Origin of the sequence: Blastococcus aurantiacus, from assembly GCF_900102425.1 — a bacterium.
GTDB classification, from domain to species: domain Bacteria; phylum Actinomycetota; class Actinomycetes; order Mycobacteriales; family Geodermatophilaceae; genus Blastococcus; species Blastococcus aurantiacus.
Map to the genome: position 1 here is coordinate 337,204 of NZ_FNBT01000003.1, position 57,671 is coordinate 394,874.

Consider the following 57,671-nt stretch of genomic DNA (forward strand, 5'->3'; position numbering starts at 1 on the left):
GTGCACCCTGGTCGGGCCGCCGGCCGAGCCGGTGGCGGGTGACGACGCCGCCGACGCGCTCTTCGCCGACGCCGTCACGCGGGCGGGGCTGGCCTGCACGCCGCGCCTGCTGGAGACGCTGCGGCAGTGGGGCGCGCTGCCGGCCTGAGGTCCTCCCCCGGCCGGCAGCGCCCTCGCCGGGCTCAGCCGCGGGGCTTGGGCTCCGGGCGGCCGGGCTGCTCGCCGCCACGGGCCTCGCCGTAGGAGCGCTTGGGCACCATGACCTTGCGGCGGAAGATGCAGACGATCGTGCCGTCCTGCTTGTAGCCGATGGTCTCGACGTAGACGACGCCACGGTCGTCCTTGGACTTCGACTCGGTCTTGTCGAGGACCGTGGTCTCGCCGTAGATGGTGTCGCCGTGGAACGTCGGCGCGACGTGGCGCAGCGACTCGACCTCGAGGTTGGCGATGGCCTTGCCGGAGACGTCGGCGACGCTCATGCCCAGCAGCAGCGAGTAGATGTAGTTGCCGACGACGACGTTCTTGCCGAAGTCGGTGGTGTTCTCCGCGTAGTTCACGTCCATGTGCAGCGGGTGGTGGTTCATCGTGATCAGGCAGAAGAGGTGGTCGTCGTACTCGGTGACGGTCTTCCCGGGCCAGTGCTTGTAGACCGCGCCGACCTCGAACTCTTCGTAGTACCGACCGAACTGCATCTGCTGGCTCCCGACGTCGACTCGCGTGCGGGCGCAGCGGATCGTGGCGGCGCAGGCCGACCGGGCACCCGGCCATCGGCTGCCCACCACGACCCGGTGGCCCGTCTGACGGGTCGTGATCCTACGGACGGCCCCTCGGCGCGCACGCCGAGTGCCCCGGACGGGCGACCGCGGTGGCCGGGGCCGACGTCGGCACCCCGGCCGCCGCAGCCGGGCCCTCAGAGCAGCGCGCCGATGCGTGCAGCCATGTCGGCCTCGTGCTGCTGGTAGGAGCCGGCGACGCCGGTGAGCAGGCCACCCATGCCGTTGAGGGCGTCGCTCACCCCCTGCGCGGAGCGACGCCACTGCTCGTACAGCTCGGTGAACTGCAGCGCGGCCTGGCTGTCCGTCCAGCCGTCGAGCACCGACGTGTTGATGTTGCCCGACAGGGTGGCGTGGCGCGCCGTGCTCTCCGCGGCCTCGGCGCGGCACTGCCCCGCCATGGACTGGAGCGTGGCGATGTCGACCTTCACGGGACCTCCTCCTCGACCCGGGACCGTCCCGGTGGGGGCGAACGGTAGGTCGGCGGGCACGGGGCGAGCGCCCGCTCGTCCACAGGGCGCACCGTCGTCCACAGGCGCGGCCGGAGGGGCGCCCCGGCCGTCCCCGGCCGGGGACGATGCGCCGGTGACTCCACCTCCGGCACCCGACGACCGGCCTGCACGCTCGTCCCGGGTCTGGACGCTCCGCGGTGACGAGGGCGTCGTCGACGTCGAGGTCACCGCGGGCGACGACCACCGTGTGGCCGACGTCCTGCCCCTCCTGCGCAGGACCCTCGGCGTGCCGGTCCCCGGGCTCTGGTCGGGGCCCGCGCGCCTGGCTGCCGACGCGCCGCTCAGCTCCGCCCCGCTGCGTCACGGCGCGCTCCTGGGCCTGGGGCCGCCGAAGGGGCCCTCGGCGACCGCCCGCGGGCCGCTCGAGCTGCAGGTGACGGGCGGGCCGGACGCGGGTCGCGCCCTCGCCCTGGACCGGGGGCCGCACGTCGTGGGGCGCGGGGACGGGTGCAGCGTGCAGATCCCGGACCCGGACATCTCCCGGAGACACCTCGAGATCCGTGTCGGCGAGGGGGCCGTGGAGGTCCGCGACCTCGGGTCGACCAACGGCAGCCTCCTCGACGACGCTCCGCTCGACGGCGTCTTCCGGCCGTGGCCGCCGGGGAGCCGGCTCCGGCTCGGCGCCACCTCCCTCGCGGTGAGCGGCACCGCGGACCCGCCGGCGGTGCTGGAGGCACAGGTCGGTGGGCGCACGGTGATCCGTCCCCTGCACCGGCTCAGGGTTCTCCACGAGGAGCGCGAGGTGTCCCTCCCCCGTCCCCCCGCGGAGGTCCCGCGGCGCCGCCTGGCCTGGGTCGCAGTGCTGCTGCCCGCGGTCGGGGGCGTCCTGCTGGCGTGGCTGCTGCGCACGCCGACGTTCCTGTTCTTCGCCCTCCTGAGCCCGCTGGTGGCGCTGGGCACGTGGGCATCCGACCGCTGGTCGGGGCGACGAAGCACCCGTCGGGAGCGGGCGGCCTACCGCGAGGACCTGGCCGCTGCCCGGGGACGCCTCGACGACGCCGTCCGCGAGGACGTCCTGGTGGCCGAGGGCGAGCACCCCGATCCGGCGACGGTCGCCGCAGCGGTACGCCGCCGCTCCGCCCAGGTGTGGAGCCGCGGGTCCACCGGCACGGACCCGCTCGTGATCCGCCTCGGCACCGGCCCGGGGGCGGTACGGGTCACCCGCCGCGAGGAGGGCGGCCGGCCGGAGCGGGAAGTGGCCGAACACGTGCCCGTGTGCGTCGACCTGACCGCCGCCGGAGGTCTGGCCATGGTCGGGCCGCGCGCCCAGGCGCTCGGAGCGATGCGCGCCGTCCTCGCCCAGCTCACCGCACTGCATCCCCCGGACGCCCTGGGACTGGTCCTGCTCACCAGCCGCGACCGTGTCGCCGACTGGACGTGGGCCCGGTGGCTCCCCCATCTGCCCGCCGGTGCCGCGCACGCGGAGGCCGAGCCGTCCACGTCGTCCCCCGGGGCGGAGAGGTCCCTGCGGACGATCCTCGCCGGGGTGGACCCCGACCGGACCGCATCCGCGCCCCGGGCGGTGGTCGTGGTGGACCGGCAGGTCGACGGGCGGACGGCCGCCCTGCTCCGCGTCGCCCGCGATGTGGGTGTCCTGGTGCTCACGACCGCGGAGCGGCCAGGCGAGCTACCGGTCGCCGTCGACGCCTCGCTCACCCTCGCCGGGGAGACTGCGAGCACCGGACTCCTCGCCCAGGACCGCGCCCCCGACCGGACCGCCGTGCTCGTCGACCGCATCTCCGCCGAGGTGGCGAGCGAACTGGCGCGCGACCTGGCGGACCTCGTACCGGCGAGCTCGGGTGCCGCGCTGCCGAGGGAGGTCCGCCTGCTGGAGCTGCCGGACTGTGCGATCCCGGACCCCGCGGACGCCGCGGCCGGCCGCTGGTCCGACGCCCGGAACGCGCTGCGCACGACCCTGGGCCGCTCGGCGGACGGACCGGTGGTCGTCGACCTGTGCCGGGACGGTCCGCACGCCCTGGTCGCCGGCACGACCGGATCGGGCAAGTCCGAGCTGCTGCAGTCGCTGATCGCCGGCCTGGCGCTGAACCACCCGCCGGACCGCTGCTCGTTCCTGCTCGTCGACTACAAGGGCGGCGCCGCTTTCGCCGACGCGGCCGGCCTGCCGCACACGGTCGGGATGCTCACCGATCTGGACGGCTCGACCACCGCACGGGCGCTGCGGTCGCTGTCCGCGGAGCTGTCCAGTCGCGAGGCGCTCCTCGCCGCGCACGGCGTCTCCGATCTCGCGGCGCTGCCCGCGACGGTCGCGCTGGCCCGGCTGGTCATCGTCGTCGACGAGTTCGCCACGCTGGCCGAGGAGCTCCCGGGCTTCGTGCCCGGGCTGGTCGGGATCGCCCAGCGCGGTCGCTCACTGGGCATCCACCTCGTCCTCGCCACGCAGCGTCCCGGTGGTGTGGTCTCCCCCGAGATCCGTGCCAACTGCACCCTGCGCATCTGCCTCCGCACGACCGACGAGGCCGACTCCCGCGATGTCGTGGGGACACCTGCCGCGGCACACCTGCCCGTGCACGCCCCCGGGCGCGCGCTCCTGCGCCGCGGCAGCGGGGAGCCGCGCACCTTCCAGGCGGCCCGCGTCGCGGTCCCCGTCCCCAGCGCCCCGGAAGGGCCCGAGGTCCGACTCTGGGTGTGGCCGGGCGGCAACCGACCCGGACGGCGGGCCGCCACGGGAGCCACCGACCTCTCCCGGCTGGTCGACGCCCTGTCCCGCTCGGCGGAGGCACGCGGTACCGCCGCGCCCCACCGCCCCTGGCAGCCGCCTCTGCCCGACATCGTCCGGCAGGCCGACCTCGACGCCACCGCGCCCGGACCGGCAGCGGAGCAGGCAGGTGCCCGCCTCCGGATCGGCCTCGTGGACCGGCCCGACCGGCAGGCCCAGGAACCGCTGGAGCTGGATCTCACCGCCGGTGGGGGCGTCCTGGCCGTGGGCGGTCCACGGAGCGGGCGCACGACGCTGCTGCGCTCGGTGCTGCGCTCGGCGACCGCCCGGCTCGGGCCCGGGGAGCTGCACGTCCACGTGCTCGAGACCGCGGGCGGTGCGCTCTGCGCCGAGGCCGCGGCGCTGCCGCACGCGGGCACCACGATCAGCGGCGCCGACGCGTTCCGCACCGTGCGCCTGCTCGACCGCCTGAACCGGGAGGTGGACGCCCGCCGCACCGCACCGCCGGGGAGCTCGGCACCCCTCGTACTGGTGCTGGTCGACGGCGTCGAGGCCGCCGGCGCACTGCTCGACGAGGCCGAGCCGGGGCGGGGGTCGGACGGGCTGCTGCGGCTGGTCCGCGACGGCGCAGCCGTTGGGGTCACGTGCGTGCTGACCGCCGATCGGGCGCTGCCGGGCGGACGCCTGGCGGCCGCGGCGCGGATGCGCCTGCTGCTGCCGCTCCCCGACCGGGCCGACTACGCCGTCGCGGGCGTGACTGCCCGAGCCGTTCCCACCCACCGACCGCCCGGCCGCGCCCTGCTCGGCGAGGACGCGCTCGAGTGCCAGCTGGCACTGCCCCCGTCGACTGCACCACGGACCGTCGACCGGCCCGGCACGGCAGCGTCGGCGGCGCCCCTGTGCATCGCCGACCTCCCGGCCGATCCGGTCCTGCCGCCGGACGTCTCCGTGCCGGACGAGCCCTCCGGCAGGGGATGCTGGTTGGCGGTCGGACCGGGCGGCGACGACGGTGCCCTGCTGGGCGTCGACCTCCACCGCACCGGTGGCCTCCTGGTCATCGGCCCGCCGCGCAGCGGGCGGACGACGGCGCTGGAGTCGTTCGCCCGCCGCCTGGCCGCCTCGGGCGGCGAAGTCGCCCGGTTGTCACCACCGCACGCCGCACCGGAGGGCGACGCGTCGCAGCGGTGGCTGGACGCGACCGATCCGGAAGCGGTGCTCGCCTGGGCGGAAGGTCTGCGGGGCCGGCGCGGCATCCTGCTGGCCGACGACCTGGGGCCCTCCGCGGAGTACTCCGGCATCGCCGCCCTGCCGCGGACCGGGATAGTGCTGCTGGCGGCCGGGAGCTCCGGGCAGCTGACCGGCCATTACCAGGGACCGGTGGCGGCCCTCCGCCGAGCGCGGACCGGCCTGCTGCTCCGCCCCGGGCCCGCCGATGCCGAGACCGTCGGGATCCGGCTGCCCCGGCTGCCCGTGGCCGCGCGGCCAGGCAGCGGCTGGCTGGTCACCGACGGCGCCGCCCAGCGTGTGCAGGTCGCGCGGACGCCGCCCGATCCCGCGCCGGGGCGGTGACAGGCCTCAGAGCAGCTCGAGCGCGGGGCCCAGTTCCTGCGTCGCGTACCAGGCGAGCTCGTGACCCTCGGCCTGGTCGACGACGAACTGGGCGTCCTCGCTGCCGAGGTCGGCCTCCAGGACCACGTTGACCGCGGCCCGCACGTCCTCCTCCGCCTCGCTGCCGTCGATGTGGGCGCTGGCGACGTCCCGCATCCGGACGTCGGCGCGGACGCGCACCGCGCCTCGCTCCACGTGCGGGTCGTCCATCACGTCGACCTGGTCGTCCGGCACGTCGGCCGCCAGGACGACCCGCCGTCGGACGGCCATGGGATCCACGTCGAGCAACCGGAGGCTGGCGCGCGCCGCCGTCAGCAGCGCGGCGTACTCCAGCTCCTCGAGGTCGGCCGAGGGATCGCTGCGTCCGTAGAACTCGCGCAGCTGCGGAGTGACGGCGAACGCCGTGTGCGGCCCGGTCAGCAGGCCCTCGTCCAGCAGCGTCCGCAGCACGGACGTGGTGGCCGGCAGGTACACGCGCACGCCGGTTGCCTCCTGTCGTAGATGGAACGACGACGGTATCCCGCACGGCGCCGTCGCCCCTCACGGACCGGTCAGCCCGCCGCCTCCAGCAGCTCGGCCACCTGCTGGTCGACCATGTCGGCGAGCACGTCGACGTCTCCCACGCTGTCCCGGTCGGCGTTGAAGCCGAAGAACACCGTGCCGTTGTAGCTGGTCATGCCGATGGACAATCCCTGCCCCTGCGCCAGCGGCACGACGGGGAACACCTCCTGCATCCGCCCGCCCGCCGCGTACAGCGGCACCTGCGGCCCCGGCACGTTGGTGATCACCAGGTTGAACATCCGCCGCGACAGCCCCCGCGCCGCCCGCGCTCCCAGCGCGTGCAGGGTGGACGGCGCGAACCCGGTCAGGGCGATGAGGCTGTCCGCGGTCACGGAGCGGCCGGGACCGCCGATGCCCCGCATCGCGTAGCCGAGCCGTGCCAGCCGGACCCGGGGGTTGGGCTCCCCCACCGGCAGGTCGACGAGGTGCGAGGTGACGCGACTGCCCGACCCCGCCTCGTCGTCCTGCAGCGAGACCGGCACGAGCGCGCGCACCGTCGTCCCGGCCACCACCGGCTCACCCCGGGACAGCAGCCACTCCCGCAACGCCCCGGTCAGCACCGCGAGCAGGACGTCGTTGACGGTGCCGCCGTGCACCGACCGGATCCGCTTGAGGTCGTCGAGCTGCGCCCGTGCCACAGCCACCCGCCGCTGCCGGCCGACCGGTCCGTTGAGAGGGGTGCGCGGGGCCGGGAGGACCGTCGACCGCACCGCGCGGAGCAGCCCACCCGCGACGCCCCCGATGCGCACCGCGGCCGAGCGGAGGTCGGTCGCGGCGGCGTGCCGCACGGCCACGAGCGAGGAGGGCCGCCGGAGGTACTCGTCCAGCGCCTGCAGGACCAGCTCCGCGCCACTCGGCGTCCGGGCGGGCTGCCACTCCACGCGCTCGGGTGGCGCCGCCTCCGGGTCGAGGTCGAGGAGCACCTGCCCGATGTCGATCGCGCTGAGCCCGTCGACCAGTGCCGGGTGCGTCTTGGTCATGACCGCCACCCGCCCACCGCTCAGGCCCTCGATGAGGTAGGCCTCCCACAGCGGCCGGTTGCGGTCCAGCGGCCGGGACGCGAGCCGCGACACCAGGTCGAGCAGCTGCGCCTCGGTGCCCGGCCGCGGCAGCCGGGAACGCCGCAGGTGCAGGGCGAGGTCGAAGTCACGGTCGTCGACCCACACCGGATCGGCGAGGTGGCCGGGGACCTCGGCGACCCGCTGCCGGTAGCGGGGCACCAGCGCGAGCCGGGCCTCCACCAGGGCCGCCAGCGCGTCCAGGCCGCCGGGCGGTGCGTCCAGGATCAGCAGCCCGCCCACGTGCATGGGCGTCGCCGGCTCCTCCAGGTACAGGAACGAGGCGTCCAACGGGCTCAGCCGCTCGACCATCGGGCTCCTCACGGGTCGGGGGCGGGAGCTCACGCTACGTCGGACCACCTGGTCACCGACACCGCACCGGTCAGCCGGCCCGGCGGATCCTCCGCAGGCCGCGCCGCTGCGGCGCCGGCTCCGGAACCTGCGAGAGGACGGAGGCCATGCTCCGCAGCCCGGCACGCAGTGCTGATCCCGGGGCCACCTCGGCCAGCGTGCGCCCGGCAGCCAGGGCCGCGTCGGTCGCCCGGCGGTCGGCAGGGAGGAAGAAGGCGATGTCCCGGCCGGAGAACCGCTCCATCGCCGCGGCGATCTCCCGCCTCGGGTCGCCGGCGACCGGACCCCGGCGGACCTGGTTGACCACCAGCACCGGCGACACGTCGGGCAGCACCTCCCGCAGGTCGTCGAGCGCCCGCACGCTGCGCTGCAGCGCCACGGGATCCGCACCGCTGACGCACACCACGGTGTCGGCCGCCTCCAGCACGGCCAGCGTCGCCCCGTTGCGGCGAGGTGCCGCCGTGTCGAAGGAGAGCTCCTCGTCGTCCTCGAGGTTGAAGGCGCAGTCCACGACCGTCAGCTCCGCCAGCCGTCGGGCCTCCTCGAGCACCGTGGTCACGGCCCCGGGGCGCAGCTCGGGCCACCGGTCCGCCCGCGCCAGTCCGGTGAGCACGCGCAGCTGTGGACGCACCGCCCAGGCCAGCCGGACCAGGGACGCCGCGTCCAGGGTGCCTGTTCCGGCCTGCCGGGCCGCCCCGGCCAAGCCCGGGGAGTCGTCGAGCAACCCCAGCACCTGGGCGATGACGCCGCCGTAGACGTCGGCGTCGACCAGCAGAGTGGAGACGCCCAGTCGGGCGGCCTCGTCGGCGACACCCACCGCCACCGTGGTCCGCCCGGGGGCACCCGTCGGCCCCCAGACGGCGACGAGCCGGCCACGGCCGACGGGACGTTCCGCCTCGGGCGCCGGAAGACCGAGGGCCGGCAGCGCGGCCTGCGTGTCGGCGATGTCCCGGGGCGCTGCGGGCGCACCGGCCACCGCCTCCCGGAGTGCCTGGGCGATGACCTCCGCGTCGGAGTCGGCGGGGAGCACGTGGAGCACGCCCAGCTGGCGGAGCCGTTCCGCGGCCCGCTCGTCACCCGGCTCCACCAGCCCGACGACCGCGACGCCGGCCGCGGTCAGCCGGGCCACCGCGTCGCCGTCCAGCCGACGCAGCTCTGCCGAGAGCAGCGCGGCCTGGCCCGTCCCCGTCGCGGCGGCGGCCAGCAGGTCCGAGACGTCCACGCACCGCCGCACCACGGTGACGCCGTGGTCGGACCGGTCGAGCGCCCCGACCAGCGCGGACTCCCACGCGGCGCCGGTGACCGCCGTGAAGACCTGGACCGCCATCAGTCGGTCGGCCCCGCCGACGGAGCCGTGCGGGACGAGCCGGTCGACGCGCGCCCCGACGATCCTGCGGCCGGCGCGCTCCCGGCCTCCTCGGAGCCGGACTCCACCGAGTCGTGCACCACGACGACCAGCGGACGGCCACCGATGGCGGCGAGCACCGCAGCCGCCTCGTCCCTCGGCACCGACACGACGACCTGGACGGTCGTCGTCGGCGTCGAGAGGACGCCGTCGGTCCGGCCGGAGAGCGCCTGCACCGGGGCTCGTTCGACCACCGCGGTGACGGTGCCCCCGGTCGTCCTCGTGGCGCCCACGGCCGGATCGGCCACCGCGTAGACGTCGACCAGACCGCCACGTCGGAGCCCCGGCGGCACGAACCCCGCCTGGACCGGCAGGGCCACCTGGACCAGGTCCGCCGGTTCATCCAGCGCGGATCCCGGGATGAGCTCGCCGGTTCGGACGGCGCGCGCGAGCGTGCGGCCCTCGGGTCGCGTCGCGGTGGACAGGTAGGCCTCCGCCGTGTCGTCCAGGCGCACGTCGACGGCGACGAGGTCGTCCGCGTCGAGCTCCGTGCCGGCGGCCAGGTCTCCCGAGGCGGCCCAGACCGGCACCGTGGCATCCGCCGCACCGACCACCCGCGCGCCGAGCAGGACCGAACCGAGGACGAGCAGGACGCCGAGCAGGAGCCGGAGGTCCAGCCACCGCGGAGGACGGACCCGGCGCGGCGCCGGGCCCGGCGGGAGCGCGGCCGCGGGCGGCGGAGCAGGACGGACGGCGGTCACAGCGTGCTCACCTCTTCTGCGCGTCGATCCTCGCGACGCGGCGCGTCGCCCGTTGTCGACGCGTCATGACGGCATTCGGGTGCAGATGATGCGTCATGGATGCATTGGCCCGCTCGCGCCATCCACACGTTCGGGTGTGGACAGCCCCTCGGGGTCACCGGTGCGACTGACAGACTGGCGGCACCGGATGGAGAGGAACCCATGCCCACGCCCCGCTTCCTGACGCTGGACGACGTCGCCGAGATCCTCAACGTCTCGTGGTCGCAGGCCTACGCGCTGGTTCGCCGCAAGGAGCTCATCGCGATCCAGATCGGTGGCCGCGGTCAGTGGCGGGTCGAGGTCGACGAGCTCGAGCGCTTCATCCAGCAGAAGTACGCCGAGGCCCGCGGCACCACGGTCCCGGCCGAGAGCGCGGACGCGGACTAGCCGCTCCCCACTCCGCCGCGCGCCGGACGACGCTCAGCCGAGTCCCGGCTGGGCCGTCCGGACCACCGCCACGGCGTCGACGAGCACCGTCCGGACGCCCTGGACCGCGCCCGCACGGCGGTGCAGGTCGGCCGGGTGCTCCGCCAGTTCGAGGTAGTCCGCCCCCACCCGGTCGATCGTCCCGTGCAGGGCGGTGCCTTCGTCGAGGACGACCTGGACGGTCGCCCGGTCACGGGCGAGGCCGCGCAGGGCGCGGCGCAGGTCAAGCCGGCCCGCCACCGTTCCCGTGTCCTCCACCACGGCGGTGCGCCGCCCCAGCCCTGTGACCGCCCGGACCGCCGCCGTCGCGACGAGGAGCTCCCGCCCGGCGTCGTCGAGGAGCAGCCAGTCGCTGCCCACCTCGCTCAGCGACCCTGACACCTGACCGGCGCCCCTGCAGAGCAGGACGACCGGCGAGCCCACCGCCCCGCCGAGCCGGTCGACGAAGCGCAGGCTCCCGAGTTCGTGCCTCGCCCGGGACGACGTCTCCGCCCGCTCGGCCGCCTCCTGCTCGGCGTCGAACCGGGCCTCCAGGTCGGCGAACAGCTGCTGCCAGCGCACCTCTACCACCTCCATCGTCAGCGTAGATGCATGCTTTGACTTGCGTTTGCGTGCATTTGATTGCTTCCATGTTCACTGACCAAGCGAAGGGAGTGGCCACATGTCCGTGCGCCGACTGCTGAGCACGACCGCGGCCATGGGCGCGACGGCGTGGGCGCTGGCGCTGCTGACGCCGTCGATCGCCGACATGACGGGTGCCCTGATGAGCGCTCAGCGCACGGCGGACTCCGCCGGGGCCGAGGCGCTGGTGCTCGCCGGTGCCGGCCTCCTCGCCTGGGGCGTCTGGGCCTGGGGGGCGCTCGGCCTCCTGCTCACCGCCGCGTCCGCCCTCCCCGGAGTACTCGGGCACGCCGCGGACGCGCTCACCGGGGTGGTCCTCCCCTACGGGGCCCGACGCGGCGCCGCCCTGGCGCTCGGCATCGGACTGGGCGTCGCCGGCCCGCTCGCGGGCACCGCCCTCGTTGTCGTCTCCGCACCCCCCGCCGCGGCCGGCGCGACGACGGCGCCGGTTCCGGACTGGCCCGGGGCCGTGGCGCTGCCCGACTGGCCGTCGGACACCGCCCCCGCGCCCGCAACGATGCAGCCTCCGGGCCCCGCGCCGTCGGACGTCCCCGCGCTACCCGACTGGCCGGCCCCGCCGGCGGTGGGCGAGCACGTCGTCGTGCGTGGCGACTGCCTCTGGGACATCGCCGCCGCACGCCTGTCCCGCCAGCTCGGCCGGACCGCCTCGACGCCCGAGGTCGCCCGGGCCACCTCCGCCTGGTGGGCCGCCAACGCCGCGGTCATCGGGCCCGACCCCGACGTCCTCCTCCCCGGCCAGGTGCTCCGACCACCGCCCGCGTGACTCCCACCGCCCTCCCCGACCGACGTCGACCCACGGAGATCCCATGACCGCGCCCGTCCACCCGACCGCCACCCCCGCGGCGCCCCCCGCCGCCACCTCCGAGCCCGCAGCCACCCGGCCCCGCACGGGCGCGCCCGCCCTCCGACTGGTCCGCGTCGCCACGCCGCAGCCCCCGCTGCAGGACGAGCGGCCCCCGTTGCGGCTGGTGCTCCCCGGCGTCGCCGTACCGAGGCCGCCGCACCGGCCAGGCCCCCGCCCCCGCCTCGTCGGCCCCGCGCGCCGGGAGGAGGAGTTCGGTCCTGCGTGGACGACGCGGGCCGACCTCCCCGACGCCGGGGTCGCCGGCCGGCGTGTGGTCACGCTGGCGCTCGAGGTCCTCGCCGGACGACGTCCGGTCGGCCAGCTGCAGGCCCTCACGTCACCGGGGGTCTTCGCCGCCGTGGCGGGCGGGCGCCGGCCCCGGTGGTGCGCGGAGGGGACCGCGCCGCTGCTCGTGGGCCCTCTGCACGTGTGCGAGCCCGTGGACGGCGTGGCCGAGGTCAGCGCTGTCGCTCGCCGCGGCGGGCGGGCGCACGCGGTGGCCGCCCGCCTCGAGGGCATCGACGGCCGGTGGCGCTGCACTGCCCTGCAGATCGGCTGAGGTCGGCCCGGAACGACGAACGCCCCGCCGACCGGGTGGTCGGCGGGGCGTCGTCGCTCAGCTGATCAGCTGCCGGCAGCGCCGTGGCACTGCTTGTACTTCTTGCCCGAGCCGCAGGGGCAGGGCGCGTTGCGCGGGGTCTCCTTGGTGCCGCTCACCGTCGCCGTCTTGGCGGCCTTGGCCCGGCCGGCGTCCTTCGGTGAGGCGTCGAGGCTCGGAGCGGAGTAGGTCAGGTTCTCCGGCGGGCGCACCTCGTCCAGCCCCTTGACCGACAGCTCCGGCCCGGTGCCGGACGGGGACGGCATCTGCACGGCGGGAGCCGCCGTCGCGACGGCCGGCTGCGCCTTGCGTGCCGTGCCCGACCGCCGGGCCGTCGGCGCGGCGGCAGGAGCAGTGCCGGCGTGCGTGTGCCCGGCGTGGGCGGCCTCCGCAGCGGCGGCCTTGGCCTTGGCCTCCGCGGCCTGGCGGGCCAGCACCCGCGCCGTCCCTTCCTGCGCGGCGGCGAGGGCCTTGGCCTCGGCCTCGTCCTGCTTGGCCTTGGCCTCGGCGTCCTGCTCGGCCTTGGTCTTGACCTCGAGGTTGAACAGGAAGCCGACCGACTCCTCCTTGATGCCGTCGAGCATCGCGGTGAACATGTCGTAGCCCTCGCGCTGGTACTCCACGACCGGGTCGCGGTTGGCCATCGCGCGCAGGTGGATGCCGGCCCGCAGATAGTCCATCTCGTAGAGGTGCTCGCGCCACTTGCGGTCCATGACCGAGAGCAGCACGCGCCGCTCCAGCTCGCGCATGACCTCGGCGCCCAGGCCGGCCTCGCGCGCCTCGTAGGCGCGGTGCACGTCCTCGAGCAGCTCGGTCTTGAGCGCCTCCGCCGAGATCTCGGCCTGCTCGCCACCGCCCAGCCGCTCGACGACGTCCTCGATCGTGACGCCCACCGGGTACAGCGCCTTGAGGCCGGTCCACAGCTGCTCGAGGTCCCAGTCCTCGGCGTAACCGGTCTCGGTCGCGCCGTCGACGTAGGCGGCGACGACGTCGTCCACCATCGCCCGCAGCTGCTCGTGCAGGTCGGCGCCCTCGAGCACCTTGCGCCGCTCCTCGTAGATGACGGTGCGCTGCCGGTTGAGCACCTCGTCGTACTTGAGGACGTCCTTGCGGACCTCGAAGTTCTGCTGCTCGACCTGGGTCTGCGCGGACTTGATCGCCCGGCTGACCATCTTCGACTCGATCGGCTGGTCGTCGGGCACCCGGAGGGTGTTCATCATCGACTCGAGCATCGGGCCGTTGAAGCGGCGCATCAGGTCGTCGCCCAGGGAGAGGTAGAACCGCGACTCCCCCGGGTCGCCCTGACGGCCGGAGCGGCCGCGGAGCTGGTTGTCGATGCGACGGCTCTCGTGCCGCTCGGTGCCCAGCACGTAGAGACCGCCGGCCTCCACGACCTGCTCGTGCTCGGCCTTCACCTGCGCCTGGGCGGACTCGAGCGCGGCGTCCCAGGCCGCCTCGTACTCCTCCGGCGTCTCGGCCGGGGACAGCCCGCGGGCGCGCAGCGCCTCGTCGGCGATGAACTCGGCGTTTCCACCGAGCTGGATGTCGGTGCCTCGGCCGGCCATGTTGGTGGCGACGGTGACCGCACCCGGACGCCCGGCCATCGCGATGATGGCGGCCTCACGGGCGTGGTTCTTCGCGTTCAGGACCTCGTGCGGGATGCCCCGCTTGAGCAGGAACTTCGCCAGCACCTCGGACTTCTCGACGCTCGCGGTGCCGACGAGGACGGGCTGGCCGTTCTCGTGCCGGTCGGCGATGTCGTCGACGACGGCGTCGAACTTCGCCGTCTCGGTCTTGTAGATGACGTCGGCGCGGTCCTCGCGGACCATCGGCCGGTTCGTCGGGATCGGGACGACGCCCAGCTTGTAGGTCTGGTTCAGCTCGGCGGCCTCGGTCTGGGCCGTACCGGTCATCCCGGAGAGCTTCTCGTAGAGCCGGAAGTAGTTCTGGAGGGTGATCGTGGCGAGCGTCTGGTTCTCGTCCTTGATCTTCACCTTCTCCTTGGCCTCGATGGCCTGGTGCATGCCCTCGTTGTAGCGGCGCCCGGAGAGCACGCGACCGGTGAACTCGTCGACGATGAGGACCTCGCCGTTGGTGACGATGTACTGCTGGTCCTTCTTGAACAGCTCCTTGGCCTTGAGCGCGTTGTTCAGGTAGCCGATCAGCGGGGTGTTGACCGCCTCGTAGAGGTTGTCGATGCCGAGCTGGTCCTCGACGAACTCCACGCCCTCCTCGGTGACGGCGACCGTGCGCTTGGCCTCCTCCACCTCGTAGTGGACGTCGCGCTTCATCATCGGCACGATGCGGGCGAACTCCCCGTACCACTTGGCGCTGGTCTCGGCCGGGCCGCTGATGATCAGCGGGGTGCGGGCCTCGTCGATGAGGATCGAGTCGACCTCGTCGACGATGGCGAAGTGGTGGCCGCGCTGAACCAGGTCGGCCTTGCTCCACGCCATGTTGTCGCGCAGGTAGTCGAAGCCGAACTCGTTGTTCGTGCCGTAGGTGATGTCGTGCGCGTACTTCTCGCGGCGGGTCGCCGGCGCCTGGCCCGACACGATCGTGCCGACCGTCAGGCCCAGGAACCGGTGCACCCGGCCCATCCAGTCGGCGTCGCGGGAGGCGAGGTAGTCGTTGGTGGTGACCACGTGCACGCCCTTGCCGGTCAGGGCGTTGAGGTAGGCCGGCAGCACGCCGGTGAGGGTCTTCCCCTCACCGGTCTTCATCTCGGCGATGTTGCCGAGGTGCAGCGCCGCACCGCCCATGAGCTGCACGCGGAAGTGCCGCTGGCCCAGCGTGCGGGTGGCCGCCTCGCGGACCACGGCGAACGCCTCGGGCAGCAGCGCGTCGAGAGACTCTCCGTCGGCGTGCCGCTCCTTGAACTCATCGGTCTTCGCGCGCAGCTCGGCGTCGCTCAGGTCGACGTAGTCGTCGGCCAGGTACTCGACCGCGTCCGCGATCTTGGAGAGTCGTCGGACCTGCTTGCCCTCGCCGGCGCGGAGGATCTTCTGGAACACCACGACCCCAGCGTAGGCGGCCCACCTGGGAACGCGGCCCGTCCGCGGTCCGAACCGCCCGCTCCATGTGGACGGCGGAGCCTCTAGCCTCCCGCGGGTGTCCAGGAATCCCGCAGACCTCGCCCCTGCCACGCTCGAGTTCCTCACCGAACGGCACCTGGCGACGCTGACCACGCTGCGCGCCGACGGCAGCCCGCACGTCGTCCCGGTCGGGGTCACCTTCGACGCCGCCACCTCCACCGCGCGGGTCATCACCTCGGGCACCTCGGCGAAGGCGCGGCACGTCCGCGACGGACGGGCCCGGGTCGCCGTCTGCCAGGTCGACGGCGCCCGCTGGCTGACCCTGGAGGGCACGGCGGTCGTGAAGGACGACGCGGCGTCGGTGGCCGACGCCGTCGAGCGCTACGCGCAGCGGTACCGCCAGCCGCGCGTGAACCCGGCCCGCGTGGTCATCGAGATATCGGTCGACCGGGTACTGGGCAACGCCTGACACTGCCCCGGTGGACCTCTCCCTCGTCGACCTGCCCACCGAGGTCGTGCGCACCGAACGGCTCGTGCTGCGCCCCTACCGGCCCGACGACGTCGACGCCGTGCACCGCGCCTGCCAGGACCCAGATATCCAGCGCTGGCTGCGGGTGCCCTCGCCCTACACGGAGGCCGACGCCGCCCAGTTCGTCACGGAGACCACCGTGCAGGCGCGCGCCGGGGGCCAGGGGCTGCTCACCGCGGTGGAGGCCGACGGGGAGTTCGTCGGGTCCGCAGGCCTGCACTTCACGCCCGGCGCTCTCGGGCCCGGCGTCGGCTACTGGATCGCCCCCTGGGGGCGGGGCCGCGGCTACGCGGCCGAGGCGGCGCACGCGCTGGCCGAGTGGGGTCTGGGGCTGGGCGCTCCCCGGGTGCACCTGCTGGCCGACGTCGGCAACGCCGCCTCGCAGGCCGCCGCGGTCCGGGCCGGGTTCGTGCGCGAGGGCGTCCTGCGCTCCGCCCTGGACTACCGGGACGGCAGCCGCGGGGACGCCGTGGTCTTCTCGCGGCTTCCGGAGGACTGACCCGGTGGACCTCTCGCTGGTCGACCTCCCCAGCGTGGTCGTGCGCACCGACCGGCTCGTGCTGCGCCCGTACCGCCCCGAGGACGTCGACCCGGTGCACCGCGCCTGCCAGGACCCCGACATCCAGCGGTGGCGGCGATCGATGCCGTCGCCCTACACCGAGGCCGACGCGATCCGGTTCGTCACCGGGACCACCGTGCAGGCACGCGCCGAGGGCGAGGGGCTGCTCGCCGCGATGGAGGCCGACGGTGAGTTCGTGGGGCGGCCGGCCTGCACGTCACGCCCGGCGTCCTCGGTCCGGGCGTCGGCTACTGGACGGCGCCCTGGGCGCGCGGGCGGGGCTACGCCGCCGAGGCGGCACGCGCCCTCGCCGAGTGGGGTCTGGCGCTGGGGGCTCCCCGCGTGAACCTGATGACCGACGTCGGCAACACCGCCTCGCAGGCGGTGGCGGTGCGGGCGGGGTTCGTCCGCGAGGCCGTGGTGCGCTCGTGCCTGGAGTACCGGGACGGCAGCCGCGGGGATGCGGTGCTGTTCTCGCGGCTGCCGGAGGACTGACCATCGAGACGATCATCGTCCGCGTGCACGGTGCTGCGGCAGGTCGTGCCGCGTCCCACGCACGCGGACGATGATCAACTGCCCGGGTGGGCGTCAGACGGTGGCGGCGGCCTGGGGTTCGGCCATGTGCGCGGGCGCGGCGCCGTCCTGGGACACCGGCGCCAGCCGGATGAGCCCGTAGTCGTAGGCGTGCCGGCGGTAGACGACCGTGGGCTGGCCGGTGTCGGCGCACTGGAACAGGTAGAAGTCGTGGCCGACCAGCTCCATCTCGTGGAGGGCCTGGTCGACGTGCATCGGCGTGGCCGGGTGGTGCTTCTCGCGGACGATCTGGCCGGGCAGGTGCTCGTCCAGATCGGTCACCAGCGGCCCCTCGGCCCCGTCCGGTTGCGGCGCCGGTGCGGCGGCGACGTCGTCGGTGCCGAGGACGACGTTGTCGGCCATCCGCACGCTCGCCGGCGTGCGGCGACCGTGGTGGACGCGACGGCGGTCGGCGGCGCGGCGCAGGTTGTTCTCCAGCTTGGCCGTGGCGAGGTCGAGCGCGGCGTAGAAGTCCGGGCCGGACGCCTCGGCGCGTACCACCGGTCCCTTGCCGCGGAGCGTGATCTCCACGCGCTGGCAGTGGGCGGACTGGCGTGGGTTCTTCTCGTGCTGGAGCTCCACGTCGATCCGGAGGATCTTCAGCTTCCCGTCGAACCGATCGGTGGACCCGACCTTGTCCTCGACGTGCTGTCGGTAGTGCTCGGGAACTTCGACATTGCGACCACGTACGACGATCTCCATGAGACCTCCCGGTGAACTTCCGGCGTTGGGTCACTTCGACGCTAGTCCCTCCGCCACCGTCCCGACAGTCGATCAGCGCCGTCGCCGGGGGGGCCGCCCGACGGGTGCGGAGAGCCTGCGGACCGCCCCCGCGAGGGCGTCCGGGGAGTGGCCGCGACGACGGCGCCGAGCACCGGCGGACCGCCCGGGTGCGCCAGTGCGGCCAGCACCGACGCCGCCTCCGTCAGCGTCGCGCCGCTGGTCACGACGTCGTCGACGAGGACCAGCAGCGCCTCGCCGGCGTCGGCGCCCGCGGCCGGCGCGAACGTGCCGGCGAGGTTCGCCCGCCGCTGCCCCGCGGACAGCTCGGCGGAGTCGCGCACCCGGCCGTGCCGGCGCAGGAGCCGGCGCTGCGACGCGGGAAGCCCCGCCGCGCGCAGCTCGCCCACCGCGTGCGCAGCCAGCTCCCGCACGTGGTCCCGTCCCCGGGTCCGGAGCGCGGCCGCCGAGCTGGGCACCGGGACCAGCAGCACCTCCGCCGGCGGCCCGGGGACGGCGGAGACGACGGCGGCCACGGCCAGGGCAAGCGCCGTCCCCAGGGGACGGGCGAGCTCCGCGCGGCCGCGCTCCTTGAACGCGAGCACGGCAGGCCGCACCGGCCCGTCGTAGGTGCCGGCGGCCACCGTGGGTGGGAAGCCCTCCGGGAAGCGGCGCGGGGTGGCCAGGTGCGGGCGGGCGAGCAGCGCGGCGCAGCGGCGGCAGAGCAGGTGCCCGGGCAGCCCGCAGCCGGCGCAGGTGCGCGGCAGCACCAGGTCGGCCAGCGCGGACCACGCGGAACCGCCCACCCCCACAGCCTGGCCCAGCGGGCCGTGTGTCAGGAGACCGAGCCGCCCCGCTGTGGACGGCGGATCACAGCGGGTAGAACGGCGCGGATCCGGCCAGCGGCTCCCTGCCCGGGACGAGGGTCACCCACGTCCCGCGGGCCCACCGCCAGAGCCGGCCGCCGGCGACGACCAACGGCTCCCGCCCCGGGGCGGCTCCCAGCGACGTGGGCTGGTCCGGCAGGCCCGAGGTGACCTGCTGGGAGAGCCCCCAGCCGTCGACACCGAGCGAGTACGGCGCCTCCTCCCCCGGATCGCCGGCCAGCACCCACAGCTCGCCGTTGGACCGCCAGGCGACGTCGACGACCGGCGAGAGGGTGGGTGCGACCTGCGGGAGGTCGCGGACGGCCACCCCGCCGCCCTCCTCGTTGCGCACCACGGTGCCCACGTGCAGGCGCGGGACGCCCTGCACGTCGGTGACCACGACGGCGACGCGCACGCCGTCCGGCGACAGCTCGATCACCTGCGCCCGCCCCAGCCCCGCCAGCGTGGGGGCGCTGACCGCCTGCGGCCGGCTGCCCGCGGGCACGCGGACGATCTCCGTGTCGTCGCGCACCACCCAGACCTCCGGACGGGTGGCCGCCACCGTGGGAGCGCTCAGCGTCCGTCCGGTCAGCACTGGGGCCAGCTCGCCGCCGTAGGGCCCGGCCAGCAGCGTCGACTGCCCGGCCTCGGGACGCACGCCGGCGAGGAAGGTCAGCTCGCCGGTGCGGGCGTCGGCCGACACCGCGGCCGACGAGAGGCCGTAGCCGCCGTTCCCGGCCGGTCCCGGGACCGGCGCCCCGTCCTCGACGGTGCGGAGCGACCCCGCGTCCAGGTAGTGCCCCACGGTCTCCAGCGGCGTCGCGTCAGGATCGAAGGCGGGCCAGTCGTCGGTGGTCTGCTCCTCGGGCACGCCCTCCAGCGGCAGGGGCTCGCCGTCGAGGGTGACCACCACGGAGCGGATGGTGAGGTCGTCGAGCCGCGTCAGGCTCCACACCAACTGCGCGCTGAGCTCGCGCAACGGAGTGGTGGCGTCGACGTCCAAGCCGGTGAGGTCCACCGTCGCGACCTGGTCGTCCACGGTGACCGTGCGCGCCAGTCCTGCGCCGGCCAGCGGGTTCTCCACGCCGGCGGCGAGCGCCGCGGACGGTCCCTGGACCAGGCGCTCCACGAGGGCGGTGGGCTGCGCCTCCCCGCCGATGAGGTAGCGCGGATCGGGGACGAGCTGCCGGAGCGTGGGGTCGAGGAAGTAGCCGTCGACGGGGTCGTAGAGCCGCTCGAAGTCGGTCTCGAGGATGACCAGGCCGTCCGGGGGGTCGCTGATCCGCCACTCGCCGTCGACCTCGGCCAGCGGGAACTCGTAGCTGAACGGCTCGGTGCCGGCCACGGTGAAGATGCCGCGCTGGTCGACCGTGCCGACCAGGTCGGCGGTGACGACGACCGAGCCGGCCTCGCTGGCCGCCGTCGCGAAGCCGGGGCTGATGATCGTGATGCCGCCGGCGTCGGACCACGTGCTCGCCGCCTCGGGGGTCAGGTAGTCCTTGGCCACGGGGCGCTCGGGCACGCTGCTGGCCGCCGCGTCGATGAACCCCCGGACGACGTCCTCGGGCGTCGCTCCCCGGGCGGGCGGCAACGGCTCGCTGATGAACTCGGGCGCCGGGCGCTCGGGCGCCTGGGTGATCTGCACCGTCGGGGAGCTGGTGGGCACGATCGAGCAGGCGGTCGCGCCCAGCAGCAGCGCGGCGGCCAGCGCCGGAGCGCCGCTCCGGCGGCTCACGCCGGGCCTCCCGGACGACGGACGACGGCCGGCCGCAGCGGCAGTGGGGAGCCGGTGAGCTCCCCGCCCGCGGCGAGGGGCACGGTCAACCGGAACTGGGCGCCGGATCCAGGCTGCCCCCAGACCTGCAGCCACCCCCCGTGCAGCCGTGCGTCCTCGAGGCTGATCGACAGGCCGAGCCCGCTGCCACCGACGCTGCGGACCCGCGAGGGGTCGGCGCGCCAGAAGCGGTCGAAGACGTGCTGCGCGTCGGCGGAGGTGAGCCCGACCCCGTGGTCGCGCACCGTGAGGGCCGCGGCCGTGCGGTTCGCGGCGAGGGTGATCTCCACCGGCCGCCCGGCGCCGTGCTCGATGGCGTTGCCGACGAGGTTGCGCAGGATGCGCTCCACCCGGCGCGCGTCGACCTCGGCGATGACGTCCTCGTCGGGCCGGTCCACGGTGAGCTCGCACCCGTGCCGCTCGGCGAGGGACCACATCCCGGCCGCCACCCTCGCCGCCAGCGCCCCGAGGTCCGTCGGTTCCGCGTCCAGCACCGCGACCCCGGCGTCGTAGCGGCTGATCTCCAGCAGATCGGTGAGCAGGCTCTCGAACCGGTCGAGCTCGGCCCGCAGCAGCTCGGCCGAGCGCGCGACGTGCGGCGGGAAGTCGCCCCGCGCCTCGTGCAGCACCTCGGCGGCCATCTGGACGGTGGTCAACGGCGTGCGCAGCTCGTGCGAGACGTCGGAGGTGAAGCGCTGTTGCAGCTGGGAGAGCCCCTCCAGCTGGGTGATCTGCCGCTGGAGGCTGTCGGCCATGGCGTTGAAGCTGGTGGCCAGCCGGGCGAGGTCGTCCTCGCCGCGCACCACCATGCGCTCCTCGAGCTGCCCCTCGGCCAGCCGCTGGGCGGTGCCGGCGGCCCGGCGGACGGGGTCGACCACCAGGCGGGTCACCAGAACGGCGATGCCGACGACGAACATCGTCAGCGCGAACCCGCTGATCACCACCGTGCTGCGGATCAGCGAGAGGCTCTCGGCCTCCTGGCTCAGCGGGAAGACGTAGTAGAGCTCGATCTGCGCGCTGCCCGCGGTGCCGCCCTGCACCGGGGCGCCGACGACCAGGGAGGCCCGGGGCTCGCCCGCGGCGTCGGGGATCTCGGCATAGCGGTAGGACTGGTTGCCGGCGTCGACGTCGGCCCGCAGGTCCTCGGGCAGCGCGGGGTAGATGGACGCCCGGCTGGCGCCGGGGACCTCCCGGTCCCCCGTCCGGTAGGTCATGACGACGTCGAAGTCACCGGCCGCGCCGCCGCGCTGCTGGAGGGCGCTGACCGTCCGGTCCAGCGTGGCCCGCACGCTCGCCGCGTCCCCCGTCGCGATCCCGCCGGTGATCTCTTCCTGCGCGTAGAGCACGCCGGCCTGGGCCTGGTCGACCGCCGCCTGCCGCTTGACCGACAGCAGCTGGTCGCGGATCTGGCTGAACAGCACCAGGCTCACGATGATCACGACGATGCCGGCAACGACCATCGTGATGGCGCCGATGCGCACCTGCAGAGACGACCGCCAGGCGTGCACCGCGCGGCTGGCGGTGCGGCGGGAGACTCTCCGGACGCGGCGCCGGGCGGCGCCGGCCCGCCGGCCCAGCCCCCGGCGGATCCGCTCCAGCTCCGCCGCGCCGGGACGCCCGGGCCCGGGCGCACCGGGCATGCCGGTGTCCACCGGGGGCGTTCGGGTGGCGGTCACGCAGCCATTGTCGGCGACCCGGCGCCCTACGCGGGGATGCCGGTCCCCGGACCGGTCAGGGCGGGCCGGCCTTGTAGCCGACGCCGCGGACGGTGAGGACGACCTCGGGCTTCTCCGGGTCCTTCTCGATCTTGGCGCGGAGACGCTGCACGTGGACGTTGACCAGCCGGGTATCGGCGGCGTGACGGTAGCCCCACACCTGCTCGAGCAGCAGCTCGCGGGTGAAGACCTGCCGCGGCTTGCGGGCCAGCGCCACGAGCAGGTCGAACTCCAGCGGCGTCAGCGCGACGGGCACGCCGTCCCGGGTGACCTGGTGGGCGGGCACGTCGATCTGCACGTCCCCGATGGCGAGGCTCTCGGCCTGCCCGGTCTCGCCGCGGCGCAGCTGGGCGCGCACGCGGGCGACCAGCTCGACGGGCTTGAACGGCTTGGTGACGTAGTCGTCGGCGCCGGCCTCCAGCCCCTGGACGACGTCGATGGTGTCGCCCTTGGCGGTGAGCATCACGATCGGCACGGTCGACTGCGTCCGGATGTCCTGGCAGATCTGCAGGCCGTTGCGGCCCGGCAGCATCAGGTCCAGGAGGACGAGGTCCGGCCGGGTCTGCTGGAAGACGCCGAGGGCGCGGTTGCCGTCGGAGACGAACGCCGGTTCGTACCCCTCCCGGCGCAGCACGATCCCGAGCATCTCGGCGAGGGCGGCGTCGTCGTCGACGACGAGGACACGGCCGCGGCTGGGCCCGTTCTGCGGAGCGGTGGGTGGCACGGCGACCATTCTGCGCTGTGAGGCAAGGGAAGCGGCCCACCCATCAGGGTGAGCCGCCTCCCAGGCGTGACATGGCCCCGTGCAGGGGCTTTGCGTCAGTAGCGGTAGTGGTCGCTCTTGTAGGGACCCTCGACCGGCACGCCGATGTAGTCGGCCTGCACCTTGGACAGCTCGGTGAGCTTCACGCCGAGGGCGTCCAGGTGGAGCCGGGCCACGTGCTCGTCGAGCTTCTTCGGGAGCACGGTGACGCCGGGGGTCTTGCCCTCGTAGGCGGCCCGGTTGTTCCACAGCTCGATCTGGGCCAGCGTCTGGTTGGAGAACGAGGCGCTCATGACGAAGCTCGGGTGCCCGGTGGCGTTGCCCAGGTTCAGCAGCCGGCCCTCGGAGAGCACGATGATCGTGTGGCCGTCCTCGAACCGCCACTCGTCGACCTGCGGCTTGATCGTCGTCCGGACGACGCCCGGGGTCTTCGCCAGGCCGGCCATGTCGATCTCGTTGTCGAAGTGACCGATGTTGCCGATGATCGCCTGGTGCTTGGTCGAGGCCAGCTGCTCGGCCGAGATGATGTCCTTGTTGCCGGTCGTGGTGATGATGATGTCGGCCTTGCCGATCACCTCGTCCAGCGTCGTGACCTCGTAGCCGTGCATGGCGGCCTGGAGGGCGCAGATCGGGTCGATCTCGGTGATGATCACGCGCGCGCCCTGGCCGCGGAGGGACTCCGCGCAGCCCTTGCCCACGTCGCCGTAGCCGCAGACGACGGCAACCTTGCCGCCGATCATGACGTCGGTGGCGCGGTTGAGGCCGTCGATGAGCGAGTGGCGGCAGCCGTAGAGGTTGTCGAACTTGCTCTTGGTGACCGAGTCGTTGACGTTGATCGCCGGGAAGAGCAGGCGGCCGTCGCGCGCGAGCTCGTAGAGCCGCATGACGCCGGTGGTGGTCTCCTCGGTGACGCCCTTGATGCCTTGGCCGATGCGGGTCCAGTACTGACCGTCCTCGGCCAGCGTGCCGCGGAGGGTCTCGAGGATGACCGCGTACTCCTCGGAGTCGGCGTCGGTCGTGTCGGGGACGACGCCGTCGGCCTCGAAGCGAGTGCCCAGGTGGACCAGCAGGGTGGCGTCGCCGCCGTCGTCGAGCAGCATGTTCGGGCCGACGACGGTGCCGCTCTCGTCGCGGAACTCGAAGAGGCGCTGGGTGCACCACCAGTACTCGGGGAGGCTCTCGCCCTTCCAGGCGAAGACCGGGACGCCGGTGGGCTCCTCGGGGGTGCCCTCGCCGACGACGATGGCCGCGGCGGCGTGGTCCTGCGTGGAGAAGATGTTGCAGCTGACCCAGCGGACGTCGGCGCCCAGGGCGGTCAGCGTCTCGATGAGGACGGCGGTCTGCACGGTCATGTGCAGCGAGCCGGCGATGCGCGCGCCGGCCAGCGGCTGGGCGTCGCCGTACTCGGCGCGCAGCGCCACCAGGCCGGGCATCTCGTGCTCGGCGAGCTGGATCTCCTTGCGGCCGAAGCCGGCGAGGGAGAGGTCGGCGACCTTGAAGTCGGCCTCGCCGGTGGGGGTGGACAGCGTGCGGGTGCCAGTGCTGGCGGTCATGTGAGCTCCAGATGTGCCCGGCGCGGCGGCCGGGCGGTGCAGTCGGATGCAGGGTCGCTTCGATCCCCGTGACCGGGGAGAGCGAGCATGCCGAGGCTTCGGCGGGGCTCGTGCCGGGACCCAGGGTACCGGCTGCACGCAACCGGGTTCCGCGCCGACGCGGTCGGGAGCCTGTTCCTCGCCCGGATTCAGGAGTCGCAGCCGACGCCGTCCCCGTCGCCGTCGAACTTCTGGTCCCAGCCGGGATCGCCGGGGCGGATCGGTGCGGCGCCCGCAGCGCGCACCGCGGCGCAGTTCTGGAACGACACGGGCACTGACGGGGCCGGAGCCGGTGACGGAGCCGGTGCCGGAGCGGGCGCAGGCGCCGGGGCGGCCTGGGGCCGGGTGGCCACCACTCCCCCGGGCAAGGGCTCGGCCGGGCAGACGCTCAGCACCGTGGCCATCGTGTTCTTCTCGGCCGGGGTCACCCACGCGCCGTAGCGGATCTTCACCGCAACCTGGCGGGCGACGTAGGCGCACCGGAACGAGGTCGTGGGCGGCAGCCAGGTGGCGGCGTCCCCGTCGCCCTTCTGCATGTTGAGCGGGCCGTCGACGGCCAGCAGGTTCAGCGGGTCGTTGGCGAAGGCCGCGCGCCGGTCGGCGTCCCACTGCTGGGCGCCCTTCTGCCAGGCGTCCGACAGCGCGACCACGTGGTCGATCTGGACGTCGTCGCTGGTGTCCTGACCGCGCCGGAACTCGATGGTGCGGCCCGAGTACGGATCGGCCAGGGTGCCGGTGAGGACGACGCAGTCGCGGGTGCCCGGCTTGAACGTCTCGCCGGTGAGGTCGCGGGCGAGCACGTCGTTGCGGGTGTCGCAGCCGTTGCGGTCGGTGTCCACCCAGCCCGACCCGAAGAGGTCGCGGTCGTACCCGGTGCGCGGCGCCCGCCCCTTGACCTCCAGCGCGGCCAGGGCGGCCAGCGCCGACGTGGGCGCGGCACCACCGATCACGGCCTCGGCCGACCCGTCGTTCAGCGCGGTGCCGGCGAGGCCGTCCGGCGGGACGGTCGCCTCGGAGGTCTCCTGCTCCGCGACGGCGGAGTCGGCGGCCGTCTCCGTCTCCGGCGGGACGGCGACCCCGTCGGCCTGCGTCGTCGCGGCGCAGCCGCTCAGGAGGAGGGTGGCCAGCAGCGGGGCGAGCGCCACGCGGGCGGCGCGCCCGGTGCGGCCCGGCGGACGAGCGGACACGACATTCCCCCAGGCGCAGACGACAGCGCCCGGACCGTAGGCAGGTCCCCCGCTCCCCCGGTGCTGCGACACGCGCCCCGGCGGTCCGGGAGCGATCCCCTCAGGAGAGGTTCGTGGTCACCCGGTAGAGGACGGCGGGACCGCGGGCGCTGACGGGGGTGCCCGCGGGCAGGAAGGCCGAGGCACCCTGGGGCAGGGTCAGCTCGTCGTCGGCCGTGGAGAGCACGGCAGTGCCCTCCGTGCACAGCACCAGCTGGGGCCCGCGGGTGGTCAGCGTGCCGACCTGGTCGCCGAGCTGGCAGAGGGTGAGGTCGAACTCCTCGACCGGCACCGGGTAGCGCAGCCCTCCGGGGCCGAGGACCGGGCGGAGCACGGGCACGCGCCCGTCGGTGAAGTCGAGCACCTCGATGAGGGCCGCGAGGTCCACGTGCTTGCCGGTCAGCCCGCCCCGGAGCACGTTGTCGGAGCTGGCCATGACCTCGACGCCGGCACCGCACAGGTAGGCGTGCAGGTTCCCCGCCGGCAGGAACACGGCCTCCCCGGGCGCCAGCCGCAGGTGGTTGCACATCAGCGAGATGACGACGCCCGGGTCACCGGGGTAGGTCTCGGCCAGCGCGGCCGCCCAGCGGTAGGTGTTGATGAACTCCGGGTCGTGCGCCGAGACGAACCCGGCCGCTGCCCGGGCCACCTCGGAGACCAGCACGTCGCGCTGGTCCGGCGGCAGCGCCAGCAGCTGCGGGATGACCGAGCGCAGCCCGCCGCGGGCGAGCGCGGCGATCGTGGGCTTGAGCTCGGGCACCTGGAGCTTGGCCAGGCAGTGCAGCGACTCCTCGACCGGGCGGAAGCCGCAGAGCGCCTCGACCGTGGTCAGCGCCACGAGCATCTCGGGCTTGTGGAAGGGGTCGCGGAAGGTGCGCGTCGGGTCGTCGCGCGGCACCCCGGCCGCCTCCTCGGCGGCGAAGCCGACCTCGGCCTGCTCGGTGGTGGGGTGCGCCTGCAGCGACACCGGCTTCTCCGCGGCGAGCACCTTCATGAGGAAGGGCAACCGGACGCCGAACCGCTCGAGGACCTCGGGGCCGAGCAGGAGCTCGGGCTCGGTGACGATCGCCTTGTCCAGCGGCATCCCGTCGGAGCGCACGCTCGGCTCGTCGGGATGGGCGCCCATCCACAGCTCGGCGTGCGGGCGCTCAGCCGGCGACGGCGCGCCGATCAGCTCCGGGATGACGGTGTGCGAACCCCACGGGTAGTGACGCACCGCATTCTGAAGCTGCCACATCGGCCCAGGCTAACGCGCGGGTCCGGCGCCGGAACCCCCCGTCGCCACCCGCAGATCCTCCTGCGGCACCAGTTCCCCCCGTCGGGGTGAGGCCACCCCGGCGCGCACGTCGGCCGCACCGAGCCGCGCCGCGTCGGCGGTCCGGTCGTCGGGCATCCGCTGCGATTCGCGCTCGGCGTCGACCCGCGCGGTGTAGTGGGCGACCTCCCGGGTGGTGCGCTCCTCGTCCCAACCGAGCTCGCGGGCCATGAGCTCGGCGACCCGGGCCGCCGTCTCCACGCCGCGGTGCGCCGTCTCGATGGAGATGCGGGTGCGCCGGGTCAGTACGTCGTCGAGGTGCAGCGCGCCCTCGGCGGTGACGGCGTGCACGACCTCGGCCGCCAGGTAGCCGGGCGCACCGGGCAGCGGCTGCGCGAGGCCGGGGTCGTCGGCGGCCAGGGCCAGCACGTCGGCGGTGCGGTCGCCGTGCCGGTGCAGCAGGCGTTCGACGGCCGCCTCGGGCACGCCGGCGGCGGCGGCCAACTGGGCGGCGCGGTCGCGCACCTCGGTCCAGCGGTGCGCCCCCACCAGCGGCAGGTGCGCGGTGCGCGACGCCGGCACCCCGGGCAGCCCGGCGACGGCGGCGTCGACGGCGTCTTCCGCCATCACGCGGTAGGTCGTGTACTTGCCCCCAGCCACCAGGACCAGACCGGGCACCGGGGTGACCACCGCGTGCTCGCGGGACAGCCGGCTGGTGTCGTCGGACTCCCCCGCCAGCAGCGGCCGCAGGCCGGCGTAGACGCCGAGGATCTGCTCGGTGGTGATCGGGCGGACGAGCACCCGGTTGACCTGGTCGAGCAGGTAGGCGATGTCGGCACTGCTGGCCGCGGGGTGGTCGCGGTCGAGCTTCCACGGGGTGTCGGTGGTGCCGACGATCCACTGCTCGTTCCACGGGATGACGAACAGCACGCTGGTGGGGGTGCGCAGGATCAGCCCGTCCGACGTCCCGCCCGCCGCGGCCAGCGAGCCGCCGTCGATGGCCGACCGCGGCACGACCAGGTGCACGCCCTTGGAGGCGCGCACCCGGAGGTCGGGTGCTGCATCGCCGAGCATCGTGCCGATGTCGTCGCTCCAGACGCCGGTGGCCGCCACGACGCTGCGGGCCCGCACGGTGAAGGAGGAGCCGTCGGTGAGGTCGGCGACCTCCACCCCGACGACCGCGGCGTCCGCCGCGGAGCCGTCCCCGTCGCCGCCGTCACGGAGGAGGCCGGTCACCCGGGCGCTGGAGAGCACCCGGGCGCCGTAGCCGGCGGCGGTGCGGACGACGGCGAGGGTGTGCCGGGCGTCGTCGACCTGGGCGTCCCAGTAGCGGATCGCCCCGCGCACGACGTCGCGGCGCAGCCCCGGGAACGCCTCGAGCGTCGCCGTCCGGGACAGGTGCCGGTGGCCGGGGATCGGACGGTGCGAGGTGAAGGCCGCGCCGAGCACGTCGTAGAGCGCGACACCGGCGCCGAAGTAGGCCCGCTGCCACACCGGCGAGGTCAGGGGCAGCAGGAAGGGCAGCGGCCGGACCAGGTGCGGCGCGATCGTCTGCACCAGGCGGGCGCGCTCGTGCAGCGCCTCGTGCACCAGCGGGAAGGCGAACTGCTCCAGGTAGCGCAGGCCGCCGTGGATGAGCTTGCTCGACCGGCTGGAGGTGCCGGCCGCGAAGTCACGCGCCTCCAGCAGCGCCACGGTCAAGCCCCGGCTGGCCGCGTCGAGGGCGGCACCGGCACCGGTGACGCCACCGCCGATCACGAGCACGTCGACGACCTCGTCGGCGAGCCGGGCGCGGTCCGCGCGCCGTCGGGCGGGCGAGAGCAGCGTGCGGTCGGTCGTCCCCGAGTGCATGGCCCCTACTGTCCCCCGCTCAGTGGCTCCCTGCGTCGCTCCCGGCCTTCTTGCGGTGCACCGTGAGTGTCATCACGACCACGATCACCGCCCCGATCACCAGCCCCAGCAGTGCGCTGCCGATCGTGTTGACGATCCAGCCCACCACGCCGCCGAGCGCCCCGGTCGCGTCGTGCGCCGCCTCCTCGAGGTGGTGGACCACGTCGTAGATCGCGTGCAGACCCAGCTCGTCGGTGCCCACCAGGATGATGTGCCCGCCAACCCACAGCATGGCGGCGGTGCCGACCACGGTCAGCACGCTGAGCAGCTTCGGCATCCCCTTGACCAGGCCGCGGCCGAACGCGGCCACCGCCTTCCCCGATCGCTGGGCCAGGCTCAGGCCGATGTCGTCCATCTTCACGATGACCCCGACGACGCCGTAGACCAGCACGGTGATGCCGATCGCGACGACCGCCAGGATGACCGCTCGCGAGACGAAGCCCTCGCTCGCCACCTCGTTGAGCGAGATCACCATGATCTCGGCCGACAGGATGAAGTCGGTGCGGACGGCGCCCGTGACGATCGTCTTCTCGTCCGGTAGCGCCTCCTCCACCGAGGCGTGCTCCTCGGCGTGGCCGCTGATCCGGTGCCAGATCTTCTCCGCGCCCTCGTAGCAGAGGTAGGCCCCGCCGATCATCAGGATCGGGGTCAGCAGGAAGTCGAGGAACTCGCTGAGCAGCAGGATCGCCGGGAGGATGATCAGCAGCTTGTTGCGCAGGGAGCCCAGAGCGATCTTCCGGATGATCGGCAGCTCGCGGTCGGCGTTCAGCCCGTGCACGTACTGCGGGGTGACCGCGGTGTCGTCGACCACGACGCCGGCTGCCTTGATGCTCGCCCGTCCCGCCGCCGCCCCGATGTCGTCGATCGACGCGGCAGCGGCCCTGGCCAGCACCGCGACGTCGTCCAGCAGGGCTACGAGTCCACCCGCCACGGGAGGTCCTTTCCGTCGGTCCGAACGAGGTCTGTACCCGGGCCAGGGGGTCCGCCGAACCCGGTCACCGGCTCTGCCCCCGCTGGGTGTCCAGCGCCAGGGCGAGGTAGACGGCGCTGAAGTCGGCGACGGCGAGCTGGCGGGCCAGCCGCGGCAGCCGGCCGTCGGACTCCGCCTGCCCCCGCTCGGCCAGGCCGCTCACCGGGACGTTGTGCGTCGCGGCGGTGCGCAGCACCTGCTCCATCGCCTCACCGGCCGACCGCGGCTCGCGCTCACCGGCGCCGTCGTGCCCTCCGGCACCGGCGTCGCGGATGGTCAGCAGCCGGAGGCGCCGGCCGGGATCGTCGGCCCGGTCGCGGAAGAAGTCGTCGGCGTCAGCGGGCGCCAGCGGGCCACCGAGGACGGAGCAGGCCGCGACCCGCTGGTCGGGCAGCCGGAAGTCCGTCGCGGGCAGCCCGGCCAGGGTGGCCAGCTGGTCGGCGATGCGGGTGGCCGCCGCGGCGGCCAGCGGACCCTCCGCGGCGATGACCGGCAGCGAGTCGAGCAGCTCCAGCGCCAGCGTCTTCGCGGGGTTGCGGAAGGTCTGCGCCGCCGGGCCGCACTCCTGCGCGGTGGCGTCGAGCGCGACCGCGGTGGTCTCCGGGTCGGCGACGTCCCCGGGCAGCAGCCCGAGGTCGGAGGCCAGCAGGAGCATCGGGGTCAGCAGCGACCACAGCGTGGTGTGCCGGACCCGGGAGGTCGGCAGCGACACGTACGGCGCGCGGGCGATCGAGCACGCCGCGGCCAGCGGCGCGTCCTCGGCACCGATACCCAGCAGCGAGACGCCGCGGCGGGCCGCCTCGTAGGCAGGGGCGACGGCGTAGGCGCCCTCCCCCGTGCGGGTCGCGACCACGACGACGTCGCTCGGCCCCGTCCACACGGGCAGCGCCGGGCCCGGGACGACGTCGACGGTCACCGGGCTGGCCGGACCGAGCAGCGCCCGCAGCACCGACGCGGCCACCGCGCCCTCGCGGCGGGCGACGATCACCAGCCCACGGGGCCGGCCGCCGCCGGTGATCCGCTCCAGCCCCGCCTCGCGGGTCAGCCGCGCGGTCTCCCGGACCTGTGCGCCCGCGCCCGCGACCGCCGGCAGCAGGCCGTGCGGATCACGCGCCCGCATCACCTCGAGGTCGTCGAGGACCTCCTCGGCGATCTCGGGCGGGATCATGCGCTGTGTTCTCGGCCCGCCCCGGCACCCTCGCCAGCCCCACCACCTCGGCGACGCGCCTCGTCCAGGAGGAGCACGGGGATCCCGTCGCGCACCGGGAAGGCCCGGTCGCAGGTGGTGCACAGCAGCTCGCTCGCCGCCTCGTCGACGGTCAGCGGACTGTGGTGCGTGTCCGGGCAGGCCAGGATGGACAGCAGCTCGGGGTCGAGCCCCAGCGGTCCACCGGTCGTCGTGTTGCTCGTCATGCCCGCACCATCCCTAGTACCTGATCCCGCAGTTCGGTCATCCGCGCCTCGTCCGGCGCCTCCACGTTCAGCCGCAGCAGCGGCTCGGTGTTGCTCGCGCGCAGGTTGAACCACGCGCCGTCACCCAGCTCGACGGTGAGCCCGTCCAGCTCGTCGATCCGCGCCCCCTGCTGGTCGGCGAAGGCCGCCCGCACGTCGGCCATCCGCGCCGCGGCGTCGTCCACCGTGGAGTTGATCTCCCCGGAGGCGGCGTAGCGCGAGTAGGCGGCGGTGAGGTCCGACAGCGTGCCGGACTGCTCGCCCAGCGCGGCGAGCACGTGCATCGCCGCGAGCATGCCGGTGTCGGCCCGCCAGAAGTCGCGGAAGTAGTAGTGCGCCGAGTGCTCGCCGCCGAAGACGGCGTCGGTGCGGGCCATCTCGGCCTTGATGAACGAGTGACCCACCCGCGTGCGCACCGGCTCGCCGCCGTGCTCCCGGACGATCTCGGGGACGGCCTTCGAGGTGATCAGGTTGTGGATGATCGTCGTCCCGCGGCCCTTGGCCAGCTCGCGGACGGCGACCAGGGCGGTGACCGCCGAGGGGCTGACGGGCTCCCCGCGCTCGTCGATGACGAAGACCCGGTCGGCGTCGCCATCGAAGGCCAGACCGATGTCGGCGCCGTGCTCGCGCACCGCTGCCTGCAGGTCGACGAGGTTCGCCGGGTCCAGCGGGTTGGCCTCGTGGTTCGGGAAGGAGCCGTCGAGCTCGAAGTACAGCGGGACGACGTCCAGGGGCAGGTCGGCCAGGACCACCGGCACGGTGTGCCCGCCCATGCCGTTGCCGGCGTCGACGACGACCTTCAGGGGGCGGCCGCCGGAGAGGTCGACCAGCCCGCGCAGGTGCGCGGCGTACTCGTGGATGACGTCCCGCTGGCTGACCGAGCCGACGCGGCCGGGGTCGCGGTCGTAGCTGTCCCGCTCGGCCGAGGCGCGGATGTCGGCCAGGCCGGAGTCCTGCCCGATCGGTGCCGCGCCGGCCCGGCACATCTTGATGCCGTTGTACTTCGCGGGGTTGTGGCTGGCCGTGAACATGGCGCCCGGGATCCCGAGCGAGCCGGCGGCGAAGTACAGCATGTCGGTCGAGCCAAGCCCGGCCTCGACGACGTCGAGCCCGCGACTGATCACGCCCTCGGCGAAGGCCCGCGACAGGGGCACCGACGACTCGCGCATGTCGTGGGCGGTGACGATCTGCGTGGCACCGCTCTCGGCGTGCACGAACTCGGCGAAGGCGGCCCCGATCGACCGGGCGACGCCCTCGTCCCACTGGTCGGGGACGACACCCCGCACGTCGTAGGCCTTGATGATCGATGAGAGGTCAGCCACGCCGTGACCCTATAAGGACCCCGTCCTCCTCACCCCTCGCAGGCTCGCGGCGAGCCTCTGGACGGGGCCGTTACGACAGGTCGGGGAGGACGCGCAGGTGTCCGCGCCGGGTGCCGCGGCCGTCGTCGGCCGGGTCGCGCGGGGGCTCCGGCCGGGCGGCCTCGCGGACGGCGTCGGCCAGGGCGAGCAGGTCGTCGCCGGTCGGACCGACGTCGTCGAGGTCGATCTCGTGCCGGACGACCTCCCAGCCACGGGGCACGGTCAGCCGCTCGGCGTGGAACTCGCAGAGGTCGTAGCTGTGCGGCTCCGAGAACGTCGCCAACGGCCCGACAACGGCCGTGGACTCCGCGTACACGTAGGTCAGAGTCGCCGCTGCCGGTTGCGCGCAGCCGCTGCGCGAGCAGCGACGTGACTGCCTCACCACCGGTTCCTCACGCGAGCACCGTAAACCCGCCTGCGGGCACCGCGCAGCAGGCACACCGGGATTTCGGCGGCGGCAACCCCATCCTGCACGATGACCCCGTGGGCATCGACACAGGTCCGGTCCTGGTCCTCGGGGGTCGCAGCGAGATCGGCACGGCCGTCGCCGTCCGGCTCGCGGCGCTCGGCTGCGGGACGTTCGTGCTGGCCGCGCGGCGTACCGCCGACCTGGACGACCAGGAGGCGGAGCTGCGCGCGGCGGGGGCCGCGACCGTGGTCCGGGTGGCCTTCGACGCCGACGACCTCGCCGGTCACGCCGCCGTCCTCGACGAGGTGGAGGCGCGCGTCGGCGTCCCCTCCACCGTGGTGGTGGCCTTCGGCGTGCTCGGCGACCAGGCCGCCGCCGAGCGCGACCCGGCCGCGGCGGTCGCGATCCTGCACACCGACCTCACCGCGCAGGTCCACGTGCTCACCCTGCTGGCCGAGCGGCTGCGGGCGGCCGGCCGCGGCACGCTCGTCGTCTTCTCGTCCGTGGCCGGTGTGCGGGTACGCCGGGCCAACTACGTGTACGGCTCGGCGAAGGCGGGGCTCGACGGCTTCGCCAGCGGGCTGTCCGACGCCCTGGCCGGCTCCGGCGTCCGGCTGCTGCTCGTGCGGCCAGGCTTCGTCGTCGGCCGGATGACCGAGGGCATGTCGCCGGCCCCGTTCTCCAGCACGCCGGACCAGGTGGCCGACGCCGTCGTCGCGGCGCTGCGCGGACGGCGCGGTGAGGTGTGGGTGCCGGGCGTGCTGCGGCCGGTCTTCTTCCTCATGCGCCTGCTCCCCCGCGCCGTCTGGCGGCGGCTGCCGCGGTGACCGCGTCGCCGCACCCGGCACGGTCGCGCGCCGTAGGCTTCGCGCCGTCATGACCGGTCCCTCGCGCCGCCCCGCCCGCTCCCGCCGCGACCGCCACGGCCGCGGCCTGCGCGGTCGGCTGGTGCCGGCCGGGGTGCCCCTGGCGCGCAGCCGCGCCGAGCAGTTCGACGATCTCGTGCTGGACGCGGTGGAGGACCTCGAGCGCCGGTGGGAGCGCGAGCTCGCCGGGGTGGAGTTCGCCGTCGAGGACGTGCCGTGGGTGGACCACACCAGCCCGGACGACGTGGTGCTCGACGCCGACGTGCTGGACGACGCCAGCGTGCCGCTGGCCCGCGTGCTGCCCGCGCACCGGGAGGACGGCCGCGAGGTGCCGCCGCGGATCATCGTCTACCGGCGGCCGCTGGAGCTGCGCGCCGGCGACCGGGACGACCTCGCCGACCTGGTGCGCGACGTCGTCGTCGACCAGGTCGCCGTGCTGCTGGGCCGCGACCCCGAGGAGATCGACCCCACCGCATAGAGGACCTCCTGCCCCACGACGCTCGCGCGCTCGCGTCGGGCCCCTGCAGGACGCCGAACCGCCACGACATCCGGGGCCTGCGATGCTGACCGCGATGGACGTCCCCGCCGTGGCCGCCGGGCCCTGGATCGCGCTCGGTGCCGTACTCGGGGCGCTGCTCCTCCTCGCCGCGGGCGCGATCGTCCTCCGGCTCCGCTCGCCCGCACCGCCGGAGCCGGCCACCCCGCCCACGCCGGACGAGCCACGGGACGACCTCGCGGACTTCCTCGCCCATCCGCCGGGCACCCGCGGGGTGCCGGCCGACGACGGCGACGGCTGGGTCCCGCTGGCGCCGTCCGCACCGCCCGCCCCGCGCGAGGAGCCCGCACCCGGGCCCACGGGCGCGCGCCCGGTCGGGGTGCTCGCCGGCCTGGCGGTCGGTGCGCTGCTGCTCGTGGGCACCGCGGCGGCGCTCGCGGCTGCGCAGCGGTCCCCCGCTGCGGCGCCGGACAAGCCGGCCGCGACCGCGGCACCCTCGAGCGCGAGCCCGAGCGGGGACGGTGTCGTCGCCCGGCTGGCCTTCGACGGCGTCGTCCTGGAGGAGCACGCCGTCGGGATCACCGCGGCGTACCCCGAGCTGGAGCTGACCGTGGACGACGAGGGGCGTGAACTCGCGCGCCTGCGGCTGCCCGCGGCCAACTGCCTGGCCCTGGCCGCACCGCCGGAGCCCGGCGACCCGGGCTGCCGTGCCGCGCGCACCGAGTACGCCGAGCTGGCCGCACCCGGCCTGCGCGTGGACCGCGACGGCGACCGGCTCGCGGTGTCGGGCCGGTTCGCCACCTACCGACGCCCGCCCGGCGCGCCCGCGGAGCCCACGAGGCGGACCTACGAGGTCTCGGTCACCGTCGCTGCCGCGGGCGGGGAGGACGCCGGATGGCGGCCTGCCGAGGGCGAGCTGCGCTGGGAGGACCAGCGCGCCGGCACCCGGGAGGACGGGGCGCCGAGCGTCCTGCGCGCCGACGGCTGAGCTCCCGTGCCGGGGCAACACCTGCCCCGGGACGCACCGCAGCCGCCGACGAAGGGGCGTCGGCGGCTGCGGTGAGGTGCTGGAACGGCCCCCTCCCGGGTCCCGGCCCGAGCCTGCGAGGGCTGGGGAGAAGGGGGTCCTTCGTCAGACGGCGCGGCGGCGCAGGCGACGGCGCTCGCGCTCGGAGAGCCCGCCCCAGATGCCGAAGCGCTCGTCGTTGGAGAGCGCGTACTCCAGGCACTCGGCCTTGACCTCGCACCCGGTGCAGATCTTCTTCGCCTCACGGGTGGAGCCGCCCTTCTCGGGGAAGAACGCCTCCGGGTCGGTCTCGGCGCACAGGGCGCGCTCCTGCCAGGACTGGCCCTCGGTCTCCAGGCCGATGCCCAGCAGCCCGCTGATGCCGGCGGCGGGGACGCCCAGGCCCTGTCCGGCGCCCGCGCCGAACCGGTCGGTCGTCCGGTCGCTCCCGTTGACGTAGTCGCTCAACCACGAGACCTCGGCCATGACGATGCGTCCCCTCTCGCTCTCGTCCCGGTGCGCGGCTGTCGAGGGGTTCCCGAACCGCTCAGCACTCGATGACGTCTGCGGAATTACACGCGTGTCGTTGCCCGGCCGTCAACTTCGCCCGGTGTAAGCGACACGCCACACCAGCCACACAGGTCACACGCCGTTCGTCACATCTCGTCTGCTACCCCGACACGCCCGTGGAACAGTGCACAACTGCCTATGGGGCACGATGCGTTTCGTGCAGATCGTGGTGCTGGCTGGTGGGACCGGAGGGGCTCGATTCCTCAGGGGGGTGCGGGCGGCGGCGCCCGACGCGGAGATCACCGTCGTGGTGAACACCGGCGACGACGTGACGCTGCACGGGCTGCGCATCTGCCCGGACCTCGACACCGTCGTCTACACCCTCGGCGGAGGCATCGACGAGGAGCGCGGCTGGGGCCGGGCCGGTGAGAGCTGGACGGTCAAGGAGGAGCTGGCCGCCTACGGCGCCGATCCCGACTGGTTCGGTCTCGGCGACCGCGACCTGGCCACGCACCTGATCCGCACCCGGATGCTCGACGCCGGCTACCCCCTGTCCGCGGTCACCGCTGCGCTCGCCGACCGCTGGCAGCCCGGCGTCACGGTGCTGCCGATGAGCGACCAGCGGGTCGAGACGCACGTCGTCGTCAGCGATCCGGAGACCGACCGGCCGCGCGCCATCCACTTCCAGGAGTGGTGGGTGCGGCACCGCGCCGCGCTCGAGGCCTCGGCCTTCGTGCAGGTCGGCGTGGACGCGGCGCGCCCCGCCCCCGGCGTGGCCGAGGCCTTCGCCGCCGCGGACGCCGTGCTGCTGGCCCCGTCCAACCCGGTGGTGTCGATCGGCACGATCCTCGGCGTGCCGGACCTGCGCGAGGCGCTGCTGGCCACCCCTGCGCGCATCGCCGGGGTCTCCCCGATCGTCGGCGGGGCCGTCGTGCGCGGCATGGCCGACCGCTGCCTGCCGGTGCTCGGCATCGAGGTCAGCGCCGAGGGCGTGGGCCGCCACTACGGCGCCCGGTCCGACGGCGGCCTGCTCGACGCCTGGCTGGTGGCGCCCGAGGACCCCGCCGACGTCCCCGGGGTCGACGTCCGGCAGGTGCCGCTGCTCATGTCCGACCCCGAGGCGACGACGGCGCTGGCCCGCGCCGCCCTGGACGCCTGCCGTGGTTGATCGACGGCCCCCTCCAGAGGCTCGGCCCGAGCGTGCGAGGGCTGAGGGGGAGGGGGTCCTTCTGCTGCCCGTCCCGGGGCTGCCGGAGTTCGCGCCAGGCGACGACCTGGCGGGCGCGATCGCGGGCGCGGCCCCCTGGCTGACCGACGGCGACGTCGTGGTCGTGACCTCGAAGGTCGTCTCCAAGGTCGAGGGCGCGCTGGTCCGGGTCGAGCCCGGCGCCGACCGCGAGGCGGCCCGGCAGGCCGCCATCGACGGGCAGACCGTGCGCGTCGTGGCCCGCCGTGGCCCGCTCAAGATCGTGCAGACGCCGCACGGCTGGGTGGTGGCCGCGGCCGGCATCGACGCCTCCAACGTCGACCAGGGCTCGCTGGTGCTGCTCCCCGAGGACGCCGACGCCTCCGCCCGGGCGCTGCGGGCCCGGCTGGCCGAGCTGCTCGGCGTCGACGTCGCGGTGGTGGTGAGCGACACCTTCGGCCGCACCTGGCGGGAGGGGCTCACCGACGTCGCCGTCGGCTCCGCGGGGATCACGGCGCTGGTGGACCACCGGGGTGCCGTCGACGCCCACGGCAACCGCCTCGAGACCACCCGCATCGCCGTCGTCGACGAGCTGGCCTCGGCCGCCGACCTGGTCAAGGGCAAGCTCGACGGCGTCCCGGTCGCGGTGGTCCGCGGCCTGCCGGTCGACCGGCCCGCCCCCGACGAGGGCACCCGCCCGCTCGTGCGGCTGCCTGCCGAGGACCTCTTCCCCTACGGCTCCCGCGACCTCGTCGGCTCCCGCTCCCCCTCCGCCGGGCTCGTGCCGCGGGACGGCGAGCTGGACGCGGTCGCCGCGGCCTTCCGGACCGCCAGCGCCGCGCTGCCGGAGTTCCCGGTCGTGCTGCGCTACGGCGGGGAGGGCGACGGCGCGGTCGACGTCCACCTGAGCGACGCCGTCAGCACGACCACCGCGGTCAACCTGGGCGCGCTGCTCGGTGCGGTCATCGTGCAGCTGCACGCGGAGGGCTGGGCCACCCGCTGGGAGCCCGCGGTCACGGCCGGCGGGACCTCACTCGTCGGGAGGCTGTGGGTGGGCGCGCAGCCCGCCTGAGCGGCCGGGGACCGATAGCGTGCCCTCCCATGCGCGGGATCATCCTGGCCGGTGGAACGGGAAGTCGGCTCTTCCCCATCACGCAGGCCGTGAGCAAGCAGCTCATGCCGGTCTACGACAAGCCGATGATCTACTACCCGCTCTCGACGCTGATGATGGCCGGCGTCCGCGAGGTGCTGATCATCACGACGCCGGGTGACCAGGAGGCCTTCCGCCAGCTGCTCGGCGACGGCAGCCGCCTGGGCATGCGCATCGAGTACGCGGCCCAGCCGCGGCCCGAGGGCCTGGCGCAGGCCTTCCTCATCGGTGCGGAGTTCCTGGACGGCGCGGCGGCCGCCCTCGTGCTGGGCGACAACATCTTCTACGGCGCCGGCCTGGGCACCGCCCTGGCCCGGCTGCCCCAACCGGCCGGTGGGCACGTCTTCGCCTACCACGTGGCCAACCCGCAGGAGTACGGCGTCGTGGAGTTCGACCGCGACGGCCGGGTGCTCTCCATCGAGGAGAAGCCGGCCGCGCCCAAGAGCTCCTACGCCGTGCCCGGGCTCTACTTCTACGCCGGGGACGTCGTCGACGTGGCCCGCGGCATCCGGCCCAGCGCCCGCGGCGAGCTGGAGATTACCGCGGTCAACGAGCACTACCTGCGCGAGGACCGGCTGACCGTCACCGCCCTGGACCGCGGCACCGCGTGGCTGGACACCGGCACCTTCGCCTCGCTGCGCCAGGCCACCGAGTTCGTCTCGGTGGTCGAGGAACGGCAGGGGCTGAAGATCGGCTGCATCGAGGAGGTGGCCTGGCGCAACGGCTGGCTGGACGACGACGGCCTCGTGCGCGCGGCCGGGCCGCTGGGCAAGAGCGGCTACGGCGACTACCTGCTCGGTCTGCTGGCCGAACCGCGCTGACCCGGTTCGGGGCTGCGCACCGGGGCGGTGTGGACTCCCGCTCCCCGGTCGAGCCGGGCGCGATCCGCGCCTAGGCTGGAGGCGAACCCCCGGGTCGGCGACCGCCACCGGCGCGCCGACGTCAGGGGCCACGGGGACGACCGTGCACCAGCGCAGGACGGACGGTCCCCACCGTGTCGAGCACCACCCAGCACCTCACCGCGGACGGGCCGACGGAGGCCACTCCCGGGCCGCACGCGCGACCGCCGGCTCCCGGCCGCATGTCCACCGTCGAGCGCGCGCTCTACGCCGCCGTCCTGCTCGGGGTGCTGGTGGCGGGCTGGGCCCGGCGCTGGACGTCGGACGACGCGTTCATCAACTTCCGCGTCGTCGAGAACCTCCTCGCGGGCAACGGCCCGGTGTTCTCGGCCGGGGAGCGGACCGAGGTGGCGACGAGCGCGGCCTGGCTCGCGGTGCTGACCGTCGCCGAGGCGGTGGTGCCCGGCGACGCCGTGGCCTGGAGCTCCGTCGTCCTCGGGCTGGCCCTGACGGCGACCGGCGTCCTGTTCGCCATGCTCGGGGCCCGGCGTCTGTTCGCCGGCACCGCGGCACGGCTGTCGGTGCCCTTCGGCGCGGTCGTCTTTCTGGCGCTGCCGCCCGCCTGGGACTTCACGACGTCGGGCCTGGAGACGGGCATGTCGTTCGCCTGGCTCGGGACGTCCTTCTGGGCGCTGGTCCGCTGGATGCAGTCCGGGCAGCGGTGCGCGGGCCGGCCCCTGTGGCTCTTCGTCCTCCTCGGCCTGGGGCCCCTGGTGCGACCGGACTTCGCGCTCGTCGCCGGCATCCTGCTGCTGTGGCTGACCGTGGCCTCCGTCGGTCCCTGGTGGCGGCGCCTGCTCGGCCTCTTCGCCGCGGGGGTGCTCCCCGTCGCCTACCAGGTGTTCCGCATGGGCTACTACGGCCTGCTGGTCCCGAACACCGCCGTCGCCAAGGAGTCCAGCCGGCCGCTGTGGGGCCGCGGCACCGACTACCTGGTCGACCTGGTGGGGCCGCACCTGCTGTGGGTCCCCGGCCTCCTGCTCGTCGCGATGCTCGTCGCGCTGCTGCCCGCGCTGACCTGGCGGGCGCTCGAGTGGTCGCTGGTGGCCGCCGTCCTGCTCGCCGCCGCAGCGCACGCGCTCTACGTCGTCCGGGTCGGCGGCGACTTCATGCACGGCCGGCTGCTGATGCCCAGCCTGTTCCTCCTCCTCTGCCCGCTGGCCGCGGTGCCGCTGACCAGAGCCCGGGTATGGGTGGGCGCCGCGCTCCTCACCGCGACCGGCGTCTGGGCGGTGGTCTCGGCCGCCGCCCTGCGCACCGGCTACGAGGGGGGCATCTCCGCCGGAGGCATCTCCGACGAGCGCGGCTTCTACGCGGGCCTGGCCGGGGTCGGCCACCCCGTCACGATCGAGGACCACGGGGGCGCCGGCGTGGCCAACTACGTCGACCGCGTCAACCGGCTGGCCGACGACGGCGAGGACCTGGTCGTGCTCCAGGTGACGCCCGTGCGCCCCGACACCGACCTCGACGTCCTCGCCCCCTCCGCGAGGGGCGTGGTGTTCTCGGTCGGCAACGCCGGGTTCTACGGGTACGCCAGCGACCTCGACGTCTTCGTCCTGGACGGCCTGGGCCTCACCGACGCGGTCAACAGCCACATCGAGGCCGGACCGCCCGGGCGCCCGGGGCACGAGAAGGTCTACCCGTCCTGGTACCTGCTGGCCCGCTACGGCTCCCCCGAGATCGCGGAGCGCCAGTTCGAGGGGCTGCCGTCCGACGCCATGGTCGCGGCCTCCCGGGCCGCGCTGTCCTGCGGGGACCTCGCGGAGCTGGTCGAGGCGACGACCGGGCCGCTGACCTGGGAACGCTTCACGGACAACCTGGTCGGTGCGCCCGACCGCACCTCGCTGCGCATCCCGACCGACCCGTTCGCCGCCGAGCGCGAGTTCTGCTGAGGCCTCAGATCCGGCGGTGGTCGGTGGGGGCGTTGCGCGGCCCGAAGCGGGGCGCCCGCGCCACCCCGTTGACCAGCAGCAGCCGCACGACCCGGTGGCGCTGACCGGTCCAGGGCTCGAGCAGCGTCATCATCGCGTCGTCGTCGGTGCGGGCGGCCCCGGTGAGCGCGAAGCCGACCTGGTTCTTCAGGTGGTAGTCGCCGTAGCTCACCGTGTCGGGACAGCCGAACACCCGCTGCACCACCTCGGCCGCGGTCCACCGTCCGATGCCGGGGACCGTCGTCAGCCGGCGCTGCAGATCGGCGGAGTCGAGCGCCTCGGGCGGCTCCATGCGGGCGGCCACCGACGCGACCGCGCGCAGCGCCCTGCGGCGGGCGCCGTCCAGGCCGCAGCGGTGCCACTCCCAGTCGGTCACGTCCAGCAGCCGGCGGGGGGACGGCGGCACCCGCATGCCGTCGGGCGCGGGCCCCGGCGCCGGCTCCCCCGCCAGCCGCAGCAGCGCCCGCCACACGCGGTGCGCCTCGACAGTGGTGACCTTCTGCTCCAGGACGGCGGGCACCAGGGCGTCCCACGTCCGCTCCGTACGGCCCAGCCGCAGCCACGGGGTCGTGCGCTGCAGCCGGGTGAGCAGCGGATGACCCGCGCAGTCCAATGCGTCCGCGTCGTCCGCGGCGCCCAGCCAGCCGGGCACCCGCCGGCCGGCCCACTCGGCGCCCGGCCCCCACGCGGCGGTGCGGACCTCCCCGGCCGCGACGGTGATCCGGACGGTGGCCGCGCCGTCGGGCGTGGTGGTCACCCGCCAGGTGCTCTCGGGCGCGAACCGCAGCGTGGGGTCGCCCGTTCCCCGCAGGTGCACCCCGAGCGTCCGGCGGACGTCGAGCGGCCAGTCCGGCCGGAAGGCGGACTCGAAGGCCGGATCGGTTCCCGCCATACGGGCCTGCGTGGGGGTGCTCAGGGCGCGCTCCGGGGTGCGAGGTGGCGGTGCTCGCCTCGGGGTGGGTCAGCGGAGCACGACGGTACCCGGGATCAGCGGGCCGTCAGCCGAAGCGGCCGCCGTACCGGGACTCCACCTCGGCGAGCAGCTGCTTGACCCGTTCGGCGTCGGCCACGGGGCAGACCATGGTGACGTCGGCGGTGTGCACCACGACGCAGTCACGGACACCGAGCAGCGCCACCAGGTGGTCCGGGTCGTCGGAGAGGACGACGTTGCCGGAGCTGTCCAGCAGCACCCGCAGGCCCCGCCCGGCGTTCCCGTCGTCGTCGGCCTCGAGGGTGTGCGCCAGCGCCGGCCACGACCCGATGTCGAGCCATTCGACGTCGAGGTCGACGACGGCGACCCGCCCGGGCTCCGCGGCCGCGGGCTCCAGCACCGCGTAGTCCACGCTGATCTTCGGCAGGGTCGGGAAGACCTCCGCGAGGACGGCGTCGCGCTCGGGCCCGGCGGGTGCGGCCACGATGCGCGCCAGGCCCTCGGCGGACTCCGGCAGGTGGTCGGCGAGCGCGTCGAGCACCGTCCGCGCCCGCCAGACGAACATGCCGGAGTTCCAGAGGTAGTCCCCGGAGGCCAGGTACGCCTCGGCGGTCGCCCGGTCCGGCTTCTCCCGGAAGGACACCGCCTCCGCCGCGCCGGGCACCTCCGTCGGGGCGCCCTTCTGCACGTAGCCGAAGCCCGTCGCCGGGGACGTCGGCGTCACGCCCAGGGTCACCAGGGCCGTCGGCCGGGCAGAGAGGAGGTCGTAGGCGGTGGTCAGCGCCGCCCCGAAGGCCTCGACGGGCCGGATGACGTGGTCGGCGCTCACGACGGCGAGCTCGGCGTCGGGGTCGACGTCGGCCACCAGCGCGGCCGCGAGCCCGACGGCGTTGGCGGTGTCCCGCGCCGTGGGCTCCAGGACCAGCCGGTCGGGCTGCAGCCGCGGGAGGGCCGCGCGCACCAGGTCCGCGTAACGGGCCGCGGTGCAGACCCAGATGCGGTCGGGCGGCAGCACCGTCTCGAGGCGGGTGAACGCCTCGGCCAGCAGGCTGTGCGCGCCGCCCTCGGCGTCGGCCACCACGTCGAGCAGCTGCTTCGGGCGCTGCGCCCGCGACAGCGGCCACAGCCGGGTGCCCGAGCCGCCGGCCATGATCACGGCGTGCCGCACCTCAGCGCTCCCCGGGACCGGTGTCGCCCGTCGCGGTCGCGCGGCGCCCCTCGCCCGCGCCGAGGGAGTCCAGGTCCGCGGCCCGGCGCTGGAACCGGGCGCCGGCGGCCACCCGGCCGCTGACGTAGGAGAGCAGCATCCGGGCGCCGAGCCCGGCGCGCAGCGCGCCGCGCAGCGGGAGGTTCGACCGGCCGGGGTACTGGCCGGACATGTAGCGCAGGGCGCTGGCGTGGTGCACGCGGCGCATGCGGTACGGGTCGCGCTGGGTGGCGTGGCCGCCCTCGTGGACCACCACGGCGGAGGGGACGTAGACGTGCAGCCAGCCGCGCCGGCCCAGCCGCTCGGCGAGGTCGACGTCCTCGAAGTACATGAAGTAGCCCGGGTCGAAGCCGCCCACCGACCAGAAGGCCTCCAGGTTCACCAGCAGGCAGGAACCGGACAGCCAGCCGGCCGGCCGCTCGCGCGGCGCCTCCCGCTCCCGCCGGTAGCGCGCCGTCCAGGGGTTGGCCGGCCAGGCCCAGCCCAGCAGCGCGTGCCCGGCACCGGTGGACAGCCGTGGGAGGTCACGGGCCGAGGGGTAGAGGTCGCCGTCCGGCGTCTTGATGGCCGGCCCGATGGTCGCGGCCCGCGGCCACCGCTCCGCCGCCTCCAGCAGCTCGTCGATCGAGCCGGGCTCGAAGTGCAGATCGGGATTGGCGACGATCGCGTAGCCGCTGGTCAGGCCCGAGAGGCCGGCGTTGGCCGCGGCGCCGTAGCCGATGTTGCCCCCGGTCCTCAGCACCCGGACGTTCGGGTACTCCGCAGCCGCGCGCTCCGGTTCGCCGTCGGTCGAGCCGTTGTCCGCCAGCACGATCTCCACCGGACGGGTGGTGGCGGCAGCGACCGACTCGACGAAGCCGCGGAGGACCGCTCCGGGCGAGTAGGTGACCGCCACCACCCGCAGCGGGAGGTCGGCAGGGGCTGATCGCATGGCAAGAACGTAACGGTCGGGGGAACCGGGCGGCCGCGCCCGCCCGCCGACCCGGCCTCCCGCGCTCGCCCGCCGGACGGCGCCGGTCGTGTATGCAGTGACCGTTGCCGCGGGCCGCCCGGCCCTGCCCGGCACGACGACCCCGAGGGCGGAGATGAGCACGCAGGTGTCGCCGAGGACCACCCCCGCGGAGCCGGCCGCTCCCCCACCGGTGTCGGGCGGCCGCACCGCGTGGCTGCGCCCGGTCCTGCCGTGGGTCCTCGTCCCCCTCGCCGTCCTCGCCGGGTACCTCGTGCTGCCCCCGGCGGCCGAGCTGCGGGCGCAGTACCAGGCCTCGGCGCTCGTGCTGGTGTCCACACCGCTGCTGGCCTGGCTGCTCACCCGCGCCTCGCCCGTGGCGCACCACTGGGCCGGGGCCGTGACGGCGGCCCTGCTGCCCGCGCTGAGCCTGATCGCGCTGGACGGCACCGACTGGTACTTCTCCGGCCCCAGGGGTGACCAGTCCTTCCGCATGGAGTACGTCACCCGGTTCGCCGACTCCCTCGCGCTGCAGGACTACACCTACCGCGACGTGCCGGCCTTCTACTCGCCCGGCTGGTTCTGGCTCCAGGGGCTGGTCAGCCAGGTCACCGACGTCGAGGCGTGGCGGCTCTACAAGTGGGCCTCGATCGTCACCCTGTACCTCGCGGTGGTCGTGGCCTTCGCGCTGTGGCGGCTGACCTGCAGCACCCGGCTCTCGGCGCTGCTCGTGGCAGTCACGGTGGTGGGCCTGCCCGCTGTCGGTTCGGGATGGCTGGGCGCGCAGACGCTGATGTTCTCGGGGGCCTACGAGCCCTACGGCTGGCTTGTCGCCCTGCCCACGCCGGCCCTGCTGGCCTGGTTCGCGAGCGCCCGCGGCCAGTTCTCCTGGCGGCGGGGCCTGGCGCTGGGAGCGGCGCTGGCCGCGGCGGCCTGGCTGTACCTCCTGTACGCGCTCGTGGCCGTCGTCGGCGTGCTCGCCGTCGCGGCCTGGCGCCGGCACGACACCGCCCGGCTGCGGGAGGTCGTGGTGGCCGGCCTCACCTCCGTGGTGCTGGTGTCCCCCTGGCTGGTCCGCTTCGTGGTCGAGTACCTGGCGGCCGGTCTCCCGCCCGCGGCGGCGACCACCTGGGTCGAGGGCGAGGACTCCTACGTCCACCTCGTGACCGCGAGCGCCTCCCCCTGGCTGTGGGTGGCCCTGCTCGGCGCCGGCGGCCTGCTGGTGCTCGACGGGGAGCGGCACCGGCGGCTCCGCGGCGTGCAGGCGCTCGGCGTCGCGGTGCTGCTCCTCGGCGTGGTCCAGCTCGTGGCGGGCCAGGCCTCGGGCGGCGTCCTGTTCCACCGGATCCTGCTGGTGCTGGGGCTGTGCCTCCTCGCGGCGGCGGTGCTGACGCTGGCCGCGGTCGCCCCGGACCTGCGGACCCGCGTCCTCGCCGGCCGCCCGGGGCTCCCGCTGCGCCGGCTGGCCTTCGCCGTGCTCACGGTGCTGCTGTTCCTCAACTTCTCGGCGCACGCCCGCGAGTGGATGAACCGGGACGTCGACCTGAGCCGGCTGGCCCACAACCACCCCTACCCCGACGGCACCCTCCCCGCGCTGGCCTCGACCGAGGGGCGCGAGGAGGCCGCGGACGAGGAGCCCGGCGAGGCGCCCGTGACCGAGGTGTCCGAGGCGATCCGGAGCACGGCGCGCGCGGCCGGGCAGGAGGAGACCGGCGTCGTCCTCACCGACCGGATCCCGCTGCTGGCCACCCAGCCCTTCCACGCCTACCAGCAGTGGTGGGGGCTGTACGCCAACCCGCTGGGCGAGTACGCCGAGCGGCGGACCTTCCTCGAGTCGCTCGAGGGCCTGCCTGCCGACCGGTTCGTCGAGCGGCTGCGGGCCGAGGAGCAGGGCCCCAGGGTGTTCGCCCTCGAGGTCGAGGACGGCGAGGTGACCTTCGACTCCACCGACCGGGACGCCGGCGGCGACCGCGGCGACGCCTGGTCGGTCAGCTTCCCGGTCGAGCTGCTGGAAGGGCCCGGATTCGAGAGCACGCGCGTCGGCGACTGGCTCGTGGCGGCCCTCCGGAAGGAGTGAACGAGCCCCGGTCACGCCGGGCCGGTTGCCGTCCGGACGGTATCGTCACGACCCGTGACCTCTTCCGGACCTGATCTCGTCGTCGTCGGCTCCGGGTTCTTCGGGCTGACCGTGGCCGAGCGCGTCGCCACCCAGCTCGACCGGCGGGTGCTCGTCATCGACCGCCGCGACCACATCGGCGGCAACGCGTACTCCGCGCCCGAGCCGGAGACCGGCATCGAGGTCCACGTCTACGGCGCCCACCTGTTCCACACCTCCAACGAGCGCGTGTGGAACTACGTGAACCAGTTCACCGAGTTCACGAACTACCAGCACCGCGTCTTCAGCATCTACCAGGGTCAGACGTACTCGCTGCCGATGAACCTGGCCACCATCGGCCAGTACTTCGGCCGCAGCTTCTCCCCCGCCGAGGCACGCGCCCTGGTGGCCGAGCAGGCCGGTGAGATCGACACCGCCGAGGCCGCCAACCTCGAGGAGAAGGCGATCTCGCTCATCGGGCGCCCGCTGTACGAGGCGTTCATCCGCGGCTACACGAAGAAGCAGTGGCAGACCGACCCCACCGAGCTGCCGGCGGCGATCATCGCCCGGCTGCCGGTCCGCTACACCTTCGACAACCGCTACTTCAACGACACCTACGAGGGTCTGCCCAAGGACGGGTACACCGCCTGGCTGACCCGCATGGCCGAGCACCCGAACATCGAGGTGCGGCTGAACACCGACTACTTCGACGTCCGCGACGAGCTGCCGCAGGACGTGCCGACCGTCTTCACCGGCCCGATCGACAAGTACTTCGACTACGAGGCCGGCGAGCTCGGCTGGCGCACGCTGGACTTCGAGACCGAGGTCCTGCCGATCGGCGACTTCCAGGGCACCTCGGTCATGAACTACGCCGACGAGGACGTGCCCTACACCCGGATCCACGAGTTCCGGCACTTCCACCCGGAGCGCGACTACCCCGCGGACAAGACCGTGGTCGTGCGCGAGTACTCGCGCGCCGCCGCCCCCGGTGACGAGCCGTACTACCCGATCAACACCCCGGAGGACCGCGCCAAGCTGGAGCGCTACCGGGAACTGGCCGCGAAGGAGGCCGCCGAGAAGCGGGTTCTCTTCGGCGGCCGGCTGGGCACGTACAAGTACCTCGACATGCACATGGCGATCGGGTCGGCCCTCACCATGTTCGACAACCGCATCCGGCCCTTCTTCGACCAGGGCGGGTCGCTCGACGGCCGGCTGGAGGACTGATCCCCCGATGACCACCACCACCGCACGGCCGGACGTCGCCGGCGCCACCGACGGCGCCGACGCGGCCGGAACCCTCCTGCAGCGGGTCCTCCTGCCGCGCCCCGAGGACCCGGCGAAGGTGCGCACCCTCTACGTCGAGGAGACCACCGACCGGCTGCACGTCGCCGACCGCGCCCGCGGCTCGGTCCCCGCGGGCGCCGAGATCTCCTTCGCGACGTACTTCAACGCCTTCCCCGCCGCCTACTGGCGGCGCTGGACGACGCTGCCGAGCGTGCTGCTGCGCCTGGAGCTGCGCGGCACCGGGCGGGTCGACGTGCACCGCTCCAAGGCCGACGGCACCGTCGTCCACGACCGCTCCGCCACGGTCACCGGGGACGGCACCGTCGAGCTGGAGCTCGACCTCATGCCGTTCGTCGACGGCGGCTGGTACTGGTTCGACCTCGTCGCCGACGACTCGCTCGAGCTGGTCGAGGCCGGCTGGTACGCCGCCCGCGCGCCGGAGCGCGAGGGCCGCCTGGCCGTGGGCATCTGCACCTTCAACCGCCCCGCCGACTGCGTCGCGGCGATGTCGACCATCGCGTCGGACCCGGTTGTCTCCGGCGAGCTCGCCGCCGTCGTCGTCGCCGACCAGGGCAACCGGAAGGTGCGCGACGACGCCGGCTTCGCGGCGACGGCCGACGCGCTGGGGAACCGGCTGCACCTGGTCGAGCAGGGCAACCTCGGCGGCAGCGGTGGCTTCGCCCGCGCCATGTACGAGACGCTCGAGAACACCGACGCCACGCACCTGCTCTTCCTCGACGACGACGTCCAGCTCGAGGCCGACAGCCTGCACCGGGCGCTCACCTTCAGCCGGTACACGACCGAGCCGGTGCTCGTCGGCGGCCAGATGCTGCACCTGCAGAACCGCTCGGTTCTGCACACCATGGGCGAGGTCGTCGACCGGCACGCCTTCCTCTACCGGCCCGCCGCCTACGCCGAGATGCAGCACGACTTCGCCGAGGACTCCCTGCGCGAGACCGCGGAGCTGCACCGCCGGGTCGACGTGGACTACAACGCCTGGTGGATGTGCCTGATCCCCCGCGAGGTCCCGGAGAAGATCGGGCTGCCCCTCCCGCTGTTCATCAAGTGGGACGACGCCGAGTACGGGCTGCGTGCCAAGTCCGCCGGGTACCGGACGGTCACCCTGCCGGGCGCGGCGATCTGGCACCTGGCGTGGACCGACAAGGACGACGTCAGCGACTGGCAGGCCTACTTCTTCGCCCGCAACCGGCTGATCGCGGCGGCGCTGCACAGCCCGCACCGGGACGGCGGCGGCATCCCGGGCAGCGCGATGAAGGCCGACCTCAAGCACCTGCTCAAGCTCGAGTACTCCGCGGTCGCGCTGCACGTGAAGGCCTACGAGGACTTCCTCGCCGGACCGTCCGCGGTGTTCGCCTCGCTGCCTACGGCGCTGGCCGACGTCCGCGCGCTGCAGCAGCAGTACCCCGACAGCCGGGTGGTGACCGCCGACGTCCCGGACCCCGAGATGGACGCGGTCGTCGTCGAGGGCATGGCGCAGCCGCCCGTGGGCAAGGTGGCCATCGCCAAGGCGCTGCTGCGCGCCGCACGCCAGGCGGTCCGGCCGGCCCGGCCGGCGGGTGGGCGCCCGCAGCTGCAGGTGCCGGCGCAGGACGCCCAGTGGTTCGTGCTCTCCCAGCTCGACAGCGTCACCGTGGGCACCGCCGACGGCCGGGGCGTCACCTTCCGGCACCGCGACCCCGCCACCGCCAAGCGGCTCGCGAAGCGGTCCGTGGAGCTGAACCGGGAGATCCGCCGCCGCTTCCCCGAGCTGTCGGAGCAGTACCGCGCGGCGTGGGACGAGCTGACCTCGAAGGAGGCCTGGCGCGCGGCGTTCGGGGAGTAGAAGGACCCGCCCTCACGGGCGGGTGAAGCGCTCCCGGCGTCCCTGGCGGACGAGGCCCAGCCACGAGCGCAGACCTGCGACGTCGCGGCGGGCGAGGAAGAACCAGGAGAACCGCACGAGCTCCAGCGGGAACAGCCACCGCATGCCCGGCTGGGCCATCAGGTAGCCGCGGTTGCGGTAGGTGAAGAAGCGCTTGGTCTCGTCGGCCGGGTACTGCGCCGAGAGCCGCCCGGCGAGGATCGGCTGGAACTCCTGGGTCCCCTCCGGGTGCAGGTACGCGGCTCCCAGGCAGGTACCGAACCGCAGCCCTGACCGGACCAGGCGGCGGTGCAGCTCGGTCTCGTCGCCGCGCAGGAACAACCGGTAGTCCGGCACCCCCACGGCGTCGAGCGTCTCCGCCCGGAACAGCGCGCCGTTGAACAGCGAGGCATAGCCGGGGAGCAGGTCCAGGCCCGCGAAGTCCGCCCGCTCCCGGCGCCAGCGCAGCCCCCGGCGCAGCGGGAAGGCCAGCAGGTGCGGGGCGGCCTTGTCGACGACGGCCGGCGAGACCTCGGCCAGATCGTGGGTGCGCGCGCACTCCAGGAGCGTGGCCAGCACGGTCCCGTCGGCCGGGCGACCGTCGTCGTCGGCGCACCACACCCAGTCCGCCCCCTGGGCGAGGGCGGTGAGCATGCCGAGCGCGAAGCCCCCGGCGCCGCCGAGGTTCCGCTGCGAGGGCAGGTAGGTGGTGGGGACGTCGGCCGCCGCGACCACGGCGGCGGTCTCCTCGTCGGCCCCGTTGTCCACGACGACCACCGCGTCCACCGGCCGGCTCTGCCCGGCCAGGGCGGCCAGGCTCTCCGCCAGCAGCGCCGGGCGCCGGTGGGTGACGACGACGGCGACGACCCGGTCGGGCCGTTCCGTGCCGGGAGTGGGCACGGGAGCCGGGAGGGTCACGTGCGGCTCGCTGCGTCGTCGAGCCAGGGGTCCCGGCCCTTGTAGGCGGTGAGGACCTCGCGCAAGCCACCCCGCTGCTTGACCCGGCCGTGCTCCATCCAGATGGCCGAGGTGCACAGCCGGCGCAGGAACTCGTCGGAGTGGGAGGCGAAGACCAGCAGGCCGGCGCGCTTCACCAGCTCCTCCAGCCGGTCGCGCGCCTTCTCCAGGAACGCTGCGTCGACGGCGCCGATCCCCTCGTCGAACAGCAGGATCTCCGGGTCGATGCTGGTGACCACGCCCAGGGCCAGCCGCACCCGCATGCCGGTGGAGTAGGTGCGCAGCGGCATCGCCAGGAAGTCGCCGAGCTCGGTGAAGTCCGCGATCTCGTCGACGCGGGCCTCCATCTGCTTGCGGCTCATGCCCAGGAACAGGCCGCGGATCATGATGTTCTCGTAGCCGGAGATCTCCGGGTCCATCCCGACGCCGAGGTCGAAGACCGGCGCGACCCGCCCCTCGATGTGCGCCGTCCCGCTGGTCGGCGCGTAGATGCCCGAGAGCAGCCGCAGCAGCGTGGACTTGCCGGCGCCGTTGTGCCCGACCAGGGCGACCCGGTCGCCCTCCTCGATGGTGATGTCGATGTCGTGCAGGGCCTGGATGACCGGCACCTTGCGGTCGTCGGAGCTGATGTTGCCGCCGACCATGCCGAGGACGGCCTTCTTCAGCGACCGGGTCTTGGCGTCGAAGATGGGGAAGTCGACGCTCGCCTGCCGGGTCTCGATGCGGACCACGTGGGAATTCCTCTCAGACCCAGTAGGGGACGCGCGTGCGGTAGCGGCGCATCGCCCACAGGGTCACCGCCCAGCCGACGAGCGTGAGGACCAGGACGACCGCCCAGTGGCGCCAGACCGTCTCCTCACCGAGCATCGGCCGCCGGATCATCTCGATGTAGTGCAGGAACGGGTTGATCTCGGCCAGACGCGCGCGCTCGGCGATGGCCGGGTTGGGGCTGTTGAGGAAGTCCTCGTAGATCCACACGATGGGCGTGAGGAAGAACATCAGCTGGACGACGCTGCCGATGATCGGGTTGAGGTCGCGGAACCGGCTGCTGGCCATGCCGAAGAGCAGAGCGACCCAGGCGCCGTTGAGCGCCAGCAGCGCGAAAGCGGGGAACGCGAGCAGGCTCGACCAGTCCAGCGGCTGCGGCCAGATGAACAGCATGACCGCGTAGACGATCAGGTTGTGCGCGAACAGCAGCGTCTGACGCCACACCAGCCGGTAGACGTGCACCGAGATCGGCGCCGGGAGGTGCTTGATCAGCCCCTCGTTCTTGATGAAGACGTCGGCGCCCTCGAGGATGCAGCCGGAGATGAACGCCCAGACGATGAAGCCGACCAGGATGTAGGGCAGCTGCTCCTCGAGCGGGTTGCCGAACAGGCCCGCGTAGAGGATGCCCAGGGCCACGGCGGTGACCGCCATGCTGATGGTGATCCAGATGGGGCCGAGCACCGAGCGGCGGTAGCGCTGACGGATGTCCTGCCAGCCCAGGTGCGCCCACAGCTCGCGGGACCGCCAGCCGGCGACGAGATCCTTCCTGGCACCTGCCCAGGCAGCGTTCGACGACGCGGTGACAGCCACGTTGGTCGAGGCTACCGTCCAGGGAGCGCGCTCCGCCCTCCTCGGTGGTCCCACGGGGCTGCAGGGGCGCACGGGTCGGCAGGGGCACCGGGGCACGCCCGGCGCCGGGCGGAGGGCCCCAGGGCGCACCTGGGCCGCGTCTACCCTCGCCGCATGTCGTCGCTCCGGCCGGCGCAGGGGCGGGCAGCCCACCCGCGTCTGCTCCTGATCCTGCTCGCGGCACTCTCCCTGCTGTCCTCCGTCGCGTTCGTGCTGGCGCCGGTGGAGCGCACCGAGGCCGTCTACTCCTGGCCGTCGGCCCCGGGGGACGCGACGGCGGTGGCGATCCCCCTCATGCTCGAGCGGCCCGCCGACCTGACCGCCAGGATCGGGTGTGCCGCCGCTCGCGACGCCGAGCCGGGCACGGTCCTGCTGTCCACCACGACCCTCGAGCAGAAGCCGGGCGTGGCGCCGCTCCCCGGACTGCGGGTGACCGCGGCCGAGGACGGCCTGCAGGTCCGGAGCGCCGGCTCGGACCTGGACACCCAGCCCGTCCCGGCATCCGGGGACTGCCGGTGGGAGCTGCGCTCGACACCCGAGGCGACGGCGCTGCTGCTCGACGGCGAGCCGGTCGCGGAACTTCCCGGCGACCACCGCCCCTCGGTCGCCGGCGTGTTCTCCGAGGTCTCCGATCCCCGGGGCCTGTCGGTGGACGTCACGGCCGACACCGTCTTCCAGACCAGCCCCACCGGGCTGAAGATCGGGCTGGGCGCTCTCGCCCTCCTCGCCCTGGCCGCATCGCTGGCGCTGCTGTTCCTCCGCGAGCGGACAGCTCCCGCCGTCGCCCGCACGGCCGCCACCGACGAGGGGACGGAGTCGGCACCCGGGGACGGGCGGCGTGGCCCTGTCCGGGTGGTCGTCGACGCGGCGGTCGTCGCGGTGCTCGCCGGATGGACCGTGATCGGACCGGTGACCGTCGACGACGGCTACATCGCCGGCATCGTGCGCAGCCGCGAGGCGAACGGCTACGTCGGCAACGTCTACCGGTGGTTCAACGCGCCCGAGGCACCGTTCGGCTGGTTCTACGAGCTGTTCGACGCCTGGTCCGCGGTGAGCACGTCCATGGTGTGGATGCGCATCCCCTCGGCGCTCCTCGGCGTGGTCACCTGGCTGCTCGTGGGGCGCGCGCTGCTCCCGCGTCTGGGCGCCTTCACCCGGCGTCCCGGCACGTACCTCGTCGCAGCGATCGCCTTCGCCCTGTGGTGGTTGCCGACCGGGCTCGGCCTGCGCCCCGAGGCCTGGGTGGCTGCTGGTCTGGCCGCCGTCGTCGTGCTGGTCGAGCGAGGACTGGCCCGCGAGCGGCTGCTGCCCATCGCCCTCGCCCTCGCCGTGGCGTCGGCGACCCTCGCCGTGACCCCCACCGGGGCCGTCGCGTTCCTGCCCGTCCTGGTGGCCCTGGTGCCGATCCTGCGGATGGCCCGTCGGTCGCCGGTCGGGACCCTTCCCGCCTGCGCCGTGGCGTCGGCCGCCGTGGCCGCGGGGCTGCTGCTCATGTTCGCCGACCAGTCCCTGGCCGGCGTCCGGGTCGCCACCGCCTTCCGCAACGAGTTGCCGGGCGCCGTTCCGTGGTGGACCGAGATCCAGCGGTGGTACGACCTCCTGTCCACCGGCAACCAGCAGGGCTCGCTCGCCCGCCGGGTACCGGTCCTCCTCGGCCTCGTGGCCCTCGCCGGGCTCTCCTGGCAGTGGATCTCCGGGCGCTGGCCGGCGGACGTCGCGCGCAGCGTGGCCGGGCGGCTGATGGGCACCTTCACGCTGTCCCTGGTCGTCCTGCTCTTCACACCCACCAAGTGGACGATGCACTTCGGCGCCTTCGTGCCGGTCGGTGCCGCCCTGCTGGTGATCGCCGTCCACTCCTTCGGACGGGCGCGGTCCACGGCCGATGAGCCGGCTCCTCTGCTGCCCCGGCTCATCGGGGTCTGCCTGGTCCTGGTGGTCTCCGCGGTCTGCTGGGCGGGGTGGAACCGGTGGGCGTTCGTCTCCAACCGGGAGGTGACGTTCAACGACATCCCGCCGCAGTTCCTGGGCGTCCAGGTCACTGCCGTGTTCCTGACCCTGGCGGTGGTCGCGGCGGGCGCGGGCGCCGCCGTGCTCCTGCGCGCCCGGCTGCGGGAGGACCCGGAGCGGGACGTCCCGGCACCCCGCTGGATGCCGACAGCCGCCATGGTGGCGGTGCCGGTGATGCTGCTCACGATCGCACTCCCTCCGGCGACCTTCCTCAAGGCCGCCTGGGAGCGCCGGGACACCTACACCCCCGCGTCCGACGTCTTGGCCACCGTGCAGGGTCGGCCGTGCGGTCTCCCGGAGAAGCTATTCGTGGAGCCCGATCCCCGCGCCGGCCTGCTCACCCCGGTACCGGCGAGCGGCGGGGACGCCGGTGGGCCGGAGCTCGACGGCTTCGTCCCCGTCGACGACCCGAGCCTCTCCCCGGCGCCGACGCTCTCCATGGCCGGCCAGCGCCTGCCCGGCTGGTCGGCGACCGGCCACACGGCCGCGTCCGGCGACGGACCGGCGACCCTCACCACCGACTGGTTCCGGGTGCCCGACTCCTTGCGCGAGGAGCGGCTGCCCCTGGTGGTCACGGTCGCCGGGGACCGGGGCGTCGGCACCGAGCTCCTGGCGGAGTTCGGCACGCTCGACGGTGACCGGGTGACCGTCCTCGGGGACGTCCCCGTCCCCGAGGCGGGAGGCGCGCCGGCGGCCCGGGACGCGCGGCTCGACGCCTCGGCCGTCCCCCCGCAGGCGGGCCTGGTGCGACTGGTGGCCACCGATCGCGGCACCGCCGGGGAGTTGCCGCTCTCGGTGGCGGTCCCACGCGTGCCGGTGACGGAGCCGTTCTCGGACGTGGTCGACACGGAGACCCCGGTGCTGGTCGACTGGCCGGTGGCCTTCGTCTTCCCGTGCCAGACCCTGGCGGTCCAGGCGGCGGGCCTCACGGACGTGCCGCGCTGGCGCATCACCCCCGCCCCCGGTGACCCCGCGGGGGAGATCGTCGTCGCTCCGTTCGTCGGTGGCCCGTACAGCGCCGCCGACAGCCTCGTCGAGGCGACGCCGTTCCCGGTCTACCTGGAGAACCGCAGCCAGGAGAGGCTCGTGCAGCTGCTCGCGTGGACGCCGCGCCTCGAGCTGGCCGAGCCGCGGCGTTCTGGGGCCACGCGGACGGTCACGGGCTGGGGCGGCTGAGGGGCGCCGCTGCGTGCGCCTGCTGTGATTGGTGCGACCACGGGGGATGTCTGGGTCCAGGCGGACGGGAGGACCGTGGCTTCCCCACCGATCCGCCGTGTCGGACGGCCCCCCCGCTCCTCCCCCGGATCTACCCTCGATCGGACCGATGTCCGCCCGGCGATCGACCGGGCGGACGCCCGCCGGTGGTGCGCACGAGCACGGGCGGCGCCGGCCGACACCACCGCGAGCAGTGAGGACATCCGTGAGCCGAGACCGGAACGAGCCCGACGACCGTCCCGGTCGTCCGCTCCCGCCGAGCCTCGATCCACGCGCCGGCCGTCCGCCGCGCCGGTCGGCCGATCGTGCCGCCCCGCACGCCGACGGCACCGTGCGGAAGGGTCCCGGCGCCCGCCGCGCCGCCACCGCCGCCCGCGCGCTGGCCACCGTGCTCTCCCTGGTCCTGCTGATCGGCAGCGGCTGGGGCTGGTACCTGGGTCAGGTCGCCGACGCCTCGGTCAACCGCACCGACGCCATCCCGACCGACGGCAACACCGGCGGCGGCGGCTCCGCGATGAACCTGCTGCTGGTCGGCAACGACAGCCGCACGACGCTGTCCAAGGAGCTCCAGTCGGAGCTGCATACCGGTGGTGACCAGGGGTTCAACACCGACACGATGATCCTGGTGCACGTGCCGGCCGACGGGTCCCGGGCGTCCTTCGTCTCCTTCCCCCGCGACTCCTACGTGGAGATCCCCGGCTACGGGAAGGACAAGCTCAACGCGGCCTACGCCTACGGCCGGCAGAACGCCCCCGAGGGCGCCTCCGAGGAGGAGAAGTCGGGGCAGGGCGCCCAGCTGCTGGTCCAGACCATCAGCGGTCTGACCGGCCTGAAGATCGACCACTACGCCGAGGTCGACCTGCTCGGCTTCTTCAACCTCACCGAGGTCGTGGGCGGCGTCGAGGTCAACCTGTGCCGGGCCGTGGACGACCGCAAGTACTCCGGCGCCGTCTTCCCGGCGGGGCCGCAGGTGATCTCGGGCGCGGACGCCGTCAAGTTCGTCCGACAGCGCCACGGGCTGCCCCGCGTCGACCTGGACCGCATCGTGCGCCAGCAGGTCTTCATCGGTGGCGTGCTGCGCAAGATGCTCTCCGAGGACGTCATGCTCGACCTGGGCCGGCAGCGCCAGCTCGCCGAGGCCGCCTCCAAGGCGCTCACCGTCGACCGCGACCTCGAGCTGCTCGACCTGGCGCAGCAGATGCAGTCGGTCACCGCGGGGAGCATCGAGTTCCAGACCATCCCGATCGTGACTCCTGACGGGCGCGACGAGGATGGTCGCTCGATCGTCCAGCTCGAGGACCAGGAGACCCTGCACGCCTTCTTCGCCGACCTCTCGGCGGAGCCGGAGAAGCCCGGGACCCCGTCCACCCCGACCAGCGAGGCGCCTCCCACAGCGGCGCCGTCGGAGGTCACGGTCGAGGTCCTCAACGGCTCGGGCACCCCCGGACTCGCGGGCACCGCCGCCGAGGCGCTCACCGCCGCCGGGTACGTCGTCGCCAGCACCGGCAACGCCGACTCGATGGACCACACCCGGACCCAGATCCGCCACGCCGCCGCAAGCAAGGTCCTCGCGACGACGCTGGCGAAGGAGATCCCCGGGGTGAAGCTGACCGCCGACGAGAACGTGCCGGCCGGCACGACCCGCCTGGTCATCGGCTCGGACTTCAACGGCATCGGGCAGGCGGTGACCAAGCAGGCCGCTCCCGAGACGACGGGCAAGGCTCCTGCCCGCACCGCCGCCGACTCCTCCTGCATCAACTGACGGCGGGGGCCGCTCCCCGGGCTCGTCGACGCCTCGTGTTCGCCGGCTGTTAACCTCGGCCGGCCGTTCCCGGCGCCGGTCCGCCCGTGTGTGCGGCGCCCACCCTGCAGAGGAGACAGGCCCCTGCTGTCCCACCTGGCCCTGGACGACGAGGCTCTGTCGTTCACCGCTCCGCCCGAGGACGCCGACCGGGTCGTCGACCTGCTGCTCGGTGGCCGGCGCATCTGGTCCTTCCGCGTCTCGGCGACCGAGCCCGATCCGTCGGGCGAGGCGCACCGCCGGCGGCTGCCGTGGCCGCGACCTCTGCGGCCCTACCTGACCGGGACCGGCACGATCGGCCTGCGCCCGATCGACGGCGGTCCGGACGTGCTCACCGCCGCCGCGCGGTTCGGCGACGCCGACCAGCCGCTCCGGTTCGACGACCGCCACGGCATCGGGCTCGTCATCAACAAGTTCGGGCGGATCGGCCACGCCCTGGCCGACTACGACCCCGGCATGGTGCAGCGCCTGCTGGACAACCTCGACCGCATCCGCGCCGCGCTCGCCGAGCAGCGGCCCGACCTGCCCGTCTACGTCATGAGCGGCACCCTGCTCGGCCCCTACCGGGACGGCCGGATCATGCCGCACGACGACGACGCCGACCTCGGTTACCTGAGCCCGCACACCCACCCCGCGGACGTCGTCCGCGAGGCCTTCCAGCTTGGGCGGATCCTGCGGGCCGCCGGGTTCGAGGCCCTCCGGGCCTCGGCCGGCCACGTGCAGGTGCACTTCAGCCACGAGGGCCGGCCCGACGCCTACGTCGACCTCTTCACCGGGTTCATCGACGAGGAGAGCTGGTGGCAGCACACCTTCGCCATC

Annotated in this window: 49 protein-coding genes and 1 pseudogene (2 of these 50 only partly in view); 21 read left to right on the forward strand and 29 right to left on the reverse strand. The window is 74.4% G+C overall.

Annotation, left to right across the window (positions count from 1 at the left end; all coding sequences use genetic code 11):
• Positions 1–148, forward strand: the final stretch of a protein-coding gene (locus BLS70_RS08275; RefSeq protein WP_091766061.1) for an NUDIX hydrolase. 266 nt of this gene lie to the left of the window's left edge; the window shows 148 of its 414 coding nt (coding positions 267–414); the start codon falls outside the window, past its left edge; the stop codon is at positions 146–148.
• A 34-nt stretch (positions 149–182) separates the two neighbouring features.
• Here the strand turns inward: BLS70_RS08275 and BLS70_RS08280 are convergent, their stop codons facing one another.
• Both BLS70_RS08280 and BLS70_RS08285 read right to left on the reverse strand, forming a co-directional pair.
• Positions 183–692 carry a MaoC family dehydratase gene (locus BLS70_RS08280; RefSeq protein ID WP_091766064.1) on the reverse strand — a complete coding sequence of 170 codons (510 nt, stop codon included), beginning with the start codon at positions 690–692 and terminating at the stop codon, positions 183–185.
• A gap of 218 nt (positions 693–910) precedes the next feature.
• Complete coding sequence (locus BLS70_RS08285) at positions 911–1,204, reverse strand: WXG100 family type VII secretion target (protein ID WP_091766067.1); 294 nt, start codon at positions 1,202–1,204, stop codon at positions 911–913.
• A 154-nt stretch (positions 1,205–1,358) separates the two neighbouring features.
• Between BLS70_RS08285 and BLS70_RS08290 the strand changes: the two genes are divergently transcribed.
• Positions 1,359–5,531, forward strand: coding sequence for a type VII secretion EssC family protein (locus BLS70_RS08290; RefSeq protein WP_176946333.1), 4,173 nt, complete (start codon positions 1,359–1,361; stop codon positions 5,529–5,531).
• Between the two features lie 6 nt (positions 5,532–5,537).
• Here BLS70_RS08290 and BLS70_RS08295 read toward each other — a convergent pair whose 3' ends face one another.
• The 4 genes from BLS70_RS08295 to BLS70_RS08310 form a co-directional block, all read right to left on the reverse strand.
• On the reverse strand, positions 5,538–6,050 hold the full coding sequence (locus BLS70_RS08295; RefSeq protein WP_091765673.1) for a DUF6912 family protein: 513 nt from the start codon (positions 6,048–6,050) through the stop codon (positions 5,538–5,540).
• 71 nt (positions 6,051–6,121) lie between these two features.
• Entirely contained in the window at positions 6,122–7,501 is a 1,380-nt protein-coding gene (locus tag BLS70_RS08300) for a WS/DGAT/MGAT family O-acyltransferase (protein ID WP_091765676.1), read from the reverse strand.
• Positions 7,502–7,571: 70 nt separating this feature from the next.
• Entirely contained in the window at positions 7,572–8,867 is a 1,296-nt protein-coding gene (locus BLS70_RS08305; RefSeq protein ID WP_091765679.1) for a CpaE/TadZ family protein, read from the reverse strand.
• On the reverse strand, positions 8,867–9,646 hold the full coding sequence (locus BLS70_RS08310; RefSeq protein WP_091765682.1) for an SAF domain-containing protein: 780 nt from the start codon (positions 9,644–9,646) through the stop codon (positions 8,867–8,869). The genes BLS70_RS08305 and BLS70_RS08310 overlap by 1 nt, the downstream gene beginning before the upstream one ends.
• Positions 9,647–9,847: 201 nt before the next feature.
• Here BLS70_RS08310 and BLS70_RS08315 point away from each other — a divergent pair, with 201 nt between their 5' ends.
• On the forward strand, positions 9,848–10,072 hold the full coding sequence (locus BLS70_RS08315; RefSeq protein ID WP_091765685.1) for a helix-turn-helix domain-containing protein: 225 nt from the start codon (positions 9,848–9,850) through the stop codon (positions 10,070–10,072).
• Positions 10,073–10,105: 33 nt separating this feature from the next.
• Here the strand turns inward: BLS70_RS08315 and BLS70_RS08320 are convergent, their stop codons facing one another.
• Positions 10,106–10,687: a hypothetical protein gene (locus BLS70_RS08320; protein ID WP_255362327.1), complete on the reverse strand. Its 582-nt coding sequence runs from the start codon at positions 10,685–10,687 to the stop codon at positions 10,106–10,108.
• Positions 10,688–10,772: 85 nt separating this feature from the next.
• Between BLS70_RS08320 and BLS70_RS08325 the strand changes: the two genes are divergently transcribed.
• On the forward strand, positions 10,773–11,516 hold the full coding sequence (locus tag BLS70_RS08325; protein WP_091765692.1) for a LysM peptidoglycan-binding domain-containing protein: 744 nt from the start codon (positions 10,773–10,775) through the stop codon (positions 11,514–11,516).
• Positions 11,517–11,559: 43 nt separating this feature from the next.
• The gene (locus tag BLS70_RS08330; protein WP_255362328.1) at positions 11,560–12,156 is read left to right on the forward strand and encodes an Rv3235 family protein; all 597 of its coding nucleotides are present in this window, start codon (positions 11,560–11,562) and stop codon (positions 12,154–12,156) included.
• A gap of 65 nt (positions 12,157–12,221) precedes the next feature.
• On the opposite strand, the gene secA is transcribed toward BLS70_RS08330, so the two are convergent.
• Positions 12,222–15,212 (reverse strand): preprotein translocase subunit SecA, encoded by a 2,991-nt coding sequence (gene secA / locus BLS70_RS08335; RefSeq protein WP_091765695.1) that lies wholly within the window; start codon positions 15,210–15,212, stop codon positions 12,222–12,224.
• 94 nt (positions 15,213–15,306) lie between these two features.
• Here secA and BLS70_RS08340 point away from each other — a divergent pair, with 94 nt between their 5' ends.
• The 3 genes and pseudogenes from BLS70_RS08340 to BLS70_RS21265 all read left to right on the forward strand — a co-directional run bounded on the left by BLS70_RS08340 (position 15,307) and on the right by BLS70_RS21265 (position 16,813).
• The gene (locus BLS70_RS08340) at positions 15,307–15,699 is read left to right on the forward strand and encodes a PPOX class F420-dependent oxidoreductase (RefSeq protein WP_091765698.1); all 393 of its coding nucleotides are present in this window, start codon (positions 15,307–15,309) and stop codon (positions 15,697–15,699) included.
• Between the two features lie 10 nt (positions 15,700–15,709).
• A complete protein-coding gene (locus BLS70_RS08345) occupies positions 15,710–16,258 on the forward strand; it encodes a GNAT family N-acetyltransferase (protein WP_091765701.1) in 549 nt (182 codons plus the stop codon).
• A gap of 94 nt (positions 16,259–16,352) precedes the next feature.
• Positions 16,353–16,813, forward strand: a pseudogene (locus BLS70_RS21265) (GNAT family N-acetyltransferase).
• A gap of 93 nt (positions 16,814–16,906) precedes the next feature.
• Here the strand turns inward: BLS70_RS21265 and hpf are convergent.
• From hpf to BLS70_RS08425, 14 genes are all read right to left on the reverse strand, one after another.
• A complete protein-coding gene (hpf, locus tag BLS70_RS08360) occupies positions 16,907–17,593 on the reverse strand; it encodes a ribosome hibernation-promoting factor, HPF/YfiA family (protein ID WP_091765707.1) in 687 nt (228 codons plus the stop codon).
• A gap of 41 nt (positions 17,594–17,634) precedes the next feature.
• Positions 17,635–18,417: a ComF family protein gene (locus BLS70_RS08365; RefSeq protein WP_255362329.1), complete on the reverse strand. Its 783-nt coding sequence runs from the start codon at positions 18,415–18,417 to the stop codon at positions 17,635–17,637.
• A 64-nt stretch (positions 18,418–18,481) separates the two neighbouring features.
• Entirely contained in the window at positions 18,482–20,212 is a 1,731-nt protein-coding gene (locus BLS70_RS08370) for an LpqB family beta-propeller domain-containing protein (RefSeq protein ID WP_091765711.1), read from the reverse strand.
• Complete coding sequence (gene mtrB / locus BLS70_RS08375) at positions 20,209–21,927, reverse strand: MtrAB system histidine kinase MtrB (RefSeq protein ID WP_255362330.1); 1,719 nt, start codon at positions 21,925–21,927, stop codon at positions 20,209–20,211. Before mtrB ends, BLS70_RS08370 begins: the two co-directional genes overlap by 4 nt.
• A 55-nt stretch (positions 21,928–21,982) precedes the next feature.
• Positions 21,983–22,690, reverse strand: coding sequence for an MtrAB system response regulator MtrA (gene mtrA, locus BLS70_RS08380; RefSeq protein ID WP_439645384.1), 708 nt, complete (start codon positions 22,688–22,690; stop codon positions 21,983–21,985).
• Between the two features lie 95 nt (positions 22,691–22,785).
• The gene (gene ahcY / locus BLS70_RS08385) at positions 22,786–24,282 is read right to left on the reverse strand and encodes an adenosylhomocysteinase (RefSeq protein ID WP_091765717.1); all 1,497 of its coding nucleotides are present in this window, start codon (positions 24,280–24,282) and stop codon (positions 22,786–22,788) included.
• A gap of 188 nt (positions 24,283–24,470) precedes the next feature.
• Complete coding sequence (locus tag BLS70_RS08390) at positions 24,471–25,508, reverse strand: HNH endonuclease family protein (RefSeq protein ID WP_255362331.1); 1,038 nt, start codon at positions 25,506–25,508, stop codon at positions 24,471–24,473.
• A gap of 100 nt (positions 25,509–25,608) precedes the next feature.
• The gene (gene manA, locus BLS70_RS08395) at positions 25,609–26,784 is read right to left on the reverse strand and encodes a mannose-6-phosphate isomerase, class I (RefSeq protein ID WP_091765720.1); all 1,176 of its coding nucleotides are present in this window, start codon (positions 26,782–26,784) and stop codon (positions 25,609–25,611) included.
• Positions 26,785–26,793: 9 nt separating this feature from the next.
• Positions 26,794–28,653, reverse strand: coding sequence for a glycerol-3-phosphate dehydrogenase/oxidase (locus BLS70_RS08400; RefSeq protein WP_091765723.1), 1,860 nt, complete (start codon positions 28,651–28,653; stop codon positions 26,794–26,796).
• 19 nt (positions 28,654–28,672) lie between these two features.
• The gene (locus BLS70_RS08405) at positions 28,673–29,623 is read right to left on the reverse strand and encodes a DUF808 domain-containing protein (RefSeq protein ID WP_091765726.1); all 951 of its coding nucleotides are present in this window, start codon (positions 29,621–29,623) and stop codon (positions 28,673–28,675) included.
• 64 nt (positions 29,624–29,687) lie between these two features.
• Entirely contained in the window at positions 29,688–30,830 is a 1,143-nt protein-coding gene (locus tag BLS70_RS08410) for an SIS domain-containing protein (RefSeq protein WP_091765729.1), read from the reverse strand.
• Positions 30,827–31,075: a Trm112 family protein gene (locus BLS70_RS08415; RefSeq protein WP_176946334.1), complete on the reverse strand. Its 249-nt coding sequence runs from the start codon at positions 31,073–31,075 to the stop codon at positions 30,827–30,829. Before BLS70_RS08415 ends, BLS70_RS08410 begins: the two co-directional genes overlap by 4 nt.
• Positions 31,072–32,436, reverse strand: a complete 1,365-nt coding sequence (locus tag BLS70_RS08420; protein ID WP_091765734.1) for a phosphomannomutase/phosphoglucomutase — start codon at positions 32,434–32,436, stop codon at positions 31,072–31,074. The genes BLS70_RS08415 and BLS70_RS08420 overlap by 4 nt, the downstream gene beginning before the upstream one ends.
• Positions 32,437–32,506: 70 nt before the next feature.
• Complete coding sequence (locus tag BLS70_RS08425; protein WP_369406223.1) at positions 32,507–32,914, reverse strand: DUF3499 domain-containing protein; 408 nt, start codon at positions 32,912–32,914, stop codon at positions 32,507–32,509.
• Between the two features lie 44 nt (positions 32,915–32,958).
• Here BLS70_RS08425 and dprE2 point away from each other — a divergent pair, with 44 nt between their 5' ends.
• From dprE2 to BLS70_RS08440, 3 genes are all read left to right on the forward strand, one after another.
• A complete protein-coding gene (dprE2, locus tag BLS70_RS08430; RefSeq protein WP_218122336.1) occupies positions 32,959–33,711 on the forward strand; it encodes a decaprenylphospho-beta-D-erythro-pentofuranosid-2-ulose 2-reductase in 753 nt (250 codons plus the stop codon).
• Between the two features lie 49 nt (positions 33,712–33,760).
• Positions 33,761–34,228, forward strand: coding sequence for a metallopeptidase family protein (locus BLS70_RS08435; RefSeq protein WP_091765740.1), 468 nt, complete (start codon positions 33,761–33,763; stop codon positions 34,226–34,228).
• Positions 34,229–34,322: 94 nt separating this feature from the next.
• Positions 34,323–35,234, forward strand: coding sequence for a hypothetical protein (locus tag BLS70_RS08440; protein WP_143030368.1), 912 nt, complete (start codon positions 34,323–34,325; stop codon positions 35,232–35,234).
• A 144-nt stretch (positions 35,235–35,378) separates the two neighbouring features.
• Here BLS70_RS08440 and BLS70_RS08445 read toward each other — a convergent pair whose 3' ends face one another.
• Complete coding sequence (locus BLS70_RS08445) at positions 35,379–35,633, reverse strand: WhiB family transcriptional regulator (protein WP_040339056.1); 255 nt, start codon at positions 35,631–35,633, stop codon at positions 35,379–35,381.
• 346 nt (positions 35,634–35,979) lie between these two features.
• On the opposite strand from BLS70_RS08445, the gene cofD reads away from it, so the two are divergent.
• The 4 genes from cofD to BLS70_RS08465 all read left to right on the forward strand — a co-directional run bounded on the left by cofD (position 35,980) and on the right by BLS70_RS08465 (position 40,889).
• A complete protein-coding gene (cofD, locus tag BLS70_RS08450; protein ID WP_091765749.1) occupies positions 35,980–36,930 on the forward strand; it encodes a 2-phospho-L-lactate transferase in 951 nt (316 codons plus the stop codon).
• The gene (locus tag BLS70_RS08455; protein ID WP_091765752.1) at positions 36,923–38,020 is read left to right on the forward strand and encodes a coenzyme F420-0:L-glutamate ligase; all 1,098 of its coding nucleotides are present in this window, start codon (positions 36,923–36,925) and stop codon (positions 38,018–38,020) included. The genes cofD and BLS70_RS08455 overlap by 8 nt, the downstream gene beginning before the upstream one ends.
• A 29-nt stretch (positions 38,021–38,049) precedes the next feature.
• Complete coding sequence (gene rfbA / locus BLS70_RS08460; RefSeq protein WP_091765755.1) at positions 38,050–38,919, forward strand: glucose-1-phosphate thymidylyltransferase RfbA; 870 nt, start codon at positions 38,050–38,052, stop codon at positions 38,917–38,919.
• 173 nt (positions 38,920–39,092) lie between these two features.
• The gene (locus BLS70_RS08465; protein WP_091765758.1) at positions 39,093–40,889 is read left to right on the forward strand and encodes an arabinofuranosyltransferase AftB family protein; all 1,797 of its coding nucleotides are present in this window, start codon (positions 39,093–39,095) and stop codon (positions 40,887–40,889) included.
• Between the two features lie 4 nt (positions 40,890–40,893).
• Here the strand turns inward: BLS70_RS08465 and BLS70_RS08470 are convergent, their stop codons facing one another.
• The 3 genes from BLS70_RS08470 to BLS70_RS08480 all read right to left on the reverse strand — a co-directional run bounded on the left by BLS70_RS08470 (position 40,894) and on the right by BLS70_RS08480 (position 43,997).
• Positions 40,894–41,820 (reverse strand): DNA-3-methyladenine glycosylase family protein, encoded by a 927-nt coding sequence (locus BLS70_RS08470; RefSeq protein WP_091765761.1) that lies wholly within the window; start codon positions 41,818–41,820, stop codon positions 40,894–40,896.
• Positions 41,821–41,926: 106 nt separating this feature from the next.
• The gene (locus BLS70_RS08475; RefSeq protein WP_091765765.1) at positions 41,927–43,027 is read right to left on the reverse strand and encodes a mannose-1-phosphate guanylyltransferase; all 1,101 of its coding nucleotides are present in this window, start codon (positions 43,025–43,027) and stop codon (positions 41,927–41,929) included.
• Position 43,028: 1 nt separating this feature from the next.
• Entirely contained in the window at positions 43,029–43,997 is a 969-nt protein-coding gene (locus BLS70_RS08480; RefSeq protein ID WP_091765768.1) for a glycosyltransferase family 2 protein, read from the reverse strand.
• A gap of 154 nt (positions 43,998–44,151) precedes the next feature.
• Here BLS70_RS08480 and BLS70_RS08485 point away from each other — a divergent pair, with 154 nt between their 5' ends.
• Genes BLS70_RS08485 through BLS70_RS08495 form a run of 3 tightly spaced genes read left to right on the forward strand, consistent with a single transcriptional unit; the run spans position 44,152 to position 49,237 of the window.
• Positions 44,152–46,092 (forward strand): arabinofuranosyltransferase, encoded by a 1,941-nt coding sequence (locus BLS70_RS08485; RefSeq protein WP_091765771.1) that lies wholly within the window; start codon positions 44,152–44,154, stop codon positions 46,090–46,092.
• 54 nt (positions 46,093–46,146) lie between these two features.
• Positions 46,147–47,334, forward strand: coding sequence for a UDP-galactopyranose mutase (glf, locus tag BLS70_RS08490; protein WP_091765773.1), 1,188 nt, complete (start codon positions 46,147–46,149; stop codon positions 47,332–47,334).
• Between the two features lie 7 nt (positions 47,335–47,341).
• A complete protein-coding gene (locus BLS70_RS08495; RefSeq protein ID WP_091765775.1) occupies positions 47,342–49,237 on the forward strand; it encodes a glycosyltransferase in 1,896 nt (631 codons plus the stop codon).
• 12 nt (positions 49,238–49,249) lie between these two features.
• Here BLS70_RS08495 and glfT1 read toward each other — a convergent pair whose 3' ends face one another.
• From glfT1 to wzm, 3 genes are read right to left on the reverse strand one after another with little or no spacing between them, the layout of a single operon-like run.
• A complete protein-coding gene (glfT1, locus tag BLS70_RS08500) occupies positions 49,250–50,173 on the reverse strand; it encodes a galactofuranosyltransferase GlfT1 (protein ID WP_255362332.1) in 924 nt (307 codons plus the stop codon).
• A complete protein-coding gene (gene wzt, locus BLS70_RS08505; RefSeq protein WP_091765779.1) occupies positions 50,170–50,943 on the reverse strand; it encodes a galactan export ABC transporter ATP-binding subunit Wzt/RfbE in 774 nt (257 codons plus the stop codon). The genes glfT1 and wzt overlap by 4 nt, the downstream gene beginning before the upstream one ends.
• A gap of 13 nt (positions 50,944–50,956) precedes the next feature.
• Complete coding sequence (wzm, locus tag BLS70_RS08510; protein WP_091765782.1) at positions 50,957–51,790, reverse strand: galactan export ABC transporter permease subunit Wzm/RfbD; 834 nt, start codon at positions 51,788–51,790, stop codon at positions 50,957–50,959.
• Positions 51,791–51,943: 153 nt separating this feature from the next.
• Between wzm and BLS70_RS08515 the strand changes: the two genes are divergently transcribed.
• The 3 genes from BLS70_RS08515 to BLS70_RS08525 all read left to right on the forward strand — a co-directional run.
• Entirely contained in the window at positions 51,944–55,012 is a 3,069-nt protein-coding gene (locus tag BLS70_RS08515) for an arabinosyltransferase domain-containing protein (RefSeq protein WP_091765783.1), read from the forward strand.
• 244 nt (positions 55,013–55,256) lie between these two features.
• Positions 55,257–56,813, forward strand: coding sequence for an LCP family protein (locus BLS70_RS08520; RefSeq protein ID WP_255362333.1), 1,557 nt, complete (start codon positions 55,257–55,259; stop codon positions 56,811–56,813).
• A gap of 90 nt (positions 56,814–56,903) precedes the next feature.
• Positions 56,904–57,671, forward strand: the beginning of a protein-coding gene (locus BLS70_RS08525; protein ID WP_091765789.1) for a class I SAM-dependent methyltransferase. Its footprint extends 870 nt past the window's final position; only the first 768 of its 1,638 coding nucleotides appear in the window; the start codon lies at positions 56,904–56,906; its stop codon lies off the right edge, out of view.

Excerpts from the sequence above, each read along its gene's own strand:
- BLS70_RS08280 (WP_091766064.1), bottom strand. The coding sequence starts at position 692 with ATGCAGTTCGGTCGGTACTACGAAGAGTTCGAGGTCGGCGCGGTCTAC.
- BLS70_RS08300 (WP_091765676.1), bottom strand. The coding sequence starts at position 7,501 with ATGGTCGAGCGGCTGAGCCCGTTGGACGCCTCGTTCCTGTACCTGGAG.
- BLS70_RS08305 (WP_091765679.1), bottom strand. The coding sequence starts at position 8,867 with ATGGCGGTCCAGGTCTTCACGGCGGTCACCGGCGCCGCGTGGGAGTCC.
- BLS70_RS08315 (WP_091765685.1), top strand. The coding sequence starts at position 9,848 with ATGCCCACGCCCCGCTTCCTGACGCTGGACGACGTCGCCGAGATCCTC.
- BLS70_RS08320 (WP_255362327.1), bottom strand. The coding sequence starts at position 10,687 with ATGGAGGTGGTAGAGGTGCGCTGGCAGCAGCTGTTCGCCGACCTGGAG.
- BLS70_RS08325 (WP_091765692.1), top strand. The coding sequence starts at position 10,773 with ATGTCCGTGCGCCGACTGCTGAGCACGACCGCGGCCATGGGCGCGACG.
- BLS70_RS08330 (WP_255362328.1), top strand. The coding sequence starts at position 11,560 with ATGACCGCGCCCGTCCACCCGACCGCCACCCCCGCGGCGCCCCCCGCC.
- hpf (WP_091765707.1), bottom strand. The coding sequence starts at position 17,593 with ATGGAGATCGTCGTACGTGGTCGCAATGTCGAAGTTCCCGAGCACTAC.
- ahcY (WP_091765717.1), bottom strand. The coding sequence starts at position 24,282 with ATGACCGCCAGCACTGGCACCCGCACGCTGTCCACCCCCACCGGCGAG.
- manA (WP_091765720.1), bottom strand. The coding sequence starts at position 26,784 with ATGTGGCAGCTTCAGAATGCGGTGCGTCACTACCCGTGGGGTTCGCAC.
- BLS70_RS08400 (WP_091765723.1), bottom strand. The coding sequence starts at position 28,653 with ATGCACTCGGGGACGACCGACCGCACGCTGCTCTCGCCCGCCCGACGG.
- BLS70_RS08410 (WP_091765729.1), bottom strand. The coding sequence starts at position 30,830 with ATGATCCCGCCCGAGATCGCCGAGGAGGTCCTCGACGACCTCGAGGTG.
- BLS70_RS08415 (WP_176946334.1), bottom strand. The coding sequence starts at position 31,075 with ATGACGAGCAACACGACGACCGGTGGACCGCTGGGGCTCGACCCCGAG.
- BLS70_RS08435 (WP_091765740.1), top strand. The coding sequence starts at position 33,761 with ATGACCGGTCCCTCGCGCCGCCCCGCCCGCTCCCGCCGCGACCGCCAC.
- BLS70_RS08440 (WP_143030368.1), top strand. The coding sequence starts at position 34,323 with ATGGACGTCCCCGCCGTGGCCGCCGGGCCCTGGATCGCGCTCGGTGCC.
- rfbA (WP_091765755.1), top strand. The coding sequence starts at position 38,050 with ATGCGCGGGATCATCCTGGCCGGTGGAACGGGAAGTCGGCTCTTCCCC.
- BLS70_RS08470 (WP_091765761.1), bottom strand. The coding sequence starts at position 41,820 with ATGGCGGGAACCGATCCGGCCTTCGAGTCCGCCTTCCGGCCGGACTGG.
- BLS70_RS08480 (WP_091765768.1), bottom strand. The coding sequence starts at position 43,997 with ATGCGATCAGCCCCTGCCGACCTCCCGCTGCGGGTGGTGGCGGTCACC.
- BLS70_RS08485 (WP_091765771.1), top strand. The coding sequence starts at position 44,152 with ATGAGCACGCAGGTGTCGCCGAGGACCACCCCCGCGGAGCCGGCCGCT.
- BLS70_RS08495 (WP_091765775.1), top strand. The coding sequence starts at position 47,342 with ATGACCACCACCACCGCACGGCCGGACGTCGCCGGCGCCACCGACGGC.
- BLS70_RS08515 (WP_091765783.1), top strand. The coding sequence starts at position 51,944 with ATGTCGTCGCTCCGGCCGGCGCAGGGGCGGGCAGCCCACCCGCGTCTG.